The sequence below is a fragment of the Streptomyces sp. NPDC048516 genome (assembly GCF_043199875.1).
Classification (GTDB): Bacteria; Actinomycetota; Actinomycetes; order Streptomycetales; family Streptomycetaceae; genus Streptomyces.
Genome location: NZ_JBICWS010000008.1, coordinates 110,548 through 167,609 on the forward strand (window position 1 = coordinate 110,548; position 57,062 = coordinate 167,609).

The 57,062-nt window shown below is 72.0% G+C and carries 53 protein-coding genes (1 of these 53 running past the window's edge); 13 read left to right on the forward strand and 40 right to left on the reverse strand.

Features of this window, described 5'->3' with window-relative positions; genetic code table 11:
• Positions 1–172 precede the first annotated feature (172 nt).
• The 17 genes from ACGFR7_RS17890 to ACGFR7_RS17970 form a co-directional block, all read right to left on the reverse strand.
• On the reverse strand, positions 173–712 hold the full coding sequence (locus ACGFR7_RS17890; protein ID WP_393320171.1) for a TetR/AcrR family transcriptional regulator: 540 nt from the start codon (positions 710–712) through the stop codon (positions 173–175).
• A gap of 127 nt (positions 713–839) precedes the next feature.
• Positions 840–1,676, reverse strand: a complete 837-nt coding sequence (gene whiG, locus ACGFR7_RS17895) for an RNA polymerase sigma factor WhiG (RefSeq protein ID WP_393319653.1) — start codon at positions 1,674–1,676, stop codon at positions 840–842.
• Between the two features lie 360 nt (positions 1,677–2,036).
• Positions 2,037–3,356: a DNA-processing protein DprA gene (gene dprA, locus ACGFR7_RS17900; RefSeq protein WP_393319656.1), complete on the reverse strand. Its 1,320-nt coding sequence runs from the start codon at positions 3,354–3,356 to the stop codon at positions 2,037–2,039.
• A gap of 3 nt (positions 3,357–3,359) precedes the next feature.
• Positions 3,360–5,021 (reverse strand): YifB family Mg chelatase-like AAA ATPase, encoded by a 1,662-nt coding sequence (locus tag ACGFR7_RS17905; protein ID WP_393319659.1) that lies wholly within the window; start codon positions 5,019–5,021, stop codon positions 3,360–3,362.
• Positions 5,021–5,401 carry a YraN family protein gene (locus tag ACGFR7_RS17910; RefSeq protein ID WP_393320174.1) on the reverse strand — a complete coding sequence of 127 codons (381 nt, stop codon included), beginning with the start codon at positions 5,399–5,401 and terminating at the stop codon, positions 5,021–5,023. Before ACGFR7_RS17910 ends, ACGFR7_RS17905 begins: the two co-directional genes overlap by 1 nt.
• Before the next feature lie 379 nt (positions 5,402–5,780).
• Positions 5,781–6,089, reverse strand: coding sequence for a DUF2469 domain-containing protein (locus ACGFR7_RS17915; protein WP_003980220.1), 309 nt, complete (start codon positions 6,087–6,089; stop codon positions 5,781–5,783).
• 38 nt (positions 6,090–6,127) lie between these two features.
• On the reverse strand, positions 6,128–6,688 hold the full coding sequence (locus ACGFR7_RS17920; RefSeq protein ID WP_393319662.1) for an NUDIX hydrolase: 561 nt from the start codon (positions 6,686–6,688) through the stop codon (positions 6,128–6,130).
• On the reverse strand, positions 6,681–7,409 hold the full coding sequence (gene lepB, locus ACGFR7_RS17925; protein ID WP_393319665.1) for a signal peptidase I: 729 nt from the start codon (positions 7,407–7,409) through the stop codon (positions 6,681–6,683). The genes ACGFR7_RS17920 and lepB (ACGFR7_RS17925) overlap by 8 nt, the downstream gene beginning before the upstream one ends.
• 54 nt (positions 7,410–7,463) lie before the next feature.
• The gene (gene lepB, locus ACGFR7_RS17930; RefSeq protein ID WP_393319667.1) at positions 7,464–8,267 is read right to left on the reverse strand and encodes a signal peptidase I; all 804 of its coding nucleotides are present in this window, start codon (positions 8,265–8,267) and stop codon (positions 7,464–7,466) included.
• Positions 8,268–8,376: 109 nt separating this feature from the next.
• Positions 8,377–9,531, reverse strand: coding sequence for a signal peptidase I (lepB, locus tag ACGFR7_RS17935; protein WP_393319670.1), 1,155 nt, complete (start codon positions 9,529–9,531; stop codon positions 8,377–8,379).
• Positions 9,524–10,288: a signal peptidase I gene (lepB, locus tag ACGFR7_RS17940; protein ID WP_393319673.1), complete on the reverse strand. Its 765-nt coding sequence runs from the start codon at positions 10,286–10,288 to the stop codon at positions 9,524–9,526. The genes lepB (ACGFR7_RS17935) and lepB (ACGFR7_RS17940) overlap by 8 nt, the downstream gene beginning before the upstream one ends.
• A 96-nt stretch (positions 10,289–10,384) precedes the next feature.
• The gene (gene rplS, locus ACGFR7_RS17945) at positions 10,385–10,732 is read right to left on the reverse strand and encodes a 50S ribosomal protein L19 (RefSeq protein ID WP_018087148.1); all 348 of its coding nucleotides are present in this window, start codon (positions 10,730–10,732) and stop codon (positions 10,385–10,387) included.
• 133 nt (positions 10,733–10,865) lie between these two features.
• Complete coding sequence (gene trmD, locus ACGFR7_RS17950) at positions 10,866–11,675, reverse strand: tRNA (guanosine(37)-N1)-methyltransferase TrmD (protein ID WP_393319676.1); 810 nt, start codon at positions 11,673–11,675, stop codon at positions 10,866–10,868.
• Complete coding sequence (gene rimM, locus ACGFR7_RS17955; RefSeq protein WP_393319679.1) at positions 11,675–12,220, reverse strand: ribosome maturation factor RimM; 546 nt, start codon at positions 12,218–12,220, stop codon at positions 11,675–11,677. The genes trmD and rimM overlap by 1 nt, the downstream gene beginning before the upstream one ends.
• Before the next feature lie 171 nt (positions 12,221–12,391).
• Positions 12,392–12,631 (reverse strand): RNA-binding protein, encoded by a 240-nt coding sequence (locus tag ACGFR7_RS17960; RefSeq protein WP_003980229.1) that lies wholly within the window; start codon positions 12,629–12,631, stop codon positions 12,392–12,394.
• A gap of 2 nt (positions 12,632–12,633) precedes the next feature.
• On the reverse strand, positions 12,634–13,074 hold the full coding sequence (rpsP, locus tag ACGFR7_RS17965; RefSeq protein WP_030080385.1) for a 30S ribosomal protein S16: 441 nt from the start codon (positions 13,072–13,074) through the stop codon (positions 12,634–12,636).
• A 156-nt stretch (positions 13,075–13,230) separates the two neighbouring features.
• A complete protein-coding gene (locus tag ACGFR7_RS17970; protein ID WP_393319684.1) occupies positions 13,231–13,821 on the reverse strand; it encodes a hypothetical protein in 591 nt (196 codons plus the stop codon).
• A 545-nt stretch (positions 13,822–14,366) separates the two neighbouring features.
• On the opposite strand from ACGFR7_RS17970, the gene ACGFR7_RS17975 reads away from it, so the two are divergent.
• From ACGFR7_RS17975 to ACGFR7_RS18000, 6 genes are all read left to right on the forward strand, one after another.
• Positions 14,367–15,230, forward strand: a complete 864-nt coding sequence (locus tag ACGFR7_RS17975; RefSeq protein ID WP_393319687.1) for a methyltransferase domain-containing protein — start codon at positions 14,367–14,369, stop codon at positions 15,228–15,230.
• Positions 15,231–15,329: 99 nt separating this feature from the next.
• The gene (gene yhfZ / locus ACGFR7_RS17980; RefSeq protein ID WP_393319690.1) at positions 15,330–16,301 is read left to right on the forward strand and encodes a GntR family transcriptional regulator YhfZ; all 972 of its coding nucleotides are present in this window, start codon (positions 15,330–15,332) and stop codon (positions 16,299–16,301) included.
• 96 nt (positions 16,302–16,397) lie between these two features.
• A complete protein-coding gene (locus ACGFR7_RS17985; protein WP_393319693.1) occupies positions 16,398–16,802 on the forward strand; it encodes a transcriptional antiterminator in 405 nt (134 codons plus the stop codon).
• Positions 16,799–17,158, forward strand: coding sequence for a DUF2620 family protein (locus tag ACGFR7_RS17990; RefSeq protein WP_393319697.1), 360 nt, complete (start codon positions 16,799–16,801; stop codon positions 17,156–17,158). Before ACGFR7_RS17985 ends, ACGFR7_RS17990 begins: the two co-directional genes overlap by 4 nt.
• Before the next feature lie 3 nt (positions 17,159–17,161).
• Positions 17,162–18,610 carry a YhfT family protein gene (locus ACGFR7_RS17995; protein WP_393319699.1) on the forward strand — a complete coding sequence of 483 codons (1,449 nt, stop codon included), beginning with the start codon at positions 17,162–17,164 and terminating at the stop codon, positions 18,608–18,610.
• Between the two features lie 53 nt (positions 18,611–18,663).
• Positions 18,664–19,749 (forward strand): phosphotriesterase, encoded by a 1,086-nt coding sequence (locus ACGFR7_RS18000; protein ID WP_393319701.1) that lies wholly within the window; start codon positions 18,664–18,666, stop codon positions 19,747–19,749.
• A gap of 147 nt (positions 19,750–19,896) precedes the next feature.
• Here ACGFR7_RS18000 and ffh read toward each other — a convergent pair whose 3' ends face one another.
• From ffh to ACGFR7_RS18025, 5 genes are all read right to left on the reverse strand, one after another.
• On the reverse strand, positions 19,897–21,453 hold the full coding sequence (gene ffh, locus ACGFR7_RS18005) for a signal recognition particle protein (protein WP_393319704.1): 1,557 nt from the start codon (positions 21,451–21,453) through the stop codon (positions 19,897–19,899).
• 117 nt (positions 21,454–21,570) lie between these two features.
• The gene (locus ACGFR7_RS18010; protein WP_393319706.1) at positions 21,571–24,111 is read right to left on the reverse strand and encodes a [protein-PII] uridylyltransferase; all 2,541 of its coding nucleotides are present in this window, start codon (positions 24,109–24,111) and stop codon (positions 21,571–21,573) included.
• A gap of 179 nt (positions 24,112–24,290) precedes the next feature.
• On the reverse strand, positions 24,291–24,629 hold the full coding sequence (locus tag ACGFR7_RS18015) for a P-II family nitrogen regulator (RefSeq protein ID WP_088800278.1): 339 nt from the start codon (positions 24,627–24,629) through the stop codon (positions 24,291–24,293).
• On the reverse strand, positions 24,626–25,966 hold the full coding sequence (locus tag ACGFR7_RS18020) for an ammonium transporter (protein WP_393319708.1): 1,341 nt from the start codon (positions 25,964–25,966) through the stop codon (positions 24,626–24,628). Before ACGFR7_RS18020 ends, ACGFR7_RS18015 begins: the two co-directional genes overlap by 4 nt.
• 460 nt (positions 25,967–26,426) lie before the next feature.
• Positions 26,427–27,899: a hypothetical protein gene (locus ACGFR7_RS18025; protein ID WP_393319710.1), complete on the reverse strand. Its 1,473-nt coding sequence runs from the start codon at positions 27,897–27,899 to the stop codon at positions 26,427–26,429.
• A gap of 501 nt (positions 27,900–28,400) precedes the next feature.
• Between ACGFR7_RS18025 and ACGFR7_RS18030 the strand changes: the two genes are divergently transcribed.
• Entirely contained in the window at positions 28,401–29,069 is a 669-nt protein-coding gene (locus ACGFR7_RS18030) for a bifunctional DNA primase/polymerase (protein ID WP_393319712.1), read from the forward strand.
• A 194-nt stretch (positions 29,070–29,263) separates the two neighbouring features.
• Here ACGFR7_RS18030 and ftsY read toward each other — a convergent pair whose 3' ends face one another.
• Positions 29,264–30,493, reverse strand: coding sequence for a signal recognition particle-docking protein FtsY (gene ftsY, locus ACGFR7_RS18035; protein WP_393319714.1), 1,230 nt, complete (start codon positions 30,491–30,493; stop codon positions 29,264–29,266).
• Between the two features lie 473 nt (positions 30,494–30,966).
• Between ftsY and ACGFR7_RS18040 the strand changes: the two genes are divergently transcribed.
• Positions 30,967–32,451: a purine-cytosine permease family protein gene (locus ACGFR7_RS18040; RefSeq protein WP_393319717.1), complete on the forward strand. Its 1,485-nt coding sequence runs from the start codon at positions 30,967–30,969 to the stop codon at positions 32,449–32,451.
• A 99-nt stretch (positions 32,452–32,550) separates the two neighbouring features.
• Positions 32,551–33,582: an LLM class flavin-dependent oxidoreductase gene (locus ACGFR7_RS18045; protein WP_393319720.1), complete on the forward strand. Its 1,032-nt coding sequence runs from the start codon at positions 32,551–32,553 to the stop codon at positions 33,580–33,582.
• A gap of 16 nt (positions 33,583–33,598) precedes the next feature.
• Here ACGFR7_RS18045 and ACGFR7_RS18050 read toward each other — a convergent pair whose 3' ends face one another.
• Positions 33,599–33,922: a cupin domain-containing protein gene (locus tag ACGFR7_RS18050; RefSeq protein ID WP_393319723.1), complete on the reverse strand. Its 324-nt coding sequence runs from the start codon at positions 33,920–33,922 to the stop codon at positions 33,599–33,601.
• A 187-nt stretch (positions 33,923–34,109) separates the two neighbouring features.
• Here ACGFR7_RS18050 and ACGFR7_RS18055 point away from each other — a divergent pair, with 187 nt between their 5' ends.
• A complete protein-coding gene (locus ACGFR7_RS18055; RefSeq protein ID WP_393319726.1) occupies positions 34,110–35,141 on the forward strand; it encodes a GlxA family transcriptional regulator in 1,032 nt (343 codons plus the stop codon).
• A 98-nt stretch (positions 35,142–35,239) separates the two neighbouring features.
• Here the strand turns inward: ACGFR7_RS18055 and ACGFR7_RS18060 are convergent, their stop codons facing one another.
• The 4 genes from ACGFR7_RS18060 to ACGFR7_RS18075 all read right to left on the reverse strand — a co-directional run bounded on the left by ACGFR7_RS18060 (position 35,240) and on the right by ACGFR7_RS18075 (position 42,075).
• On the reverse strand, positions 35,240–36,658 hold the full coding sequence (locus ACGFR7_RS18060) for a sugar porter family MFS transporter (RefSeq protein ID WP_393319729.1): 1,419 nt from the start codon (positions 36,656–36,658) through the stop codon (positions 35,240–35,242).
• A 311-nt stretch (positions 36,659–36,969) separates the two neighbouring features.
• Positions 36,970–40,905, reverse strand: a complete 3,936-nt coding sequence (locus tag ACGFR7_RS18065; RefSeq protein WP_393319732.1) for an AAA family ATPase — start codon at positions 40,903–40,905, stop codon at positions 36,970–36,972.
• 301 nt (positions 40,906–41,206) lie between these two features.
• Complete coding sequence (locus ACGFR7_RS18070; protein WP_006602857.1) at positions 41,207–41,410, reverse strand: hypothetical protein; 204 nt, start codon at positions 41,408–41,410, stop codon at positions 41,207–41,209.
• A gap of 383 nt (positions 41,411–41,793) precedes the next feature.
• Positions 41,794–42,075, reverse strand: coding sequence for an acylphosphatase (locus ACGFR7_RS18075; RefSeq protein ID WP_350254269.1), 282 nt, complete (start codon positions 42,073–42,075; stop codon positions 41,794–41,796).
• Positions 42,076–42,207: 132 nt separating this feature from the next.
• Between ACGFR7_RS18075 and ACGFR7_RS18080 the strand changes: the two genes are divergently transcribed.
• On the forward strand, positions 42,208–43,140 hold the full coding sequence (locus ACGFR7_RS18080) for a CAP domain-containing protein (RefSeq protein ID WP_393319735.1): 933 nt from the start codon (positions 42,208–42,210) through the stop codon (positions 43,138–43,140).
• Positions 43,141–43,277: 137 nt separating this feature from the next.
• On the opposite strand, the gene ACGFR7_RS18085 is transcribed toward ACGFR7_RS18080, so the two are convergent.
• Positions 43,278–43,883: a flavodoxin family protein gene (locus tag ACGFR7_RS18085; RefSeq protein ID WP_393319738.1), complete on the reverse strand. Its 606-nt coding sequence runs from the start codon at positions 43,881–43,883 to the stop codon at positions 43,278–43,280.
• A 138-nt stretch (positions 43,884–44,021) separates the two neighbouring features.
• On the opposite strand from ACGFR7_RS18085, the gene ACGFR7_RS18090 reads away from it, so the two are divergent.
• On the forward strand, positions 44,022–44,447 hold the full coding sequence (locus ACGFR7_RS18090) for a winged helix-turn-helix transcriptional regulator (protein ID WP_393319741.1): 426 nt from the start codon (positions 44,022–44,024) through the stop codon (positions 44,445–44,447).
• 27 nt (positions 44,448–44,474) lie between these two features.
• Here ACGFR7_RS18090 and mutM read toward each other — a convergent pair whose 3' ends face one another.
• The 9 genes from mutM to ACGFR7_RS18135 all read right to left on the reverse strand — a co-directional run bounded on the left by mutM (position 44,475) and on the right by ACGFR7_RS18135 (position 54,859).
• Positions 44,475–45,401, reverse strand: coding sequence for a bifunctional DNA-formamidopyrimidine glycosylase/DNA-(apurinic or apyrimidinic site) lyase (gene mutM, locus ACGFR7_RS18095; protein ID WP_393319744.1), 927 nt, complete (start codon positions 45,399–45,401; stop codon positions 44,475–44,477).
• A 168-nt stretch (positions 45,402–45,569) separates the two neighbouring features.
• Positions 45,570–46,397, reverse strand: coding sequence for a ribonuclease III (gene rnc, locus ACGFR7_RS18100; protein ID WP_393319747.1), 828 nt, complete (start codon positions 46,395–46,397; stop codon positions 45,570–45,572).
• Between the two features lie 19 nt (positions 46,398–46,416).
• Positions 46,417–46,590 carry a 50S ribosomal protein L32 gene (gene rpmF, locus ACGFR7_RS18105; RefSeq protein ID WP_003951102.1) on the reverse strand — a complete coding sequence of 58 codons (174 nt, stop codon included), beginning with the start codon at positions 46,588–46,590 and terminating at the stop codon, positions 46,417–46,419.
• A gap of 2 nt (positions 46,591–46,592) precedes the next feature.
• Positions 46,593–47,222, reverse strand: coding sequence for a YceD family protein (locus ACGFR7_RS18110; RefSeq protein WP_393320176.1), 630 nt, complete (start codon positions 47,220–47,222; stop codon positions 46,593–46,595).
• Positions 47,223–47,389: 167 nt separating this feature from the next.
• Positions 47,390–48,544 carry an ATP synthase F0 subunit B gene (locus ACGFR7_RS18115; protein WP_393319750.1) on the reverse strand — a complete coding sequence of 385 codons (1,155 nt, stop codon included), beginning with the start codon at positions 48,542–48,544 and terminating at the stop codon, positions 47,390–47,392.
• 126 nt (positions 48,545–48,670) lie between these two features.
• Positions 48,671–49,183, reverse strand: coding sequence for a pantetheine-phosphate adenylyltransferase (gene coaD / locus ACGFR7_RS18120; RefSeq protein WP_393319753.1), 513 nt, complete (start codon positions 49,181–49,183; stop codon positions 48,671–48,673).
• A complete protein-coding gene (gene rsmD / locus ACGFR7_RS18125) occupies positions 49,180–49,779 on the reverse strand; it encodes a 16S rRNA (guanine(966)-N(2))-methyltransferase RsmD (RefSeq protein WP_393319756.1) in 600 nt (199 codons plus the stop codon). The genes coaD and rsmD overlap by 4 nt, the downstream gene beginning before the upstream one ends.
• A gap of 300 nt (positions 49,780–50,079) precedes the next feature.
• Positions 50,080–53,067, reverse strand: coding sequence for a helicase-related protein (locus ACGFR7_RS18130; RefSeq protein ID WP_393319759.1), 2,988 nt, complete (start codon positions 53,065–53,067; stop codon positions 50,080–50,082).
• 148 nt (positions 53,068–53,215) lie between these two features.
• Positions 53,216–54,859 (reverse strand): DAK2 domain-containing protein, encoded by a 1,644-nt coding sequence (locus tag ACGFR7_RS18135; RefSeq protein ID WP_393319762.1) that lies wholly within the window; start codon positions 54,857–54,859, stop codon positions 53,216–53,218.
• A 233-nt stretch (positions 54,860–55,092) separates the two neighbouring features.
• Between ACGFR7_RS18135 and rpmB the strand changes: the two genes are divergently transcribed.
• Positions 55,093–55,278, forward strand: coding sequence for a 50S ribosomal protein L28 (gene rpmB, locus ACGFR7_RS18140; RefSeq protein WP_018087178.1), 186 nt, complete (start codon positions 55,093–55,095; stop codon positions 55,276–55,278).
• A 160-nt stretch (positions 55,279–55,438) separates the two neighbouring features.
• Here the strand turns inward: rpmB and thiD are convergent, their stop codons facing one another.
• Together thiD and ACGFR7_RS18150 are read right to left on the reverse strand one after the other, a co-directional pair.
• Positions 55,439–56,248 carry a bifunctional hydroxymethylpyrimidine kinase/phosphomethylpyrimidine kinase gene (gene thiD, locus ACGFR7_RS18145; protein WP_393319765.1) on the reverse strand — a complete coding sequence of 270 codons (810 nt, stop codon included), beginning with the start codon at positions 56,246–56,248 and terminating at the stop codon, positions 55,439–55,441.
• 90 nt (positions 56,249–56,338) lie between these two features.
• A protein-coding gene (locus ACGFR7_RS18150) for a thiamine-phosphate kinase (protein WP_393319768.1) crosses the window boundary here: on the reverse strand, positions 56,339–57,062 show its 3' portion. Its footprint extends 245 nt past the window's final position; the window shows 724 of its 969 coding nt (coding positions 246–969); the start codon falls outside the window, past its right edge; its stop codon occupies positions 56,339–56,341.

Sequence of the window (57,062 nt, forward strand, 5' to 3'; positions counted from 1 at the left end):
TGCGGGCTGCGGGCTGCGGGCTGCGGGCTGCGGGCTGCGGGCTGCGGGCTGCGGGCTGCGGGCTGCGGGCTGCGGGCTGCGGGCTGCGGGCTGCGGGCTGCGGGGCCAACGAGTGTGCTGGGGGTGGAGGTGGGGTGGGAGGGGGTGGGGGGGGCGGGGGGGGGAGGCCCCCTCAGCCGCGGACGCCGCGGAGGGCCATGGCGACCGCCGCCTCCGTGATCTCGTCCGGGTCTTCTGCGGCACCCAGTTCGATACGGCGGACCGCGGCGTCGACGACTCCTTGGAGGAGCATGGCCGCGAGGCGGGGCTGTGCATGCCCGAGGGCGGCAAGCGCCTCGATGATCATGGCGATCAGTCCGCCGTGGGCCGCGCGGATCTTCTCCCGTGCGCCGGCGTCCAGCTCACCTGCCGAGATGGCGACGACGGCGCGGTGGCGCCGGTCGCCGACCAGGGCGAGCTGCCGTCGCACATACGCCTCAACCTTCTCCTCGGGCGTGTCGACGCGCTCCATCGCCGCTTCCACCTCAGCGGCCCAGACCGGGAAGTCGACGGCGCACAGCTCTTCCACGACAGCGGCGCGCGAGCGGAAGTATTCATACACGGAAGAGCGCGCGAGGCCCGTGCGCTCGGCGAGGGCGGGGAAGGTCAGTGCTTCCGTTCCGCCTTCGGTCAGCAGGGTGCGGGCAGCGTCCAAGAGGGCGCCGCGCTGCATCGTCCGGTGCTCGGCCACAGAGGCCGCTCGAATCCTGGGCACCTCACCACTCTACGGATGGCACGCCCGGCATGGCACTCCGCATGGCGACACGGCGCGCGGAGAGCCCGGGCGTCCGGTGGGTGACTCAGCGTCCGACGTCGGCGAGCTTCGCTCTGAGCTGGAGTACGGACTTGGTGTGGATCTGGCTGACCCTGCTCTCCGTGACGCCGAGGACGTTGCCGATCTCGGCGAGCGTGAGCCCTTCGTAGTAATAGAGCGTGACCACGGTCTTCTCGCGCTCGGGGAGGGTGTTGATGGCGCGCGCGAGCAGTCGCCGCAGCTCGCGGTCCTCGGCGATCTCGACGGGGTTCTCGGCCGCCGTGTCCTCGAGGGTGTCCATCAGGCTCAGCCGTTCACCCCCCTCGCCACCGACGTGCAGGAGCTCTTCCAGGGCGACCACGTTCGCCAACGACAGCTGGCTGAACACACCGTGGAGTTCTTCCAGCGCGATGCCCATCTCCGCGGCGACCTCCGCCTCTGACGGGGTGCGGCGCAGCTGCGCTTCGAGGGTGGCGTAGGCCCGTTCGACGGCACGGGCTTTCTGTCGTACGGAGCGCGGAATCCAGTCCAGAGCGCGCAGCTCGTCGATCATTGCGCCGCGGATGCGGGTGATGGCGTAGGTCTCGAACTTGATGGCGCGTTCGGGTTCGAACTTCTCGATGGCGTCGATCAGTCCGAAGACTCCGGAAGAGACGAAGTCGGCCTGTTCGACGTTGGGGGGCAGGCCGACGCTGACGCGGCCGGCGACGTACTTGACCAGCGGCGAGTAGTGCAGGATCAGCTGTTCTCGCAGCCGCCCGTCGCCCGACGCCTTGTAGGAGCGCCACAACTCGTCGAGCGAGGTGGGCGGGGCGGGGCGCACGCTGCCGCGCGCGGCGGGTGGTACAGCCGCACGATCAGACCCGGAGGTGTGCTGGGGCATTCGTCGCCTTGAGCCGTTCTGCCGAGACGCGGGTGGATGGATGTATGAGGGTTGAATTGCCTGTGAGCGTAGCGTGACCGAAGCGTCGCGGTGCGCGAGGACGGCAGGTTCGGGCGTGCGCAGATACGTTCCGCTGCCCGCACCTCAGGGTTACCTCGTACGGCGTGGCGACACCCGGACAGGGAGCCGGACGCGAACCCCGGGAGGGCCGTGCGGACGGACGCGATGACACGGTGTGCAAGACCTCGCCCGTCCCCTGCGCCACATCGCCGTCTCCCCATGGATCGGACCGTGCCCCGAAGCACGGCAAACCTGGATTCTGCGGTCATTCCCCTCACCCTTTCACCCGTTCGCCCCAGGTCAAGGACCGCCTCGCCGGGAACCCTCGGTCCTCTCGGCGCGTCGCACCAACTCCCAGTGATCACCGCACCTTTGCACGAATCCGAGGGACAACAGCTCGAAGAGTTTGCGCTGCGTGACCTCTCGGGGCATGGCGGCTTCCTCCGCCAGACGGCCGGTGTCCGTGCTGCCGCGCGCGGGCAGCGCCTCCAGTACGCGGGTCGCGACGGGATCGAGGAGGTCGCGGATACGGGTCGGTCCCCGCTGCTCGGGAGCGAGGTCACCGATGCTGCCGACGAGTTCGATGACCTCGTCGGCGCCGGTGATCACCGCGGCCTCGCCGCGCAGGAGTTGATGCACCCCGGCGGACAGGCTGCTGGTGACCGGGCCCGGCATGCCCATCGTGAAGCGGCCGAGGGCCAGCGCTTGCCGGGCGGTGACCAGTGAGCCGCTGCGCACCTCTGCCTCCACGACGACGGTGCCTCTGGTGAGTGCGGCGATGACGCGGTTGCGCTGGATGAAGCGGCTGCGGGTGGGGTGGTCGCCGGGCGGTAACTCGGCGACCACCAGGCCCTGTTCGGCGATCCGGCCGATCAACTCGGAGTGGCCCCGCGGGTAGGCGTGGTCGACACCGCAGGCCATGACGGCGATGGTGGCGCCGTCCGCGGCCAGCGCGCCGCGATGAGCCGCGCCGTCGACCCCGTAGGCGGCTCCGGAGACAACGGCCCAGCCGCGGTCGGCGAGTCCGGCGCCGAGCGTCGCGGCGAGGTGCGCGCCGTAGTCGGTACAGGCCCGGGCGCCGACGACGGCGACCGAGCGCAGCGCCCACAGCCTGAGGTTGGCCGTCCCGCGCACCCACAGGCCGATGGGGCGGGCGTCCCCGAGGTCGTCGAGCTGGCCGGGCCATTCGTCGTCCCCGGGGCAGAGGAACCGGCCGCCTAGCTCGGTGATGGCGTCGAGGTCCGCGGTGGGGCGGGCCCTGGCGGCCCGTAGCCGCAGGCCCGCGATCTTGGCTGGTGTGGTGCCCGTGGGCGGGTCCGCCGCATCGTCGGAGAGGGCGTGCCAGAGGGCCACCGGGCCCATCTCGCGCATCCAGCGGCCGGCGGTTTCGTCACCCGGTTCGAGGATGCGGGTGAGGGCGGCGCGGGCGGTGCGCTGCGGTTCGTGCCCCTCACGGCGCGCGGACCGCCGGCCGGCTGCCACCGGCCGTGCAGGACGCGGTTCGGGCGTCGTGTGTGTGGCGGGGCCCGGCTCGGCGGTCGGGGCGGGCTCCTGGCTCCGGCCCGGCGTGGTGGTGACGGGTTCACCCGTGGCGAATCCCCATGCATCGGTGCTGGTCATCGCTCACACCTGTCCCTGCGGCTGTGTGGCGGCCGTCGTGGTCGTGCGCTTGCCCCCGCCCCCGCCCGCCAATGCCGGCGCGCCGCGGCGTACTCCCGTGCGCAGTTCCAGGGCCCAGTTGACGTCTTCGCCGGTGGGGCGGTCGCGGCCGGACAAGTCCGCGGCGGTCCAGGCGACGCGGAGGACTCGGTCGAGGCCGCGGGCAGTGAGCAGACCGCACTCGAGGTCACGTTCAACGGGGGCCAGGGCGCCCGGGTGGACCTGCCAGCGGGTGCGCAGCTCATGGCCGGGTACCTCGCTGTTGGTCCGCCACGGGGTGCCGGCGAGGCGGGCCGCGGCGCGCTCGCGGGCGGCTTGGACGCGTTCGGCGACGGTCGCGGTGGATTCGGCGCCGCGGCCGAGGGCGACCAGTTCGGAGCGGGCGACCGGTTGAACGGCGATCCGGAGGTCCACCCGGTCCATCAGGGGCCCGGAGAGCCGGGCTCGGTAGCGGCGGATGGACGACGGCCGGCATTCACAGCCGGCGCCGGGGGTGCCGTGCCGTCCGCAAGGGCAGGGGTTGGCGGCGAGGGCGAGGAGGAAGCGGGCGGGCATGCGCATCATGCCCGCCGCGCGGGCGACGACGACATGGCCGGATTCCAGTGGCTGGCGCAGCGCGTCCAAGACGCGTGGGCTGCATTCGGCGGCCTCGTCCACGAACAGCACGCCGTGATGGGCCAGGGATACGGCTCCGGGGCGCGGCAGTCCGGTGCCGCCGCCCACGAGGGACGCCATCGTCGCGGAGTGGTGCGGGGCGCAGTAGGGCGGCCGATGGAGGAGCGGCTGTCCCGGTGGGAGGGTGCCGGCCACCGAGTGGACGGCGGTGACCTCCAGGGATTCCTTGGGGGACAGTCGTGGCAGCAGCCCCGGGAGGCGTTCGGCGAGCATCGTTTTGCCGGCGCCGGGCGGGCCTTTGAAGAAGATGTGGTGGCGTCCGGCGGCGGCCACTTCCAGGGCGCGGCGGGCGCTGTGCTGGCCGGCGACGTCCGCGAGGTCGGGGGTGTGGTCACCGGTGGGCAGGCCCGCGCTGACGCCGGTGCCGGGCATCACCAGCCCGGCGAGCAGCGGGTCGGGGCGGCCTTCCTCGCGGGGATCTTCCTCGTCGGGTACCGGTTCGTCGGCGAGGACGGCGATGAGCTGGCGCAGGCTGCGAACGCCGAGGACGGAGACGCCGGGGACCAGCGAGGCCTCGGCCGCGGTCTGCTCCGGGACGACGACCTGGCGGTATCCGGCGTCGGCGGCGGCCAATACGGCGGGCAGCACTCCGCGTACGGGCCGGACCCGGCCGTCCAGGCCCAGTTCGCCGATCATCATCAGGTCGGTGAGTTCACGCGGGTCGAGGCGTTCGGCGGCGCCGAGGACCGCGCAGGCCACGGCCAGGTCGAAGCCGCTGCCGCCTTTGGGCACGGAGGCCGGGCTGAGGCCGACGGTGAGCTTTTTCTGCGGCCACTCGGTGCCGGAGTTCGTCACCGCGGCCCGCACTCGCTCGCGGGACTCGATGAGGCTCTTGTCGGGCAGCCCGACGAGGGTGAAGGCCGCGACGCCGGGTTCCAGGTCGGCCTGGACCTCGACGACGACGCCTTCGACGCCCACCAGCGCGACGGAGCAGGTCCGGGCGAATCCCATCAGGCCACCCCTCGGGCGTGCTGGACGACCGGGGCGCCGCGGGCGGGCAGGAGGACGCCGATCACATCGATCCGTACGCCTCCGGGCGGTGGGCCGCCGTGCCGCTCCAGCCAGCGTTCCGCCAGCAGGCGCAGCCGGGCGGTCTTCTCGGGGCGTACGGCCGCCATGGGGTGTTCGTACCAGCCGGCGCGGCGGGTTTTGACCTCGCAGACCACCAGGGCGTCGCCGTCGGCGGCAACGATGTCGATCTCTCCGTCGCGGCAGCGCCAGTTGCGGTCCAGGATGCGCATACCGGCCTCGATGAGCCTCCGGGCGGCCAGGTCCTCGCCATAGCGGCCGAGTGCGCGCCGTCGGGTGTCGGCCGGTTTGGCCGCTGTCAGGCCGGGCTTCGTTGATGTGGCCGCCCCCGGGCCGGGCGCCGGTGGCGTGGCGGCCGCCCGTTCGGCGGCCGGTGGCCCGGGGGCGGGCGGCTCGTTGGCCGGCCGCCTGCCCGCGGGTGGCCTGCGTTCCGCGGGCGGCGCTCCTGAGTGCGCCCTCCGCGCCGGCTGCGCGGTCTGTGCGTCGTTCTCGGCCCTGTGGCCGGCCTGCATGGCGTTCATGCGGTACCACCTCCGGCACCGACTGTGACGCTCCCGCCCCGACCTGTTGGATCTTGGTGGACAGTGAGCCGGTTGTGGATAACCCGCTCACCCGTCCGGGTGATGCCGGGCGGGTTCAGGCGGGGCCGGGAGCCCGCCCACTCCGCCGCTTCCGGCCGCCTCAGCTCCCCGGAAGATCCAGGTCGCTCTTGTTGAGCTCTTCGATGTTCACGTCCTTGAATGTGAGGACGCGCACCTGCTTGACGAAGCGGGCCGGGCGGTACATGTCCCAGACCCAGGCGTCAGCCATCGACACCTCGAAGAACACCTCCCCCTGAACCGAATGCACCTGCATCTCGTAATCATTGGTGAGGTAGAAACGCCGCTCGGTCTCGATCACATATTTGAACAGTCCGACGACGTCGCGGTACTCCCGGTAGAGCTTCAGCTCCATCTCGGTCTCGTACTTCTCGAGGTCCTCGGCGCTCATGGCAGATCCCCTTCAGCCGTGCGTCCCCCCATTGTGCGTCAGACCCGCTCGGTCTCCAGGAGCACCGGCGCATCGGGGGGCCCTTCGTCGAGCAGCGTGCGCAGCAGCTCGGCGAGTCTGGTTGGATACACCGTCTCATGCGAGGCGGACAGTTCCTCCGAAGTCCACCACCTCAGTCCCGAGACGCTGCGTCGCTCCAGGTCAGTCTGCCCGCCGGTGTCGGTGACAGTCCGGTCGGTTCTCCCCAGGTAATACCACTCGTCCTGCTCCCAGCGCCGTCCGTCGAACGGGAAGGCGCAGCGGCGCTTCCACAGGACGGGACCGAGGACGGCGTCGGTGATGCCGGTCTCCTCGGCAAGCTCGCGGCGGGCCGCCTCTTCACGGGTCTCCGTGCCTTCCAGGCCGCCGCCGGGGGTGAACCACCACCTGTCGGCGGGCCGGGCCGGTTCGAAGCCGTGGAGCAGCAGGATCCGGTCGTCGGGGTCGAGCAGCACGATGCGGGAGACCTGGCGCGCCAAGGGCGCATCCGGTACGTCACCGGCCCCCGCCCCCTGGGCCGCGGCCGCCCCCTCGCCGCCCCGTCGCGGTCCCTCAGGCACCCTTGCGCGCCCTGCGCCGGGCCAGGGGACCGTAGGCCGCACCGACGAGGATGAGGACCGCGCCGGCGACCACCGCGAGGGTGATGGGCCGCACCGGTCCGGGCTGCGAGGTGCCGCCGGGGAGAGCGGAGAAGGCCGCCGGACGCTGCATCACGCCGACGCTGCCGAACGGCCAGGCGCGCGCGTCGACCCGGGCATTGACGGCGCTGCGCGGTACGGAGCCGTGGTCGCCGTCGGTGAGGTGGACGCGGGAGTCGAGAGAGTCACTGCGGTGGTCACCGAGCAGGAAGAGCTGGCCGGTGGGGACCTTAGCCTTGAAGCCGATGGGTGAGGCGGGTCCGCTGCCTTGCAGATACGGTTCCTCGACGGGGGTTCCGTTGATGGTCAGCCGGCCCTTCTCGGTGCAGCAGGAGACCTTGTCACCGCCGATGCCGACGACGCGCTTGACCATCGGCTGGTCGCCCCAGGTGGAGTCCTTGAAGACGACGATGTCGCCGCGGCGTATCTCGGAGCCGTCGACCTTCTCCGCCAGGACCCGCGCCCCGACCGCGATCGTCGGCGTCATCGAGTCGGTCGGCACCGTATAGGGGCGGTAGATCAGCGCCGCCCATACGAAGCCGCCCAGGAACAGCACACAGCCGACGGCCACGGCCAGACCGGACAGCACACTGCCCGTCGTCCGGCCGCGGCCGTCGGTCCTGCGTTCCGTACTGCTGCTCATCCCAGCGCTCCCACCCCGCGGACCGCGCCCGCGTCGAAGATCCGGGACGGCACCTTACCTGGGGTTACGCGTTCCGGTCAGCCTCCGGCGACGCCAGATCACGATCGGCACCGCACCGGCCAGGCCGAGGGCCGCCGGCGTAGCCGCCATGGCCTTGTTGATTCCGGGCTGGTCGAAGGTGTCCGGCACGGGCAGCGTCGCCCAGCGGTTGATGGGCCAGGCAATGGTGAACGCCCGGCCGACGACCTCGTTCTCCGAGACCGTGCCGTTGCCCTTGAGGTTCTGGTGGTAGCGCGAGTCGAGGGAGTCGTCGCGATGGTCGCCCATCACCCAGATCCGGCCCTTGGGGACGTGGATCGGGCCGAACGCCCGGTCGCCGCAGGGCGTGGCCCCCGGGAAGACGTACGAGTCTTCGTCGAGCGCCTTGCCGTTGACCTTGACGGGGCCGGTGCCATGGCACTCGACGGTGTCGCCGCCGACCGCGATCACTCGCTTGATCAGGTCCTTCTCCTCTGCCGAGGGCATCAGGCCGATAAAGCTGAGGACCTTCTGGACGGGGTTGGGCTCAGGGGTCGGCGTCTCGTTCAGCCAGCCGCCCGGGTCGTGGAAGACGACGACCTCGCCGCGCTGCGGCTTGGAGCCGAACCACGGCGTCAGCTTGTCGACCAGGACCCGGTCCCCGCGCTGCAGGGTGTCCTGCATCGAGTCGGACGGGATCGAGAACGCCTGCACCAGGAATGTCTTGATCAGCAGCGCGAGGAGCAGCGCGATCCCGATGAGGATCGGCAGCTCCTTCCAGAAGGCACGCGGCTTCTTGGCCTTCTTCATGCCGCCGCTCGCCTCCTTGCCCGCTGACATGTCCAACGTGTCGGACGTGTCCGAAGGGTCCGCCGAGGGTGAACTCTGGGCCTGCGCCCCTGACCGAGTTGGTGACTGTTGCACGGAACTCGTCGCCGGCCGCGGGGTCTCACCACGTCCCGCCGGCTCTTCGGGCTCTTCGGTTCCGGACCGCGCGCCGACCGCCAAGTCCCCCACATCTGCTCCTCACTCCACGCACTCGCCTGCCCGTCAACCGGCGCAGGCCCACCACTCCCATAACGAGCGGGAGTTCCGCAGGGGTCGGGAGTACGGTCAAACTCTCAGGGGACAGCCTATGCGGAGCGCCTGCCGCGGACGCCTTGGCGCCCGGCGCGTCGTGCACGGTCGTGAAGGTGTCCGGCTCTTCCAGGCGCCGCCAGTGGCTGAACGGCCAGCCGATCACCACCGCCCGGCCCACGACGCCGTCCTCCGAGACCGTGCCACGGTACGGCTCGTCCAGGTGGAAGCGCGAATCCGCGGAGTTGGAACGGTGGTCGCCCATCACGAAGATCCGTCCGATGGGGACGTTCACCGTGAACTTCAGCGTGGAGGGCGGGTTGCCCGGATGGATGTACGGTTCGGTCAACGGGGTGCCGTTGACCGTGACCTTGCCCTGTTCGTCGCAGCATTTGACGGTGTCGCCGCCGACCGCCACGACGCGCTTGATCAGGTCCTGCTCGTCGGCCGACGGCAGCAGCCCGATGAAGGTCATGGCGTCCTTGACCGGCTGGAAGGCGCCGCCGTCGGCGGGGGGCTTGTTCTGTTCGCCCTTGAGCCAGCCCCCGGGGTCCTTGAAGACCACCACATCGCCGCGCGTCGGCTTGGAGCCGAACCACGGCGTCAGCTTGTCGACCAACACCCGGTCGCCGATCTTGATCGTCTGCTCCATGGAGCCGGACGGGATGACGAAGGCCTGGACGAGGAAGGTCTTCAGGACGAGGGCGATGGCCAGTGCCACGCCGACGAGGATGGGGATTTCCTTGAGGTAGGAACGTTGCCTGCGGCGTTTGATGCGCCGCGCCATACGCCGCCGCTCGGCCCGGCCACCGGTCCCGGTCCGTCCCGCCCGCCTGCCGGTCGCGGCGCCGCCCGCGCGGGAGCCGTCGCCCCCGCCGGTTTCCTGTGGGTCGCCGTACGCGCCGACGTCGCTGTACGGGGCGTCGGCGTCGCGCCCCGGCCCGCCGCGGCCCCGGGGCCTGCCGGCTCCCCTTCCGGGCCGGGCGGTGCCCTGGCCGCCGTGGCGGGGGCGTCCGCGGCTACCCATGGGGGCCTGCCGCGGCGGGTATCCGGTCGAAGGACCCTGGGTGCTCGAAGGTGCGCCAGCGGCTCGCCGGCCAGGTGATCAGGTCCGCGCGGCCGATGACCTTCTCCACCGGGACCGTGCCGCCGCCGGGGTCACCGAGGTGGTCGCGGGAGTCGCTGGATCTGGCGCGGTGGTCCCCCATGACCCACAACTTGCCCTCCGGCACCACGATGTCGAAATCCACCGAGGACGGCGCGTCCCCGGGGTGGAGATACGCCTCATTCACGGGCTCACCGTTCACTTCGATCCGCCCCCGTTCGTCGCAGCAGGTCACGTGGTCCCCGCCGATGCCGATCACACGCTTGACGTAGTCGGTCTCGGCAGGCCGGGCCAGGCCCAGCGCCGCGCCGGCTCCGCGCAGCAGTCCCGTGACGGGATTCTCCTCCTGCTCCCTGTGAACGAAGGATCCGGTGCCGTCGAAGACCACCACATCGCCCCGCGCCGGCTCACTGCCGAAACGGTACGCCAGCTTGTTGACCAGCACCCGGTCCCCGATCTGCAGGGTGTTCTCCATGGAGGAACTGGGAATCAGAAAGGGCTGCGCCACCAACGCACTGAGCAGCAGGACGAAGGCCAGGCAGAGCGCGAGCAGGGTGGCCGGCCGATGGCGCAGAGCGGCCGCACGGGCGAGCAAACGCGCGGAGCGCGACCCCTGCTCCGGCCCTTGTTCGGGGGCGGGAGAGGGGTCGCGCTCCGTGAGCTGTGCGTCGGTGTCCATCGGGCCATGAGCCTATCCGGCCGGATCCGGACCCCGTACGCGAGCGTGGGTTTGCGTTGCCCCGGCGCAAAAAATCGTGCTCCGGGACGGCCCGGCTCAGTTGTCGCGCTTCTCCTTGATCTTCGCGGCCTTGCCGCGGAGCTCACGCAGGAAGTACAGCTTGGCGCGACGGACGTCACCGCGGGTCACGACCTCGATCTTCTCGACGATCGGGGTGTGCACCGGGAAGGTGCGCTCGACGCCGACGGAGAAGCTGACCTTGCGGACCGTGAAGGTCTCGCGCACGCCGGCGCCCTGACGGCGGATGACAACGCCCTTGAACTGCTGCACACGGGAGCGGTTGCCCTCGATGACGCGGACGTGGACGTTGACGGTGTCACCCGGGCGGAAGGCCGGGATGTCGCTGCGCTTCGACGCGGCGTCGACGGAGTCGAGAAGGTGCATGACCTACTGCTTTCTTCGCTGATGCCACAGGTCATCAGCGGGATATCGGAAATGATGTGTCGGATGCCGCTGTGTCGGGCGGGCGTCGTTCCCCCTGTGGCAGGGGCGCGCACCGGACTCACACGGCAGCGGCCTATTCTTCCACGGCCCCGGTCGTCCGCCCAAATCGGCCGTCCTCGCCCGCTGACCAGCCCAGAGCGGCCAGGATCGCGCGGTCGTGCTTGTCGAACGCGGCGGGGTCGGCGCGTTCGATCAGATCGGGGCGGTTGCGGTCGGTGCGGCGGAAGGCCTCGTCACGGCGCCAGCGGGCGATCTTGCCGTGGTGGCCGCTGAGCAGCACCTCGGGGATACCGCGGCCGCGCCACTCGGGAGGCTTGGTGTAGACGGGGCCCTCCAGGAGGTCGGCCATCGCGCCGGGGGCGAAGGAGTCGTCCTGGTGGGAGGCGGCGTTGCCGAGGACGCCGGGCAGCAGCCGGGCCACCGCCTCGACCATGACCAGCACCGGTGCTTCTCCGCCGGCCAGGACGTAGTCACCGATGGAGACCTCGCGGACCTCGACGCGGTCGCCGTACTCCTCGATGACACGGCGGTCGATGCCCTCGTAGCGGGCCGGGGTGAACACCAGCCAGGGCTTGGCCGAGAGCTCGACGGCGAGCTGCTGGGTGAAGGGGGCACCGCTGGGGGTGGGGACGACGATCACCGGTGCGCCTTCACCGGACGCGAGGATCGCATCCAGCGCCTCGCCCCACGGCTCGGGCTTCATGACCATGCCGGGGCCGCCGCCGTAGGGGGTGTCGTCCACGGTGTTGTGCTTGTCGTGGGCCCATTCCCGCAGGTCGTGGATGCGCACATCGAGCTGTCCGCGGGCGCGGGCCTTGCCGACGAGGGAGACGTTCAGCGGTTCGAGGTACTCCGGGAAGATCGTGACGATATCGAGCCGCATCAGCTGTCTCCGCGGCTTCCGGCGATGTCCGCCTGGCTGTCGTCGAGGAGGCCGGGCGGCGGGTCGATGACCGCACGCTGCTCCTCCAGGTCGATCTCCGGCACGATCTCGGAGACGAACGGGACCAGCACCTCACTGCCGTCGGGCCGCTGGACGACCAGCAGGTCCTGGTAGGGCAGATGGGAGATCTCGGAGATCCGGCCGACGACGGTGCCGTCGCGGGTGACGACATCGAGGTCCATCAGCTGGTGGTCGTAGAACTCCTCGGGGTCCTCGGGGACTTCCTCGGGGTCGACCTCCGCGATCAGCAGCGTATTGCGCAGCGCCTCGGCGGCCGTACGGTCCGCGACGCCCTCGAAGCGCAGCAGCAGCCGGCCGCTGTGCACCCGGCCGGTCGCGATGGTCAGCGGTCCGACGGAGGACGGTTCGGTGGCGAGGACCGCGCCCGGGCCGAGCCGCAGTTCGGGCTCGTCGGTGCGCACCTCTACCGTGACCTCGCCCTTGATGCCGTGGGCGCGGCCGATCCGTGCCACTACCAACTGCACGCTGTTCTCTCCCGTTTTCTTGCGGCTGAACCGCCGCCGCTCTCGCGGAGGCGGCCGAGGACCGTCGCGGTTTGTCCATGGAGGGCGGTGAGGGTGGCTCCACCCTCACCAACGAACTCGGGCCGGGGACGGCCCGAGGGCCCTCCCCGGCCCGAGCCGGTGTTCAACTTGTCAGCGGACCTGGTCCACGTCGACGAGGTCGACGCGGATGCCCCGGCCGCCGATGGCGCCCACGACGGTCCGCAGGGCACGGGCGGTACGGCCGTTGCGGCCGATCACCTTGCCGAGGTCGTCGGGGTGAACCCGGACCTCCAGCACGCGCCCGCGGCGCAGGGTGCGCGAAGCAACCTGCACGTCGTCGGGGTTGTCGACGATGCCCTTGACGAGGTGCTCGAGGGCTTCCTCGAGCATGCTCAGGCCTCGGTCGACTCGGAGGTGGACTCGGCCGCAGCCTCGTCCGCCTTCTTGTCAGCCTTCTTCGCCTTCGGGGTGATGGCCTCACCCTTCGGCTCGTTGCCGGAGTCCTTGGCCGCGGCCTCGAAGAGGGCGCGCTTGTCGGCCTTCGGCTCGGCGACCTTCATCGGCGCCGGGGCCGGCAGGCCCTTGAACTTCTGCCAGTCGCCGGTGACCTTGAGAATGGCCATGACGGGCTCGGTCGGCTGCGCGCCGACACCCAGCCAGTACTGGACACGCTCGGAGTCGACCTCGATGCGCGAGGGGTTCTGCACCGGGTGGTACAGGCCGATCTCCTCGATGGCCCGGCCGTCACGGCGGGTACGGGAGTCGGCGATGACGATGCGGTAGTGAGGCGCGCGGATCTTGCCCAGACGCTTCAGCTTGATCTTGACTGCCACGGGAGTGGTGTCTCCTGGTCTTGACGTGGTGGGGCACAACGGGATGCCACGTGGGGTTGCGGTACTCGGGGTGCCCGATGGACGCGTCAGCCGGAGGAGAGAGGGGTCCTGTGCGACTGTCGAGTACAGCTAGCCATTGTGCCACACGCCCATGGGTCAGCCGACCGCGGCCACCTCGGGGATCCGGAAGGGCTTGCCGCAGCCGCCGCAGACGATCGGCGCCTGGGCCAGCACGGAGGGCACCACGCGGACGTTGCGCCCGCAGTCACAGACGGCCTTGACGCGGACACCCCCTCCGGAGGAGCCGTGCCGGGCGGCCGGTCCCCGGAAGCTGCGGGTGGTGTCGGTGGCGGTGGCGGCGGTGTGCGCCTTGAGGGCTCTGGCCAGTCGTTCGATGGTGGAGCGGTAGCGCCTTCTGGCTTCGGGGTTGAGCGTGACCAGGGAGAAGCCGCTGCTGGGGTGCGGCTCGTCGGCATGGTCCAGGCCCAACTCCTCGGCGATCGCCAGGAAGCGGCGGTTGTGGTAGCGGCCTGCGCGGGAGGTGTCGCGGATGCCGCGGGTGGCGGCGATGCCGTGGACTGCCTCATGGAGCAGCCGTTCGAAAGAGAGTTCGGCGCCGCAGGCGGACGAGGACTCTCCGATCAGGGACTCGGGCGCGGCCAGGTCCGGCAGCTCGGGGTGGTGCCGTTGAATATCGGCCCACGCGAGCGCCAGTTCGGCGGCGAGGACAGGCGGTGTCGTGCTCACGTCGTGACAACGAGCCGGGGACGCCCGGTGTTCCGATTCCGGGGCATCCCAAATAATTTGCACGTACCAGTCAGTTTACGGTCATGAGGCGTGCCGAGGGCGGGGTGCGCAGATCTGCGCAGAAGACACCCAGGGGACCTCAAGCCGGTACGTATCCGCGCGTACGCCGCATGGCGTAGCCGGTCGTATACCGGGGCAACGATCATCGCGGCGATGGTACGGGGCGTACCTGTGCCCGGCCGGCACCGGCTCGCAGCCCACCCTAGGGGCCGGTGGAGGCGGGTGGCCGGACGGCACCCGGGGCGTGGGGAGCTCCGGGCGGCCGGTGCTGCCGTGGCGGAACCGCGCCGGCCGGGGCACCCTGGAACGGCGCTCCAGGGAGCGGGCCCGGCGCACACGGGGGCGCGCGGGAGACAACCCCGGCGCACCCCCTGGACGCCCGGACGAATGCGCAGTTGTCTGGATCGCGGGGGCGCACAACGCGCGAACACGGGGGCGATCGGTACGGAACAGCTTCGGGTTCTCGGCGAATAGGGGCGCTATCGATGTCACCGACGCTCGTGCGGCACCAGCTTCCGCACTCCGGATCCATGCGCTGCGACGACCCTCCCGTTCCGGCCGGGTCACGGGCGCGCACCCGTGACTGGGCCGAGATCCAGGAGCGGATGCTGGTGCCGCTCTACGAAGCCGCGTACGACCGCCTGGGGGTCGGTCCCGGCACCCGCCTGCTGGGGCTGGGCTGCGGCTCAGGGCTGGCACTGCTGCTCGCGGCGGCGCGGGGCGCGCAGGTCAGCGGGGTGGATGCGGACGAGTCCCGGCTGGAGCTGGCGCGTGAACGGCTCACGCCGGACGGCATGCCGGAGCACACCCGGCTGGTCAGCGGCGGCCTGGAGGACGCGGCGCCCGGGGACGCCGCCTTCAATGTGGTCACGGCCTTCCATCCGGTGGGCTGTGTGAGCACGGTCGAGGGGCTGACGGCCTCGCTCACCGCGGCGGCGGGGCTGGCGGAGCGCGGCAGTGCGGTGGTGCTGGGCGGCTGGGGCCCGGTGGAGCGGTGTGCCACGGCCGGGGTGCTGCGGGTGGCGCAGCGGCCGGCCGGTTCGGCGGACGAGGACGGTTGCTCGGCCGGGTGGTGGCCCAGCGGCCGGGACGATCTGGAGGAGCTGGCGGAGCGGGCCGGGCTGCGGCCCGATGGCTCGGGCCGGGTGGCCTGCCCGTTCGGGTACGCCGATCTGGCGAGTGCGGTGCGGGGGCTGCTGTCGACGGGGCTGTTCGACACGGCGCTGGAGGCGGCAGAGCAGCGTCAGGTGGAGAAGGAGCTCGCGGAGGCACTGCATCCGCATCAGCGGGCGGACGGGACGGTGTGGATGCCGAATGTCTTCCGCTATCTGATCGCGCGGACGAGGTAGCGCGGGGCCGCGGGCCGGTGGCAGTGCCGGGGGCGGGCGCCGGGGCGGCCTTCCGGCGGGCGTTTGGCAGTATCCAGGATCCTGTTTACTGTCATTTGTGTGAACGGCATCCACGGCCCCGACGGCCTCGACGAGCGGCTCCTGACCCGCAACGGGCATGCGGCCCGGCAGTTGGCGGCTCTGCTGCTCCGGCAGGGGGCCGGCGGTGCGGGGGCGCGGCTGCCGCGGGTCCGCGACGTCGCCGAGCGGCTGGGCGTGGGCAACGGCACGGTGCAGGCCGCGCTCCGGCTCCTGGAGGAGGCGGGCGCGATCACGACCGTTGCCCGGGGCCACCTCGGCACCTTCCTCGTGGAGTCGGACCGGGCCGTCCTGTGGCGCCTGTCCGGCCTCGGCACGGTGCCGGCCGCGATGCCGCTGCCGCACTCCCGTCGTTTCGAAGGCCTCGCGACGGGGCTGCGGACCGCGTTCGAGGAAGCCGGCGCACCGTTCGCGATCACCTTCCTGCGGGGTGCGGCCGCCCGGGTCGCGGCGGTGGCCGAGGGCAGGGCCGCGCTGGCGGTGCTGTCCCGTTTCGCCGCCGACCAACTGCTCGGGCAGCAGCCCCTCGAACTGATCGCGGACCTGGGACCGGGCACCTACGCCGGCGAACACGGCCTGTTGCTGCGGCCCGGGGTCACGCTCAACTCCCCCGGCCTGCGGGTCGTCGTCGACGCGGCCTCGGAGGATCAGCGGACGCTCACCGAACGGCTCTTTGCGCACCGCCCGGACGTGGAACGGGTGCCGTGCCGCTCCCTGCAGCCGTGGGAGGAGCTGGCGCGGGGCCGGGCCGATGCGGCGGTGTGGAACCTCGACGAGGTGCCGGGACACCCGGTCGCCCAGCTGCAGGTGCTGCCGCTGGGCGACGAGCTCACCCGCGATCTGGCGGTGCGCCATGCGAGTGCCGCGCTGATAGCCCGTACCGGCGGGGCGGCGGCCGCGGCGCCGGCGGCCCTACGGGGTGCGGTGGAGTTGTCCACGGTCACGGCCGTGCAGGGCGAGGTGCTGCGGGGCGAGCGCGTTCCGGCGTACTGAACCGATGCCGCTGGCGCCGGCAAAAAGTGACGGCACATCAGGGGGCAAAATCCAGAATCCTGGTTACTGTTGCCTTCGAGGGAAGGACGGCCGCCCATGGAATCCCGTCTCGCCCGGCGCATCCGGCTCTTCTGCGACAGCGGGCAGGTGCGGCCGGAGGTCGCCGCGTTCGTGACGGCAGAGCTGGAGGCCATGGCCGCCGAGGGACGGCCGGTCACCGAGGACAGCGCGGGGATGCTGGCCGGCCATCTGCTGATGGCACTGACCCGGCTGCTGGACGGGGAGAGCGTCGATTCACTCCCCGCGGATGCGGCGGTGGCGGAAGAACTCGCCGACCGCCCGGAGGCGCTGGCGCGGGCCCGCGCCGTCGCCGTACGGGCCCACAGCGAGCTGGGCGCGCTGCTCCCCGGCTCGGAGGTCAACTTCCTGGCGCTGCATCTGGCCGTATGGCACGGGGGCCCGGCGGTGCCCGTGGCCCGACCGCGAAGGGATACTCCATGACCAAGATCCTCACCGGGGGCCTCGGCAAATCCGAGGTCGCCGGCCAGGTGACCGGCCTCGGGCTGCCGGACGTCGAGATCGCCGTCAGCAACGACATGGACGCGGCGGTGCAGCTGCGCGCCGGGCAGGCGGACTACTTCCTCGGCACCTGCCACACCGGGGCCGGGGCCTCGCTCGGTGTACTGGTCGGGCTGCTGGGCGCGGCCGCCTGCCACACCTTCGGGCGGTCGGTGCCCACCGCGGAGCAGATCGAGGCCCTGCTCGACGAGGGGAAGAAGGTGTTCGGCTACGCCGTCGACCGGATGGACGCGGTCACCCCGGTGCTCGCCCGCGCCATCGCCGCCCGTACGGCCTGATCCGTGGGCAGCCTCCCCGCCGCCGCGCCGCCGGGCCCGGCCGCCGCGGCCGGTGCCCTCGACTTCTCCACGGCCGGGCAGCTGACCGTCATCGGGGTGTGCGCGCTGACCGCGTACCTGGCGCATCTGGCACTGGCGGTGTTCAACGACGGCGTACGGCCGTTCCTGCTGGACTTCCTCCAGGGGCGGACCACCCGCAGCGCGACCGGTGCGGTCTCCTTCGGCCTGTCGGCCGGCTTCATCTTCGGCCTGGGCGCGCCCATGGCGCTGTCATCGGGTGTGCTCAACCCCTGGCTGGTGTTCCTGCCGACCGATCTGCTGGGCCTCCTCGCGCCGAGGAAGTGGCTCGCGCCGGTGCTGGGCGGCGCCTGGGGCGCCGTGGTGGTGTTCGGGCTCAAGGGCGCCAACGAGGTGGCGCACGAGCTGCCGGTCGATTTTCTGACGGCCATGCAGCGGATGGCGACCCCGATCCTGTTCCTGTTCACGCTGTTCCCGGTGCTGGCGATCAGCAAGCAGTTCGGCAGGCTGCCGGGCGCGGTGGCGGGCGTGGTGGAGTTCGCTCTCGTCGTCGTCACGATGAAGCTGTGGCCGAAGGTGTTCGCCGGGGCGCCGGCGATGGCCGCCGGGGTGCTGCTGCTGATCGGCTTCGCGGTCGCCAGGGATCTACGGCAGCGGCGCAGGGAGCGGGTCCAGGCAGCGGACGAGCGGGCGGAGACGGCGCCCCGGCGGGCGGAGGCGGCCGACGGGCGAGCGGGAGCGGCGGAGGGCCGGGCGAAAGCGGCGGACGAGCGGCCCGCCGGGCCGGACGAGGACCCCATGGTGTCGCTGTTCAGCGCGAGCGCGGCCCGACTGCGCCGCCATCTGCCGCTGTTCATGGCGCTGGGCGCCGGGGTGTGCCTGCTGGCGCAGCTGCACATATTCGGCGGCGGGGAGGCGGCGAGCTTCCTGATCGCCAAGGGGCGCACCGCCGAGGCGGCGCAGGTCGACTTCTACCGCGCCTTCGGATTCCTGCCGCTGATCGCCACCACCGCGCTGGCCTCCGGTGCGTACGGCATCGCGGGCTTCACGTTCGTCTACCCGCTCGGCTATCTGCTGCCGAGCCCGTGGTGGGCGCTGGTGTGCGGGGCGCTGGTCTTCGCCGCCGAGGTGCTGGCGCTCAGCGGGATCGGCCGGGTGCTGGGCGGGCTGCCGTCGGTGCGCGACTCCTCCGAGCAGCTGCGCGGCGCGATCGGCGCGACGCTGCAACTGGCGCTTCTCTTCGGCTCGTTGCTGGCCGCCCAGGCGATGGGCGGCGGGCTGGGCATCCTGCTCGTCGGCGGGCTGTACCTGCTGAACGAGGCGATGGGGCGGGTGGTGGTCCGCACCGCCGCGGGGCCCGCCGCGGTCGTCGTCGGCGGCGTCCTGCTCAACGTCCTGTACTGGCTGGACCTGTTCACCCCTCTCACCTCCTGACGGGGCTCGCTCCCGGACGGGTTCGGCCGCGCCGGGCGGCCGGGAAGGCGCTGATGAACGATCTGCTGCAAACCGTCTCGGGCACCCTGCCCGCTTCCGCCGTGCGCGGGCCGGTGCTCGCCCATGAGCATCTGGCGCTCGATCTGACCCGGGGCGCCGACAGCGCGGCGACCCTGACCCCCGGGCACCGCGCCGCGATCACCGAGGAACTGGCGTCGCTGCGCGCCCAGTTCGGGCTCGGTCTGCTCGTCGAACTCACCTGCCGGGGCATGGGGCGCGATGTGGCCGCGATGGCCCGGATCGCCGCGGATTCGGGGGTGGCGGTCATCGCGGCGACCGGCTGGTATTACGAGCCGTTCCATCCCGCGGAGCTGAGCCGCACCAGCGCCGAGCGGCTGGCCGGCACGCTGGTCGGGGAGATCGAGCGCGGCTGCGGCGGCTCCGGGATCCGTCCCGGGGTGATCGGCGAGGTCGGCAGCCACGGCGACGTGCCGAGCGAGCCGGAGGCGCGGACGCTGACCGCGGCGGCGCTCGCCGCCACGGCGACCGGGCTGTCGGTGGCCACCCATGCCCAGTTCGGCCGCGGCGGGCTCGCCCAGCTGGAGCTGCTGACGGCGGCCGGGCTGCCGCCGCACCGGGTCAGCATCGGCCATCAGGACCTGCTCGACGATCCGGCGGTGCACCGGGAACTGGCGGCGGCCGGTGCGTACATCGCGTTCGACACCGTCGGCAAGGAGAGCTACCGGAGCGACCGGGTGCGGCTGCGGCTGCTGCTGGCGCTCCTGGAGTCGGGTCACGCCGACCGGGTGCTGCTGAGCTGCGACGTCTCCCGCCACGGCTACCTGCTCAGCGAGGGCGGGATGGGCTACGGGCACCTGTTCCGGTCCTTCCTGCCGCGGCTGCGGGCGGCAGGCGTGGACGAGGAACTGATCGACCGGCTGACGCGGCGCAATCCGCTGCGGTTTCTCACGGGGCGGGACGGGGCGGACGACGACGGGCCGGCGGCTCCGGGCGGAGGCGGGGCGGCCGACGGCCGGGCGGACGACGGCCCGGAGGGCGGTGCAGGGCCGGAGGGCGGTGCAGGGCCGGAGGGCGGTGCAGGGCCGGAGGGCGGTGCCGGGCCGGTCCGGCGGCGATGAGGCAGGGGCGCGGGGCCGGTGCCCGCCCCGCGTCCGCCCCCTGTCCGACCCGTGCCCGCCGGACACGGCAGAGCCCCCGACCGCCCATAGGAGGCCGGGGGCTCGTCAGCCGAAGCCGCGCGAGGGCGCGGGAGGGGCGCGGGAGGGTCAGCCCATGAACTTCTTGAACTCCTCGGGGAGTTCGAAGTCCTGCGGGTCCTGGCCGCCCTGCGGCAGGCCCAGCGGGTTGCCGGACTGGGCGGCCTCCCGGCGCGCCGCCGCGGCCTCCTCCTCGGCCTTGCGCTTCATCGGGTTACCGCTCTTGCGCTTGCCCTTGGCCTGCTTGACCTGCTTCTTCTTGCGGGCTCCACCGCCCATGCCAGGCATCCCCGGCATGCCGGGCATCCCGGGCATGCCGCCGCCCTGGGCCATCTTGGACATCATCTTGCGGGCGTCGAAGAACCGCTCGACCAGTCCCTTGACCGCGCTGACGTCGACACCGGAACCCTTGGCGATACGGGCCCGGCGCGAGCCGTTGATGATCGTCGGCTCCTGGCGCTCGGCCGGGGTCATCGACTTGATGATGGCGGCCGTGCGGTCGACCTCGCGCTCGTCGAGGTTGTTGATCTGGTCCTTCATCTGGCCCATGCCGGGCAGCATGCCGAGCAGCTTGGAGATGGAGCCCATCTTGCGGACCTGCTCCATCTGGGCCAGGAAGTCGTCGAGGGTGAACTCCTTGGGGCCCTTCGCCAGCTTGGCCGCCATCTTCTCGGCCTCGGCCTGGCTGAAGGTCTGCTCGGCCTTCTCGATCAGGCTGAGCATGTCGCCCATGCCGAGGATGCGGGACGCCATGCGGTCCGGGTGGAACGCGTCGAAGTCGTCCAGCTTCTCGCCGTTGGAGGCGAACATGATCTGCTTGCCGGTGACGTGCGCGACGGACAGCGCGGCACCACCGCGGGCGTCACCGTCGAGCTTGGAGAGCACCACGCCGTCGAAGCCGACACCGTCACGGAACGCCTCGGCGGTGTTGACCGCGTCCTGACCGATCATCGCGTCGACAACGAACAGGACCTCGTCGGGGCTGACCGCGTCGCGGATGTCCGCGGCCTGCTGCATCAGTTCCTGGTCGATGCCCAGACGGCCGGCGGTGTCGACGATGACGACGTCGTGCTGCTTGGTGCGCGCGTACTCGATCGAGTCCTTGGCCACCTGGACCGGGTCGCCGACACCGTTGCCCGGCTGGGGGCCGTAGAAGGCGACCTCCGCGCGCTCCGAGACGACCTGGAGCTGGTTGACGGCGTTGGGGCGCTGGAGGTCACAGGCGACCAGCAGCGGGGCGTGCCCCTGCGTCTTGAGCCAGCGGCCGAGTTTTCCGGCGAGGGTGGTCTTACCGGCACCCTGCAGACCGGCCAGCATGATCACGGTCGGGGGCGTCTTGGCGAGCCGCAGCCGGCGGGTCTCGCCGCCGAGGATGCCGATGAGCTCCTCGTTGACGATCTTGATGACCTGCTGGGCGGGGTTCAGCGCCTGGGAGACCTCGGAGCCGGTGGCACGCTCCTTGACCTGCTTGATGAAGGCGCGGACGACGGGGAGGGCCACATCGGCTTCGAGCAGCGCGATACGGATCTCGCGCGCCGTGGCGTCGATGTCCGCCTCGCTCAGGCGGCCCTTGCCCCGGAGGTTTTTGAAAGTACTCGCCAAGCGGTCGGAAAGCGTATCGAACACGGCGGTCGTCGATCCTCGGGGTCGGGGGCGGGGTTCAGTCGGGTTCCAGGGTATCGGGCTGCGCAAGCGAACCGGTCCTGCCCCGCTCCCCGCCGCTCCTGCCCCGCGCCCCGGCCGCTACTGCAGAGCGCGCTCCACGGCCGCCGCCACCTCATGGGCCGTGCCGTCGGACAGGGGCTCCCCGTCCGCCCCCGTGACATAGAACGCATCCACCGCGTTCGCGCCCAGGGTGCTGATGTGGGCGCTGCGCACGGCGACGCCGGCCTTCTCCAGGGCGCGGCCGATGCGGTGCAGCAGACCGTGTGCGTCCTGGGCGCGGACCTCGATGACGGTCGCGGTGCGGGAGCTGCCGGTGACCACGGTGACCCGCGGCGGCGGGGCGAGCACGGCTCGGGCCCGGCGGGCGTAGGCGCGTTCGCGCTCGGCGAGGCGGGCGGGGATGTCGAGGGAGCCGTCCAGGGCGCGGGCCAGGTCGGCGCGCAGCCGGTCGGCGCGCGGCAGCGAGCCGTATTCGGCGGCCACCCGCCAGCGCAGCAGCAGGACCGGGCCGTCGTCGACGGGGTCGAGCAGCAGCAGGTCGGCGGCGCGGACGGTGAGCCGGTGCAGGGCCAGCACGCCTGCCGCGGCGGGCAGGACGCCCGGCGTGCCCGCCGGGCTCGTCGAGGGGCGGCGGCCGGGTGACCGGTGGGCGGGTACGGCGATGAGCAGTTCCACACCGACCGGCTCCCGGTCGGGCGGCGCGGACCCGTCCCCGGTTCCGGTGGCGGGTTCGGAGCGGGCGTGCAACGTCAGGACCGGGCCTCCGGTGCGCCGGGCCTCGATCGCCAGCCGCTCCTGCTCCGCGGTCGGCTCGTCGGCGTCGCGTACCTCCGTACGGGGCTCACCGGCGAGCCGCGCGGTGACCCGTTTGACCAGGTCGGCGACGAGTCCACCGCGCCAGGCACTCCAGGCGGCGGGCCCGGTGGCCAGGGCATCGGCCTCGGTCAGGGCGTGCAGCAGCTCCAGGGTGCCGGTGCTGCCGACCGCCTCGGCGACCGCGCCCACGGTCGCCGGATCGTCCAGATCGCGCCGGGTGGCGGTCTCGACGAGCAGCAGGTGGTGCCGTACGAGGGTGGCGATCACCGCGGTGTCGCGGGCACCGAAGCCGAGCCGGGCCGCCACGTCGCGGGCGATGGTCTCACCGGCCACCGAGTGGTCACCGGGCCAGCCCTTGCCGATGTCGTGCAGCAGGGCGGCGATCAGCAGCAGGTCGGGGCGGTGCACCCGGCGGGTCAGGGCCGAGGCGCGGACCGCGGTCTCGATGAGGTGGCGGTCCACGGTCCAGGTGTGGACGGGGTTGCGCTGGGGGCGGCAGCGGACGCGTTCCCAGTCGGGCAGCAGCCGGGTGACGATGCCCTCGGCCTCCAGCGCCTCCCATACGGGGACGGTGTGGCTGCCCGCGCCCAGCAGCGTCACCAGCTGTTCGCGGGCCTCGGCGGGCCACGGCACGGGCAGCGGCCGGGTGGCGGTGGCCGCGCTGCACCGGCGGATCGAGTGGGTGGCCAGCGGCAGCCCGGCCTGGGCGGCGGCGGCCGCGGCGCGCAGGACCAGCACCGGGTCCCGTTCGGGGCGTGCGGTACGGGCCAGCACCGCCTCGCCGTCGAGTTCGACGACGCCTTCGGCGAGCGGTGAGCGCTCGCCCTTGCCTGCTGCACGGCCGTGCAGCAGGCCGCGCAGCATGGGCTTGACGGAGCGGGCGCGCAGCACCCGGCCGACCTCCCGCCAGGTGACATCGGCGGCGTAGGAGATGGTGCGGGCGGATTCGTAGGTCTGCCGCAGCAGGGCGTCCGCGTCGAGCATGCCGAGGGCGCCGGCGACCTGGTCCTGTTCCTGGAGGGAGAGCCGGTCGGTGGCGCGGCCGGTCGTCAGATGGAGCGCGTCGCGGGTGTCCAGCAGACGGGTGCGGGCGGCTTCCAGACCGCCGCGCGGGGCGTCGGCGAGCCAGGAGGCGGCGACCGCACGCAGCGCGGTGGCGTCCCGCAGCCCGCCCCTGGCCTCCTTGAGGTCGGGTTCGAGCAGGTACTGGAGTTCGCCCTGCCGCTCGGCGCGCTCCTGGCACAGGTCATGGAGTTCCGGGAGCCGTTTGGGGGCGCTCTCCCGCCAGTCGGCGTAGGCGGAGGTGCGCAGCGCGCCGGTCAGTTCCGTGTCGCCGGCCAGGTGGCGGGCGTCGAGCAGGCCCAGCTGCACCTTCAGGTCGTCGCGGGCCGCTTTACGGGCCTCGGCGGGGGTGCGTACGGAGTGGTCGAGGGCCAGGCCGAGGTCCCAGACGGGGTACCAGAGGCGGTCGGCGAGCGCGGCGAGGTCGCCGGGGGCGGCGCGGCCGTCGTGCAGCAGGAGCAGGTCGAGATCGCTGCGCGGGGAGAGTTCGCCGCGGCCGTAGCCGCCGACGGCGACCAGGGCGGTCCCGGACAGGCCGGCTTCGGTGGCGTGCCGGTGCAGCAGGCCGGCCAGCCAGTCGTCGGTCAGCCGGGCGAGGGCGGCGCGGCGGTCGGGTCCGATGGCCGCCTCGTCCTGGAGGAGCCGCAGCCGGGCCGCCGGGTAGCCGCCGTCGGGCGCGGGCTTCCGCGCCGGACCCGGTGTTCCGTCCGGTCCTGCCGTTTCCTCGACGCTCTCCGTCACCTCGCGCGCTCCTCGGTCGTCTGGTCCCCCGCGGTCACGTCTTCCCCGTACGGCCCTGGGGCACCTTCAGTCTGGGCCGCCGCGGGCCGGGCTGCCATCCGCCGCCGGGCATCCGCCCCGGCACGGCGGCGGGTGCCGCCGGTGCCGGAGCCGCGCCACTGCGGCGGATGGCGGTGGCGTCACAGTGCGTCCGGTCCCCGCTCCCCGGTCCGCACCCGTACCGCGTCGTCGACCGGGATGCTCCAGACCTTCCCGTCGCCGATCTTGCCGGTGCGTGCCGCCTTGACGACGACGTCCATCAGCTCCTCGGCGTCGGCGTCCTCGACCAGCACCTCGACGCGGATCTTGGGCACCAGGTCGACGGTGTACTCGGCGCCGCGGTACACCTCCGTGTGCCCGCGCTGCCTGCCGTAGCCGCTGGCCTCGGTGAGCGTCAGACCGTGCACACCGAAGGCCTGCAAGGCGTCCTTCACCTCGTCCAGCCGGTGCGGCTTGATTACTGCCGTGATGAGCTTCACGCGTCCACCTTCTTCGTCAGAGCCTCGCCGAGTGCCGGTCCCTTGCGGCCGACCGTGCCACCGCCCGCGCCGGCGAAGTCGTACGCGGTCTCCGCGTGTGCGGCCTGGTCGATGCCGGCGACCTCCTCGTCCTCGCCGACCCGGAAGCCCATCACCAGGTCGATGGCCTTGGCAAGGACGTAGGAGACGACCAGGGAGTACAGCAGTACGCAGACCACACCGACGGCCTGCCGGCCGAGCTGGTCGAGTCCGCCGCCGTAGAACAGGCCCTTGGCCTTGCTCTGCACCCCGCCGGTGGCGAAGAAGCCGATCAGCAGCGAGCCGACGACACCGCCGACGAGGTGGACACCGATGACGTCCAGGGAGTCGTCGTAGCCGAACTTGTACTTGAGGTTGACGGCCATGGCGCACAGCACACCGGCGATCACACCGACCGCGATGGCGCCCAGCGGGCTGACCGCGCCGCAGGCCGGGGTGATCGCGACCAGGCCGGCGACCGCGCCGGAGGCCGCGCCGAGCGTGGTGAACGAGCCGTGCCGGAGCTTTTCGTACGCCAGCCAGCCGAGCATCGCGGCGGCGGTGGCGACCTGGGTGTTGACGAAGGCGACCGCGCCGATGCCGTCGTCGTTGCCGAGCCAGGAGCCTGCGTTGAAGCCGAACCAGCCGAACCACAGCAGTCCGGCGCCGAGCATCACCAGGGGGAGGCTGTGCGGCCGCATCGGGTCCTTCTTGAAGCCGATGCGCTTGCCGACGACGAGGAGCACGCCGAGCGCCGCGGCGCCGGCGTTGATGTGCACCGCGGTGCCGCCCGCGAAGTCGATGACCTTCAGCTCGAAGAGCCAGCCGCCCTCGCCCCAGACCCAGTGGGCGACGGGGAAGTACACCACAGTGACCCACAGGGCGATGAACAGCGCCCAGGCGGTGAACTTCACCCGGTCAGCGAGCGCACCGCTGATCAGCGCGGGCGTGATCACCGCGAACATCAGCTGGAAGACCGCGAAGACATAGACCGGGATGGTGCTGGTGCCCCACAGCTCGGTCAGGCCGATGTGGGAGAGGCCGGCGAAGTCGCCGCTCCAGCCGATGAAGCCGCCCTTGTCGGTGCCGAACGCGAGTCCGAAGCCGTACAGGACCCACAGGATCGTGACGATGCCCAAGCTGATGAAGCTCATCATCAGCATGTTGAGCACGCTCTTGACCCGGACCATGCCGCCGTAGAAGAAGGCGAGCCCGGGGGTCATGATCATCACCAGGGCGGAGCAGATCAGCATGAACCCGGTGTTCGCCGGGCTGAGCGTCACCTTGTCTGCTGCAAGCGTCAGGATGCCTGGGGGCATCGGCGTCTCCTCGTCGTCGATGCGGCCCGTGCGGGCGTGTTTCTGGTGGGCCGGCTTCGCGATGAGGTTGTCGCAGCGTGGTTTCGGCCAAACCTTGCGGGTGTTTCCCCACCGTGACGAAGAAGGCCCCCGTGTTACACCCCGGTGAACTCCCAGATCACCCCCGGGTCAGCCACCGGCAGGCCGCAGGTCGGCCCCGGACCAGCCTTCAGACCAGCCGCAGGTCGGCCCCAGACCAGCCACAGACCCGCCGCAGGCCGGCCCCACGTCCCCCGGTCTCCGGACCGGAACCACCCCTTGAGCAACCCCCACGGCGCCCGGCCCCCTCCGCGAGAGCGGCGCCGGTTCAGGCGCAAAGAACAGCCCGGCCGCGGCTGCCGCCCGCGTGACCTGGCATGGGGGAGCCGAGTCGGGCTGTACGGGGCGGCGGCCGCGGCCGGAGTCCGGGGAGGGCGTGCCGTCAGACGGCCGCCGCTGATTCGGGAAGCTGGCGGGTGAGCTCGTCGCTGAGCCGGATCACCTCGGCGACACCGCCGAATTCCCGCGCCGCGGTGTCCACGGTCTTGCGGAGCCGGGTGTTGACCCGCTCCGAGCGGACCTGCCGGGCGAACGGGATCGCCTGCTGCGCCATCGCCGCGCAGGCCTCCGGCTCCTTCTGCAGCAGATGCACGGTGGCCATCCCGATCAGGTTCAGCGCATACGAACGCTGGTGCTCGGGGTCCTGGCCGAACAGCTCCACGGCGCGCTCCATGACGGGCTCGGCGAGCGAGGCGTAGGTGGGGCTGCGGCCGGCGACATAGGCGAGATCGCGGTAGGAGTGGGCGTTCTCGGCGTTCAGCTCGGCCTCGGAGAAGAAGCGGATCCAGTCCGGCTCGGGCTCGCCGGCCAGCACGTCGGAGAAGGTGTCCTCGGCCATCCGGACGGCCCGCTTGACCTTGCTGGGCTGGCCCATTCCGGCGTAGGCGCGGGCCTCCATCGCATACAACATGGCCTGGGTGCGCGGTGTGGCCGTTTCGCGGCTGCCGTACTGGGCCAGATGGATGAGTTCCAGTGCGTCGTCGGGCCGGCCGAGGTGGATCATCTGCCGGCTCATGCTGGAGAGGATGTACGAGCCCAGGGGCCGGTCGCCGGCCTCCTTGGACGCGTGCAGGGCCAGCACGAAGTATTTCTGGGCGGTGGGCTGCAGCCCGATGTCGTAACTCATCCAGCCGGCCAGTTCGGCGAGTTCGGCGGCGACCTTGAACAGCCGCCTGGACACCGCCGCGGGCTGCGGCTCCTGGAGGAGATCGGTGACCTCGTGGAGCTGGCCGACCACGGCCTTGCGCCGCAGCCCGCCGCCGCACTGCGCGTCCCACTGCCGGAACATCGCGGTCGTCGACTCGAGCAGGTCCAGCTCCGGCTTGGACAGCCGCGCGTGCCGCCGGGCGCCGTCGGGCTCGGCCGCGTCGCCCTGGCCCGCGGGGACCGGGACCAGCCAGCGCTGCATCGGCTCGATGAGGCTGGGGCCCGCGGCGAGGGCGAGGGAGGTGCCGAGGAAGCCGCGGCGGGCCAGCATCAGGTCGCTGCGCGAGAACTCACTGATGAGGCCGACCGTCTGGGCCCCGGCCCAGGGCAGGTCCACGCCGGACACGGACGGGGACTGGTGCGCGGAGCGCAGCCCCAGCTCCTCGATGCCGACCACACAGCCGAAGCGCTCGGAGAAGAGCTCGGACAGGATCCGCGGGATGGGCTCGCGCGGCTGCTCGCCGTCGAGCCAGCGGCGGACCCGGGAGGTGTCCGTGCTGATGTGGTGCGCGCCCATCTGGCGCGCCCGCCGGTTGACCTGCCGCGCCAGCTCCCCCTTGGACCAGCCGCTGCGCATGAACCACGAACCCAGCTGTGCGTTGGGTTGTTTGGCGGCGTCGGTGCCGCCACTGCCGCCGTTGCCTCCCACTGGAAGCCCCCATCCCGATAGCTGCCTTGATGCCTGTGCCCGGTGCCCGGATACCCGGCGCGTGCCGCGAACCCGCCACAGCCTGCCGCCTGTTGCGACGCCTGTCCGGGGTACATCTACCCGACCACGGATTCCGGCCACACCTTTTGGCCTGTGCCCCACCGGTGGTTGCCACCGGCATACCCGTGCGAATGATGCCTCTTCGGGGTTCGTGCACCGAAAGTAATCCTACGATCACCCCTCGCGCGAGGGCGATTGCGGAAACGCCACCATTCGCCACCCCTTCGTATGAACTCCCCGACAGGCTCTCGCGATTGACTTGACACAGGTCGAGCAAGGCCGGGCGGAGCGAAGCGCGCCAGGGCTCGCACGGCACACCGCACCACCCGGCACACCACGTCACACCACCGGCACCACGAGCCGGCGACGGAGCGTGAAGGGCACGACGCCGTCAACCCGCCGACTCGTAACCACTGGCACGCACCACCCGTTGGAGGGGGCATGGGCTTCACGATCGGCGGCATCCGAGAGATGCGTTCCAGCTCCCGGCGCCGCGCCCGCTCGACCGACATCACGGCGGCGGCGGAGTACACCGGGCTGTGGGGCTGGGATGTCGTCCCCGGCGCCCGGGCGGTGCGCGCGGGCAACGGCGGCACGGACTGCTCGTGCGGCGCCGCGGACTGCCCCGCGCCCGGCGCCCATCCGCTGGCCTTCGCCGCGGAGCTGGCGGCCGGGGCGAGCTGGGAGACGGCCGCCGCGGCCTGGGCGGAGACACCGGGCGCCGCGCTCTTACTCCCGGTGGGCCGGTCGTTCGACATCCTCGACGTGCCCGAGGCCGCGGGGCGCAACGCCCTGGCGCGCCTGGAGCGGATGGACCTGCCGCTCGGCCCGGCCGCGGTGACCCCGACCGGCCGGGCACTGTTCTTCGTCGCCCCCGGGGCGGCCAAGGAACTCCCCGGCCTGCTCTACCGGATGGGCTGGGACGACGCGACGCTCGATCTGCGGTCCCTGGGCCCCGGCGACCACATCACCGCGCCGCCCTCCGACCTCGGCGGCCACGGCCCGATGCGGTGGCTGCGCCCGCCGACGCCGGCCACCGCGGGCCGGCCTCCGCAGGCGCGGCTGGTGGTGGGCACCCTGGCGTACGTGTGCCACCGCGCGGCGGTGTGAGCCCGGGCGGCCCCTTCCGCCTCACCGGACGTGCGGCGCCGGGACGCGACACCGCGTACGTGCCCGGGAGGCCCGGGCACCCAGGGGCGCGGCGCCGGGGCCCGGGCGCTCAGGGGGCATGACGCCGGCCCCCGGTACCCGCCGTGTGCGGGTCCGGGGGCCGATGACGGTCCGGGGCGTGGCGCCCGGCGGTCTCAGTCGATCAGGGCGTCGACGAAGGCCTCCGGCTCGAACGGCGCCAGGTCGTCCGCGCCCTCGCCCAGGCCGACGAGCTTGACGGGGACGCCGAGCTCGCGCTGGACGGCGACGATGATGCCGCCCTTGGCGGTGCCGTCGAGCTTGGTGAGCACCACTCCGGTGATGTCCACGACCTCCGCGAACACCCGGGCCTGGACCAGGCCGTTCTGGCCGGTGGTGGCGTCCAGGACGAGCAGCACCTCGCCGACCGGGCCGTGCTTCTCGACGACCCGCTTGACCTTGCCGAGCTCGTCCATCAGCCCGGTCTTGGTGTGCAGCCGGCCCGCGGTGTCGATCAGCACGACATCGGCGGCCTCGGTGATGCCTTCCTTCACCGCGTCGAAGGCGATCGAGGCGGGGTCGCCGCCCTCGGGTCCGCGGACCGTACGGGCACCGACCCGCTCGCCCCACGTCTGCAGCTGGTCGGCGGCCGCGGCGCGGAAGGTGTCGGCGGCGCCGAGGACCACGGACTTGCCGTCGGCGACCAGGACACGGGCGAGCTTGCCGGTGGTGGTGGTCTTGCCGGTGCCGTTGACGCCGACGACCATGACGACGCCGGGGATCTCGTCGCCGCCGTTGCCGATGCCATTGGCGGTGTGCACGGTGCGGTCGGCGTCCGTGCCGATGAGGGCGAGCAGCTCCTCGCGCAGCAGGGCGCGCAGCCCCTCGGGGGTACGGGTGCCGAGGACCTTGACCCGCTCGCGCAGCCGCTCGACGAGCTCCTGGGTGGGAGCGACGCCGACGTCGGCGGTCAGCAGGGTGTCCTCGATCTCCTCCCAGGTCTCCTCGTCGAGGTGTTCCCGGGACAGCAGGGTCAGCAGGCCCTTGCCCAGGGTGTTCTGGGAGCGGGAGAGCCGGGCACGCAGCCGGACCAGCCGTCCCGCGGTGGGCTCGGGGACCTCGATCTCGGGCGCGGCGGGCGCCTCGGGCTCGGCGGCCGGTGCTTCGGCCACGGGGGCCTCGGCGGTGGGCAGAGTGACTTCTTCGATGGTGCGACGTTCTTCGTCGCTGGGGGTCTCGGCCTCCTCGCCGACCTGCGGTTCGGCGGGGGGCGCGGTAACGGAGGGCTTCGGGGCGGCCGGCGGGGACGGCGGCAGCTGCTTCTTCTTGCGGCCGCTGACGACGAGCCCGCTGATCGCGCCGAGCACGACCACGGCAATGATGACGGCAAGGATCACGGTTTCCATAACCCCTCCAGTATCAGCCACGCCCCGCCCGTGGGGACCGCACGCGCCGAAGCCACGGCGGGCGGGGAACGGACGCCGGGAGTGGCCGGAAAAGGGCACCGAAGAGCGCGAGCGGGCCGGTGACGCGACGGGGATCTCCCCGCCGGCCGATGACCCGCAGGGAGCCGCCGCGACGGGCGGGCCACCGGGTGGGCGGGGCGACGGCGCGTACCGGGCCGGCGACGGTCCGTACCACCCCCGGCCCTGGTCAGAAGCGCCCGACTGGACCGTTCGACGAAGGTGGGCGACACTCGTTCTCGTCGTGGGGTCCAACGGAACGAATCGGTAGAAGTTGGATCAAAGTACGATGGTGGGCGGCCGCGCAACGCGCGTAGAGTCCTGGCAACCAATTCTGGCCAAGGCACCACAGCCGCTGCCTGCACCTCCTCCCCCCGGGGGTGCCTCCAGATCCCCGCACGGAGATACCTGCACCAATGGGCACCACCACGTCCGCTTCCGCTCCCGCAACCGAAGGCGCCGTCGAGACCCGCGGCATCGAGCCCGTCCCCGACCGCGAACGCCAGGGCCGCGTCCGTGAGCTCTTCCCGACCTGGGTCGCCGCCAACATCAGCGTGTTGTTGCTCACCATGGGCGCCTCGCTCGTGGTCAACAACGGGCTGAACTTCTGGCAGGTCCTGCTGGTGGCCGTGATCGCCGCAGCCGTCGCGTTCGGCATGGTGGGCGTGCTGTCGGTCTCGGGCAAGTGGGGCGGCGCCCCCGGCGCGATGCTCTCCCGGGCCGCCTTCGGCGTCCGCGGCAACTACTTCCCCGGCGCGATCCTGTGGGTCGCCCGCTTCGGCTGGGAAACGATCAACGCGGTCACCGGCGCCTACGCGGTACTGACCGTGCTGCATCTGCTGCTGGGCATCGAGAAGAACGACGTCCTCGTCGTCGTCACCCTGCTCGTCTTCGTGGCCGTCACCTATCTGGTGAGCGGCCTGGGCCGCAAGGCGCTCAATATCTGCAACAAGTACTCCACGTACCTGTTCGGCCTGTTCAGCATCATGGTGCTGGTCTACCTGGTCGCCACGATGAACTGGGACGCGATCTTCGCCAAGAAGGCCGGCACCACCGCCATGGTGATCGCGGGCATCGGCACCATCGCGGCCGGCGGTATCAGCTGGGTGCCCACCGGCCCCGACTTCGCGCGCTACCTCCCGCACTCCGCGTCCGGCAAGAAGATCGTCGGCACCACCGTCTCCGGCGCGGCCCTGGTGCTGCTGCCGATGGTGCTGATGGGCGGCGTGATGGCCGTCTCGAACCCGAAGCTGGCCGGCCAGAACACCGACCCGATGTCGTTCCTCGGCACCATCCTGCCGTCCTGGCTCGCGGTGCCCTACCTGGTCACCGCGCTGGTCGGCATGGTGCTGATCAACAGCCTGTCGATGTACTCCGCGGGCTTCACCGCCCAGACCATGGGCGTCAAGCTGCCGCGCGCCCTCGCGGTCAGCATCAATGCCGTCATCAGCCTGGTCGGCGGCCTGTTCATGATGCTGGTGGCCCAGGACTTCATCGGCCAGTTCATCGCCTTCCTGACGCTGCTCGCGGTCTCCTTCTCCGCCTGGATCGGCGTCTACGGCATCGACATGGCCCGGCGGCGCAAGCTGGCGGTGCGCTATGACGCCGACAGCCTGATGAACACCGGGCGCACCAGCCGCTACTGGTACACCGGCGGCTTCTGCTGGCAGGCCATGACCGCCTGGGCGGTCGCGCTCGGCGCGGGTCTGTGCTTCACCAAGGTCCAGTGGTTCACCGGCCCGCTGGCCACCACCTGGATCGGCGAGAACGGCCTGGGCTGGGCGGCCACGATCGCGATCGCCGCGGTCGTCTTCGCCGTACTGCCGGCGCCCCGGGAGTCCGTCCCGGCGGCCGGGGCCGGCGACGCGGCCGGGGCCCGGCAACCGGCCGAGGTGAGCTGACCCGGCCCGCCCCGCGGACCGCAACCGCCCTCTAGTGATCTGACGTAACGTCAGCTAGCGTCCCCTTCGCCAACCGCCTTGGCGAAGGGGACGTTTGCCATGTCTGCCCTGCCTGACCTGTCTGCGCTGCCCGGCCTGACCGCCCTGCCCGTCACGGTCCTGCGCATCAACCTCGTCGACCCCGCGCCCACGCCCGCCGCGCTCTCCGCCCGCTACCGGGCCGCCGTCGAGATGGCCGCCTTCGCCGACGACCGCGGCCTGACCATGGTCCAGACCGAGGAGCACCACGCCACCACCAACGGCTGGATGCCCTCCCCGCTCACCTTCGCGGGTGCCGTCTTCGGCGCCACCCGCCGCATCGGCGTCACCGTCTCCGCGCTGATCACCCCGCTGCACGACCCGCTGCGGCTGGCCGAAGACCTCGCCTCGCTCGACCTCCTCGGCGGCGGCCGGCTGGTCACCGTCGCCGGTCTCGGCTACCGGCCCGAGGAGTACGCGGCGCACGGGAAGGACTGGCGGGGCCGTGGCGCGCTCCAGGACGAAGTGCTGGAGACCCTGCTGTCCGCCTGGACCGGTGAACCGTTCACCTACCGGGGGCGCACGGTCCAGGTCACTCCCCGCCCGTACACCCGGCCGCACCCCCTGCTGCTGATCGGCGGCAGCTCCCGGGCCGCCGCCCGGCGCGCGGCCCGTCTGGGTCTCCCCCTCTTCCCCAGCGCCCACCTCCCGGAACTGGAGGCCTACTACCACGAGCAGCGCACCGCCTTCGGCACCGAAGGCTGGGTGATGCAGCCGCCCGAACGGACCTCGCTCCTCCATCTCTCCGAGGACCCGGACCGCACCTGGGCGGCGTACGGGGACCATCTGCTGCACGAGGCCCGGATGTACGCCTCCTGGCAGTCCGCCGGCATCCGCTCCGCGGTGCGCTCGTCCGCCCGGGACGTCGCGGCGCTGCGCGAGGAGGGCGTCTACCGCATCGTCACCCCGGACGAGTGCCTGCGGCTCGCCCGGCAGGCGGGCGGCCGGGGCTCGCTGATCCTGCATCCGCTGTGCGGCGGGATGCCCGTCGACGAGGGGTGGCGCTCGCTGCATCTGTTCGCCGAGGAGGTGCTGCCACGCCTCAAGGACTGACGGCCGGGGGCGGGTTTCAGCCTTCCGGATAGAAGACGAAGAGGGTGCAGCCCGCCGCCGACTGCGGGACGTGCCAGGAGCCGGCCGGCGCATGGAGGAAGGACCCGGCCGGGTGGTCGCCGTCACCGTCGTGGAAGGTGCCGGAGACCACGAAGACCTCCTCGGGCCCGGGTGCGTGCACATCGATGCCCTCCCAGCAGCTGCCCGGATCCATCTCCAGCACCTGCGCCTTCGCCCCATTGCCGCCGGTCCACAGCGGCCTGATCCGGATGCCGGGGAACAACTCCTTGACCGGGGCGTCGTCCACCGCGGTCCACACGTAACCCGCGGTCCGGCCCACGCCTCCTGCGCTCCGCCCGGGCCTCGCCCTTTGCCCGTCCGGCCCCGTGGCCGCGTCCAGGGGCGTGGTCGCGTCCGGGCCCGTGGCTGCTTCCGGGGTCGTCTCCCTATCGCTCATGTCTCCACTCTTGCCGGACGGACGACTCGGCCCCAGTGTCAGAAATGACGTCCTCGGGTACTTTCCTGCCATGTCATCATCGCCGCGGCGCGCCCCGCAGCCGGACCCCTTACACCGCGTGGTGGCGCTGGTGCGCCCGCCCCAGTCGGTCTTCGAACTCGGCTGTGCCGCCGAGGTCTTCGGCACCCGGCGCCCCGGGGTGCCCGCCCGCTACGACTTCGCGGTGTGTACGCCACAGCCCGGCCCCCTACCGACGACGGCGGGCTACGACATGGTGGTGACCTGCGGCCTGTCGGCGCTGGAGACCGCGGACACCGTCGTCATCCCCGGCTGGATGCCTGCCGGGGAACCGCTCGCACCCGCCGTCCGCACGGCACTGCGACGCGCACATGCGCGGGGCGCCCGGCTGGTCAGCATCTGTTCCGGCGCCTTCGCGCTGGCGCAGACCGGGCTGCTGGACGGCCGCCGGGCGACCACCCACTGGAATCTGGCGGCCTCTCTCACCGAGCGTTTCCCCCGCGTCGAGGTGGACCCCTCGGTGCTTTACATCGATCACGGCGACCTGGCGACCAGCGCGGGAGCGGCGGCCGGTGTGGACCTCTGCCTGCATCTCGTACGCCGCGACCACGGCGCGGCCCATGCCGCCCGGATCGCCCGCCACATGGTCATGCCGCCGCACCGGGAGGGGGGCCAGGCCCAGTACGCCGCGCCGCCCCCGGGGGAGCATGCCGCCCCCGCCCCCGGCACGGGAGACTCACTGGCCCCGCTGCTGGAGTGGGTGGCCGGCCGGCTGGCCGAGCCGGTGTCCGTCGAGGAGATGGCCGGGCAGCTGCGGATCTCCTCGCGCACCCTCGCCCGGCGGTTCGCCGGACAACTCGGCACGAGTCCCGGCCAGTGGCTGCTGGACCGTCGTATCGGCGCCGCCCGGGCGCTGTTGGAGGAGAGCGATCTGCCCGTCGAAGCGGTCGCGCTGCGCGTCGGCCTGTCGTCGGCGACCAATTTCCGCCGACGCTTCCAGCGCGCGCTGCACACCACGCCGGCCGCGTACCGGCGGGCGTTCCGTGCGGCGGACGGCGCGCCTCCGGCCGGCAGCGACGCCTGAGGCGCGCCGCGGCGCACGGGCACAAAAAACGGGTACTGCCCGGGGTCCCTGATGACCCGGGGCAGTACCCAGTACTGAGGAGAAGGACTGGCGGGGGGTTAGCCCATCTCCTCCAACGCCTTGCCCTTCGTCTCCTTGACGTACTTCAGCACGAAGGGGATCGAGAGCAGAGCGAAGACCATGTAGATGACGTACGTACCCGAGAGGTTCCAGTCCGACAGGCTCGGGAAGCTGGCCGTGATGGCCCAGTTGGCGATCCACTGCGCGGAGGCGGCGACGCCCAGCGCGGCGGCACGGATCTTGTTCGGGAACATCTCGCCGAGGAAGACCCAGACCACGACGCCCCAGGAGAGGGCGAAGAAGAGCACGAAGACATGGGCGGCGATCAGGGCCACGGTGCCTTCGGCGGCCGGCAGGGTGCCGGCCGCGGTCTTGGCGGAGAAGGCCCACGCCTCCAGGCCGAGCGCGACGGCCATGCCGGCCGAGCCGACCAGCGCCAGCGGGCGGCGGCCGATCCGGTCGACGAAGATCATCGCGATGACGGTGCCGATGATGTTGATGATCGACGTCGTGAAGCTGTAGAAGAACGAAGCGCTCGGGTCGATGCCGACGGACTGCCACAGCGCAGAGGAGTAGTAGAACGCGACGTTGATACCGACCAGCTGCTGGAAGACCGACAGTCCGATGCCGACCCAGACGATCGGCAGGAAGCCGAACTTGCTGCCGAGCAGGTCCTTGAACGACGCCTTGTGCTCGCGGCGCATCGCGTCCTTGATCTCCGCGACCCGCTTGTCGAGGTCCACGGCCTTGCCCTCGACCTCGGCAAGCACCTCCTTGGCCCGGGAGACCTTGTCGACGGAGATCAGGTACCGCGGCGACTCGGGGATCGCGAAGGAGAGCAGACCGTAGAGGACGGCCGGGATGACCATCACGCCGAGCATCCACTGCCAGGCCTCCAGGCCGGCGATGACGCCGCGCTGCTTGCCGTCGGCGAGGTTGAGGATGCCCCAGTTGACGAGCTGGGAGACGGCGATGCCGACAACGATCGCGGCCTGCTGGAACGAGCCGAGACGGCCGCGGTAGGCGGACGGCGAGACCTCGGCGATATAGGCCGGGCCGATGACCGAGGCCATACCGATGGCGAAGCCGCCGATGATCCGCCAGAAGGCGAGGTCCCAGAGGGCGAACGGAAGAGCGGAGCCGACGGCGCTGATGGTGAACAGCACCGAGGCGATCTGCATCACGCGGATACGGCCTATGCGGTCCGCGATCCGGCCCGCGGTGGCGGCGCCGATGGCACAGCCGATCAGCGCAATGGCGATCACCTGGGCGAGTACGGCGGAACCGACCTCATAGCGGCCACGGATCGCCTCGACGGCACCATTGATGACAGAGCTGTCATAGCCGAAGAGAAAGCCGCCCATCGCGGCAGCCGCGGTGATGAAGATGACATGGCCGAGATGTTCGGGATGGGCCTTGCGGCCTTCCGAACCCGTCGGCTGCGCGGTGCTGGTCAACGTGAACTCCAGTGGCCCGGCTGCGCTGCCGGGTTAGGGGGCTGGCCCTACAAGTGGTGCATAGGTTGGAGGCACCCACCACTTGAAGGTAAAAGCGACGTTGCAGAGACTATGCCTTCAAGTTTCGAAGTCAATAGGCCGAGATGAATTTGTTTCTCGGCCACTCGAGAGGCAGTTCGTTCAAGTTCTGAACTGATGCAGTGTCGGACACTCCGGGCGATCAACGACGGCGCCGGGGAGGGTCACGGCAGACGCCGATTCCGGTCGATATCGCACCCGGCCGACACGGGTCCGCTCCACCGCTCCCGCGCTCAGTGCAGCCGCTGGCTGATGACCTTGGTAACGCCGTCACCCTGCATCGATACCCCGTAGAGGGCGTCCGCGACCTCCATCGTCCGCTTCTGATGCGTGATCACGATCAGCTGGGAGCTCTCCTGCAGCTCCTCCATGATCCCGATCAGCCGTTGCAGATTGGTGTCGTCCAAGGCGGCCTCCACCTCGTCCATCACATAGAACGGGCTGGGCCGCGCCTTGAAGATCGACACCAGCAGCGCCACCGCGGTCAGCGACCGCTCACCACCGGACAGCAGCGACAACCGCTTGACCTTCTTCCCCGGCGGGCGCGCCTCCACATCCACCCCGGTCGCCAGCATGTCGTCCGGATCGGTCAGCACCAACCGCCCCTCGCCACCCGGGAACAGCCGCGCGAAGACGCCCTCGAACTCGCGCGCGGTGTCGTGGTAGGCCTCGGTGAAGACCTGCTCCACCCGCTCGTCGACCTCCTTGACCACCTGCATCAGATCGGCGCGGGTCTTCTTCAAGTCTTCAAGCTGCTCGCTGAGGAACTTGTGCCGTTCCTCCAATGCGGCGAACTCCTCCAACGCCAGCGGATTCACCTTCCCGAGCTGCTGATACGCCCGCTCGGCCGCCCTGAGCCGTTTTTCCTGCTCGGCCCGTACGTAGGGCACCGGCTGATGGCGCGGATGCCCGGGATCCTCCGGAAGCACCTCGCCCTCGGCGGCCGGCGACGGCGGGACCAGCTGCTCGGGGCCGTACTCGGACATCAGCCCGGCCGGCTCCACCCCCAGCTCCTCCAGCGCCTTGGTCTCCAGCTGCTCGATCCGCAGCCGCTTCTCCGCCCCCAGCACCTCGCCGCGGTGCATCGAGTCCGTCAGCTTGTCCAGCTCGGACTTCAGCTCCCGGCCCTGATTGCGCTCGGCCACCAGCGCCTGCTCCCGCTCGGCCTTGGCCCGCTCCGCCGCGCCCCGCTCCTCCTCGGCCCGTACGGCCGACACCTCGACATGGGCCAGCAGCTGCCGGGCCCCGGCGGCGACCGCCCCGGCCACCTGCGCCTCGTGCCGCAGCCGTGCGCGCCGCCGCTCGGCCCGCAGCCGCGCCTCGCGTTCGGCGCGCGCCCCCCGGTCCAGCGCATCCGCCCGCCCGGCGAGCGCCTTCACCCGCTCCTCGTGCGTCCGCGCCTGGAGCCGGGCCTCCATCTCGGTCTGCCGCGCATTGGCGCCGTCGGCGGCCAGCCGGTCCCGCGCCGAGGTATCGGGCTCCTCGTCGCCGACGCCCGGCTCCTCCTCGGCCACCGCAAGGCGTTCGGCCAGCTCCTCGGCCTCCTCGGTGGCCCGCGCCAGCGCCTCCTCGGCCCTGCTCGCCGCCGCGTCCGACCGCTCGGCCTCCCCCGCGGCCGCCCGCGCCTGCCCGCCGAGCCGGCCGAGGTCCCCGGCGACCTTCGACTTCTCCCGGTCCGCCGCCCGCCACCGCTCGGCCAGCTCCTCCACCAGCGCGGCACACTCCGTACGGCGTTCCGCCGCGGCCCGCTGCGTCCGTGCCAGCTCCTCGCAACGCGCTGCCAGCTCCTCCAGCTCGGCGGCCGCCTCATCGACGGACGCCTGCACCTCCAGCAGGCTCGGCGCACCGGCGGAGCCGCCGTGCGCGAAATGCGCTCCGAGCAGATCGCCCTCACTTGTCACCGCCGTCAGCTCCGGCCGCGCGGCCACCAGCTCCTCGGCGTCCTCCAGCGTCCCGACCACCACGACGTCCCGCAGCAGCCGGGCCACGGCGGCCGTCAACTCCGCGGGCCCCCGAACCAGTTCCTCCGCCGGTACGGGCCCGGAACCGGGCCCGGGGAGCCGGGACCCGGCGGCCCCGGGTGCGCCGGGCTTCCCGGCCGCGCGCCCACGGGTATCCGCCACGGCCCCTTCGGCCCTGCCGGCCCCACTGCACGCCGACACCCGAACGGCCTCGGTTGTCTCAGCTGCCTCAGCTGCCTCAGCGAACTCAATGGCCTCACCAGCATCCGAGATATCCGCAGAACCAGGGGCACTCGGGGCACTCGGGGCACTCGGAACATCAACCACATCCGGGGCCTCACCCATCTCCGTAGCCCCCACCGCATCCACCACCTCAGCGGCCTCCGCGGCCTCCGTGGCCTCCGCGGCATCCGCGGCCTCCGCCGTCTCCACGACCTCCGCAGCCCGCGCCGACTGCGCGGGCACCCGCCCCGCAACCGGCCGGCCCCCGCTTCCCCCCAGCACCATCGCCGCCCGCCCCGCATCCTGTGTGCGCAGCAGCCGGATGGCCTCGGCGGCGGTGCCCGGGCCGGTGACGGCGAGGGCGTCCGCGGCCACGCCGAGGGCGGCCGCCACCGGGATCTCGAAACCGGGGGTGACGGTCAGCAGTTCCGCCGCCGGACCGAGCAGGCCGGTGAGCTGGTCGGCGGCGGCCAGCAGCGCGCCGGTGCCGTCCTTGCGGCGCAGCCCCAGCGCCAGTGCGTCATGGCGTGCGGCGGTCGCGGCCCGTTCACGCTCGGCCGTGGTCAGCGCCTCCCGAGCGGCGGTCAGCGCGGACTCCGCCTCCGCCAGTTCGTGGCGGGCCGCCTCGTGCCGCCCGGCGATCTCCTCGTCGTCCGCGTCCAGCCCCTCGACCTCGGCCTTGAGCTGTTCGTACTCCTCGTGGGCGGTGGCCGCCCGGCGCCGGGCATCGTCCCTGGCCTCGGCCAGGCGGCCGATCTCCGCCTGCGCCGAGGCGGCCCGGCCACGGGCGGCGGTGACCTGTCCGCTCAGCCGGGCCAGGCCCTCGCGGCGGTCGGCGATGGCCCGGGCCGCGTCCCGCAGCCGCCGCTCCTCGTCCGCCAACTGCCGCTCCAGTCCGGCACGGTGTTCGACGGTGTCCTCCAGCGCCCGGCTCGCCGCCTCCAGCGCGGCCGTCAACTCCGCCTCCTGCTCGCGGATCCGGGCCGCCTCGCGCTCCATGTCCTCGGGGTCACGCCCGTGCCGCTCCTCCGGCGGGGCCGCCGAAGCGCTCTTGACCCGCGCCTCGGCCAGCGAGATCGTGCCGCGCACCCGCTCCGCGAGCTGGGAGAGCTCATGCCAGGTCTGCTGGGCGCGCTGCACCCGAGGCGTCAGGGTGCGCACCTCCTCCTCCAGCGCCGCCTCGTGCTGCTGGGCGGTGCGCAGCCGGTCCTCGGCGGCCTGCTTGCGCTCCTTGAGCGCCGCCTCGTCCGCGATCTCGGCGCGCAGCGCCCGGCGCAGGGTGACGAGGTCGTCGGCGAGCAGCCGCAGCCGGGCGTCCCGCAGGTCCGCCTGGATGACGGCGGCGCGCCGGGCTACCGCGGCCTGCCGCCCCAGCGGCTTGAGCTGGCGCCGCAGCTCATCGGTCAGATCCTGGACGCGGGCGAGGTTGGCCTTCATCGCGTCCAGCTTCCGCAGCGCCTTTTCCTTGCGCTTGCGGTGCTTGAGGACACCGGCCGCCTCCTCGATGAAGGCCCGGCGCCCCATCGGGTCGGCATGCAGGACGGAATCGAGCTGGCCCTGTCCGACGATGACGTGCATCTCCCGGCCGATACCGGAATCGGAGAGCAATTCCTGGATATCCAGCAGTCGGCAGGTGTCTCCGTTGATCTGGTACTCGCTGCCGCCGTTGCGGAACATGATCCGGGTGATGGTGACTTCGGCGTATTCGATCGGCAGTGCACCGTCGGCGTTGTCGATGGTGAGCGAGACCTCGGCACGGCCGAGCGGCGGCCGCCCGGTCGTCCCGGCGAAGATGACGTCCTCCATCTTCCCGCCACGCAGCGACTTGGCTCCCTGCTCGCCCATGACCCAGGACAGCGCGTCCACCACATTGGACTTGCCGGAGCCGTTCGGGCCCACGACGCAGGTGATGCCCGGCTCGAACCGGAGCGTCGTGGCGGAGGCGAAGGACTTGAAACCTCGCAGGGTCAGACTCTTGAGATGCACGCCGTGGGACTCTACCGGCCCCCCCATCGGGGGACGACCCCCAACATTCCGGTCCCGATCACCCGCCCGTACGGCCCCCGGGTATACCGCACCGTTCATTTTCGGTTTCATTGCCGAAAGCGCAGGGCACATCATGCGGTAAGGGAGGGGCGGCACGGCTGAAGTGGCCGGAAGGTCCGAATAGGCCGGAAACCGAAAGAGCCGGAAACGACGAAGGGACGCCGAAGCGTCCCTTGCAGATCTTGAAGAGAGCGGTGCCTCAAGCGGCTGGCGAGCAGCCCTACCGGCCCTGAGGTTGGGGTCAGGTGAGCGCGGGCTCCGCCTGGGGTACGTCGATGTCGAGCATCGAGTCGTCGCGACGTGCGGCAGCGGACAGCATGTCGTTTTCGGCCTGCATCCGAATAAGTTCGGATTCAAGGTCTTGGACGCGCTGCTGAAGCCGTCGCATCTCGGAGAGGACTCGGGGGTCGGAGCCGCCGACGTAACCGAGAAGCGCCTTTGCCATGATGGATGGTCCTCCACAATGAGTGACCGACCGAAGCGGTGTGGGTCGTGAGGGAATCGCACCCGCGGTGCTTGTCATTCTCTGCGTGTACTCAATGCCAAACAGCTAAGGTGCGCGGGGATTCCAGAGTCTCACCAAACGGTTTGACGGTCAACACGATCACGCCCCGTATCCTCGGGCGCCTGAGAGTGCGCGGCCGCGAGGGCGCTGCGCCGACTCCCCAGAAAGGTCCCGCGGGGGCGTAGAGATCATCCGTACAGCGGCAGCCTTGCACGGGTCGGCCGGATTGGCAACCACCAGGCCTTATCTCCTGTAAGCAGCTGACAAGGACGTCTCTACAAGATCGCCTGTGTCGGCCGTACGGACGGTTCCGGCGGAGCCGCTCAGCGGATTTCGAAGCCGTCGTAACCGCCCCGGGGCGTGTCCCATATCTCAGTGACTCCGTCGACCCGCCCGGGCGTGTCTCCGGTACGGAGCCAGTCCAGCAGCGCATCGCAGTGGTCCTTCGGGCCCTCGGCGACCACCTGAACGCGGCCGTCACCGAGATTGACCGCAAATCCGGCGAGTTCGCCGATGCGAAGGGCGTTGGCCCGGGTGAACCAACGGAACCCGACGCCTTGGACCTGACCACGCACCCAGGCGGTCACACGGACAGCTTCGTTCATGTGTGCACGTTAACTGTCCAATTGCTCAGCAGTCACTTCTGCCCATCCGTCATGGCGTACAGTCCCCCGACAAGCGAGGCTCACCCTTATGGGTGAGCCGTCTTGACGCTGAGGACGGAAGGAAGACAGCGGATGGGCCGCCATCGACGCTCTGCTCCCCCAGCCCCCGATGCCCCCGGTGCGGGGCCTGTTGACGCATCGCCGGCGGAACACCCCGGCCCGTCGGCCGCGGACCTGCGCCGCGGACATCGCGCGGCCCCCCGCCGCGGGCGGACCCCCGTACGCACCGGACTGCTCGGCGCCTCCGCGGTGATGGCGATGGGAGCCGTGGCCGCCGCCTCCGGACTGATCCCCGGCCACGGCCAGTTCGACGGGGGGACCAGCGGCGACCAGCGGGACCGCGTACGGGCCGGCGCGCTGCCGGAGGCCACCGAGACGCTGGGCGGCGGGTCGGCGACCCCGTCCGACCGCGCCACGGAACAGGTCAGCCGCGGCAGCGCCCGTGCCACGGCTCCCGGCGCCGGCCGCCCCTCCTCCCCCACCACCCCCTCGACGTCCCCCTCTCCGCACCGGACGGCCACCTCCCCCGCCGGAAAGACCGATACCCGCCGGTCCGCAGCGCCCGCCGACCGGCCGTCCTCGGCAGCGTCCGTACGCAGCGCGGCGCCGTCGAAGACCGCCGACACCCAGTCGTCCGCCGAGGCCCAGGTCCTGTCCCTGGTCAACCAGGAGCGCGCCCAGGCCGGCTGCTCCCCCGTCACGGCGGACAAGGAACTGGCGGGACTCGCACAGCAGTTCAGTGACGACATGGCCCGGCGCGGCTTCTTCGACCACACCGACCCGGACGGGGACACGCCCTGGGACCGCGCCCGGGACGCGGGCATCGACGACCTGGGCGGCGAGAACATAGCCCGCGGACAGGCCACCGCGCGGGCCGTGATGGACTCCTGGATGAACAGCCCCGGCCACCGCGCCAACATCCTCAACTGCGATTACAAGACCCTCGGGGTCGGCGCCCATGTCGGGCCGGGCGGCCCGTGGTGGACGCAGGACTTCGGCTTCTAGAGGCCGGGCCGGACGGCGCCCGGCCGGGGCGCGGCAGCCCCCAGGCATCAGACGCCCGCGCCGCCCCGTGACGGATCACGGGGCGGCGCGGGCGTCTCGCGTGCGGGGGGGAGTCCTCGTCCCCCCGCACCCGCCGGTCAGGCGGCGACGGCGGCGCGGCCCGCGGCGAAGATGCGGGCCTGCTCGGCGATACGGCGTCCGAGGTGTTCGGCGGTGGCGATATCGGCCTTGTGGACCGCCTCCGCGCCCTGGTCGTTGTCGGACTGGGCGCCGGCCCCGAGGAAGAAGCCGAGCCGGTTGAGGTCGTTCTCCGAGGCGGTGGAGGAGTTCCAGCCGGGGAGCAGGTTGAGGCTGACCCAGCTCATCCCGTGCTGGGCGGCGAGCACCGTGAAGAACTGCAGGGTGTGCAGCTTGTCCCCGCTCTTGGAGGCGGAGTTGGTGAAGCCCGCCGCGAGCTTGTCCTGCCAGGCACGGGTCGCCCAGCGCCTGGATGTGGCCTCGGCGAAGGTGTGGAACGCCCCGGAAGCCGTCCCCATATAGGTCGGCGAACCGAAGACGATCGCGTCGGAGGCGTCGAGCAGTTCCCACTGGGCCTCGGTGATCTCGTCGACCTGGATCAGATGGACGGTGGCCCCCGCCTCGGCGGCAGCGGCGCGGACGGCCTCGGCCAGTACGGCGGTGTGGCCGAAGCCGGAGTGGTAGGCGACGGAGACGACGGGGGCGGGCAGGGCGGAGCTGGTCACGGCGGTTTCTCCTCAAGGTCACGGCATCCCGGGACGGTCGGCCCCCCGGGGACGTCGGGGTGTGATGGGAGAAGAAAAGCACTAACTTTTCGAAAGCGCAATCCATTGGTTAGCGCTGTGCACGGGTATGGTGTCGGTATGGCCACCGAGAACCCTGCCGAGACCGCCGAGGAGCCCCCCGCCGCCTGTGCGGACGATCTGGCCTACGACGTCTTCGCGCGCGACTGCCCCTCCCGTGACGCGCTCAAGCACGTCACCGACCGATGGGGCAGCCTGACGCTGGGCGCGCTGCTCGACGGCACCTTCCGCTTCAACGAACTGCGGCGCCGGGTACAAGGCGTGAGTGAAAAGATGCTGGCCCAGACCCTGCAGGCACTGGAGCGGGACGGACTCGTCCACCGCGCGGCCCAGCAGACCAACCCGCCCCGGGTGGATTACGCGCTGACGCCGCTGGGCCACCAGGTCGCCCGCCAGCTGCACCTGCTGATCGCCCTGGTGGAGGACCGGATGCCGCAGGTGCTCCAGGCCCGGGAGCGCTATGACGCCCAGCACACCGGGGGCTGAGCCGGCAACCTCGCCGGCCTGCCGGCTTCAGCCGCGCGGCGGCCGCTGGCAGCGGGGGCAGAAGTAGCTGGAACGGTTCATCCAGGGACGGCGGCGGATCGGGGTGCCGCAGCGGCGGCAGGGTTCGTCCTCGCGACCGTAGGCGTCCAGGGAGCGGTCGAAGTAGCCGGACTCCCCGTTGACGTTGACATAGAGGCTGTCGAAGCTGGTGCCGCCGACGGCGAGCGCGGCATGCATCACCTCCCGTACGTGGCCGAGCAGTTCGGCCGTGCGCGGGCGGGTGAAGGTGGCGGTCGGCCGCTCGTAGTGGAGCTTGCTGCGCCACAGCGCCTCGTCCGCATAGATGTTGCCGACGCCGCTGATCAGCGTCTGGTCGAGCAGTGCCCGTTTGACGGTGGTCCGGCGGCGGCGCAGCGCGTCGTGGAAGGCGGCGTCGTCGAAGGCCGCATCGAGCGGGTCGCGGGCGATATGGGCGATGACGTCGGGAAGGTGGTCCGCGTCGCCGGGGACGGTGTCGTGCAGCGAGAGGCCGCCGAAGGTGCGCTGGTCGACGAAGCGGAGTTCGGTGCCGAGGTCGTCGGCGAAGCGGAGCCGGATGCGCAGATGCTTCTCGTCCGGGGCGTCCTGCGGCTGGACGAGCAACTGGCCGCTCATCCCGAGATGGGCGAGGATCGCCAGGCCGTGGGTGACGGACGGGGTGACCCTCGGGGGGAGGCCTTCGGCGGCGGTCTGTGCGGCCGGGCCCCCGCCGGTCACCGGGAGCCAGAGGTACTTGCCGCGCCGGCGTGCCGCGCCCAGTTGCAGGCCCATGAGCCGGGCCGCGAAGTCGGCCGCGCCGGCCGTGTGCCGGCGGATCGCGCGCGGATGCCGCACCTCGACCTCGTCGATCGTGCGGCCGCTGACCCAGCGCTCCAGTCCGCGGCGTACCACCTCGACCTCGGGCAGCTCGGGCACGGGACTCCTTGGGACAGCTGAGGGACGACAGCCGCAGCGTACCTCTCCCCTCCACAGGCCCAGGGGCCCGCCCGGCACCGTGCGCGGGGCTCCGGACAAGAAGGACCCCCGGTGCGCCGAAGCGCAACGGGGGTGGGGTGCCGCGCCGCGGAGGCGTGCGCCGTACGGCTAGCCGACGGTGTCTTCTCCGGCGGTCTTGACGGCCTCGGCGGGCTCTGCCGCCTTGGCCGCCTCAGCCGCCTTGGCCGCCTCGTCCGCCGCGGCGCGGATCTCGCGCCACGCGGATTCGGCCGCCTGCTGCTCGGCTTCCTTCTTGCTGCGGCCGGTGCCGGTGCCGTACGAGACACCACCGACGCGGGCGGCAGCAGTAAAGGTCTTCTCGTGGTCCGGTCCGGTCTCCGTGACCAGGTACTCCGGAACCCCGAGGCCTTCGGTCGCGGTGAGTTCCTGGAGACTGGTCTTCCAGTCCAGGCCCGCGCCCAGGCTGGAGGACTTCTCGATGAGCGGGTCGAAGAGCCGGTGCACCAGCTCGCCGGCCGCATCGAGGCCCTGGTCGAGATAGACCGCGCCGATCACCGCTTCCAGGGTGTCGGCGAGGATGGATGCCTTGTCCCGGCCGCCCGTGCCCTCTTCGCCCCTGCCGAGGCGGATGAAGGCGCCGAGGTCGAGGCCACGGCCCACCTCGGCAAGTGCACGCGAGTTGACCACCGCGGCCCGGAGCTTGGCCAGCTGGCCCTCCGGCAGATCGGGGTGGATGCGGTACAGCGTGTCCGTGACCACCAGGCCGAGCACCGAATCCCCGAGGAATTCCAGCCGCTCGTTGGTGGGCAGACCGCCGTTCTCGTATGCGTACGAGCGGTGCGTCAGCGCACGCACCAGAAGGGCGGACTCGAGCTTGTACCCGAGCCGCCCTTCCAGAAGCGTGTGAGACGAGGCCGTGTCCGCCGGAGTCGGTTCATCCCCGCGTTTGCGGGAAGTCGAATTGGCGTCTGACATGAAGCCTGTCACCAGCCGCTCAGACCTCGAGGACCTGGCGCTTGTTGTAGGTGCCGCAGCTCGGGCACGCGATGTGCTGCTGCTTCGGCTCGTGGCAGCGCTCGCACGCCACCAGGGTGGGGACCGCAGCCTTCCACTGCGACCGGCGGTGGCGCGTGTTGCTGCGCGACATCTTCCGCTTCGGAACAGCCACGGCTACTTCTCCTGCTTCTCGTCGACGCCCGCTTCGGCGCCGCCCATGTTGTCCTTCTCGCCGTCCTTGACGGTCCCGGCGAGTCCCTGCAGTGCCGCCCAACGGATGTCGACGGCGTCGTGGTGGTGGTCCGGGTCGTCCGCGAGCCGCACTCCGCATTCGGAGCACAGGCCCGGGCAGTCGTCCTGGCACACCGGCTGCATCGGCAGTGCAAGCACCACCGCATCACGCAGCACGGGTTCGAGGTCGAACAGGTCGTCCTCGAGGAAGAGGGTGTCCTCCTCGTCCTCGGCGTCGTCGCCGGCGTCCTCACGGACCCTGGCGTCGGCGTCGGGGTAGGCGAACATCTCCTGGAAGTCCGCGTCGAGCTCTCGCTCCAGCGGCTCCAGACACCTTACGCACTCCCCCTTGACGGTTGCACGGCCGGTGCCTGTGACAAGCACCCCGTCCATGACCGATTCCAGGCGGAGGTCGAGCTCGACCGGTGCACCCTCGGGCACGCCGATGACCTCATTGCCGAGATCCCGGGGGGCCTCGACGGAGCGGGAGGCCCTCTTGAGCGCACCGGGACGCCGGCCCAGCTCGCGTGTGTCGAACACGAGAGGGGAACGGTGGTCGAGGCGGGCGTTGATGGCTTCCTGCTTTCTGTGGGTTTTCCGTGCCGTCCGTATTCCTGCGGGACAGGATTCGGGCAGCAGAGATCGCGGAGATACGCGCGACCGAAGAGCCAGGATACTGGACGGGCCCCGATAGGCCCAATCCGCTCCCGGCCCCCTTCCCGGTCCGCGGGCGGGGCCGCCTACTGGCGCCCCTCCTCGTACGCCCGCAGCTGGTCCAGGTCGATCATGCTGGTGTCGAAGAGGCTGGTCTCGTCCAGGGCGCCGGGCTGCACGGGGTGGCCGTGCGGAGGCTGCTGCGGCTGCTGAGGCACCTGCTGCTGGAGGTAAGTGTTCGGGTCGTAGCCCTGCTGCTGGGCCTGCTGCTGGGCCAGCTGCCAGTCGTAGCCGTACGGGTCCTGGTGCTGGGCGTACGGGACCTCCTGCGGCTGCTGATAGCCGTAGACGTCCTGCTGCTGGTAGACCGCCGGGTCGGCGTAGTAGCCCTGCTGCTGGAGCTGGGGCTGAAGGGGCTGCTGGTGGTCCTGGGGCTGGGGTTGCGCCTGGGGCATAGGAGGCGCCTGAGGCATCGGGGGCGCCTGGGGCGGCTGCTGCTCCTGCTCGGCACCGATGCCCGCCAGGCCGGCGAGATAGTCGGCGTCGGCCTGGTGCCCGGACTGCGGGTCGCCCTGCGCGGCCAGGTGGAGGCCCAGCTCATCGATCGCACGGGCGCCCTGGAGCTTGTCGCGGCCCCGGCCGACCGCCTCCAGCGTCTTGGTCAGCACGGCCTGGAACGCCCCGAACTTGGCGTCCACATAGGCGTCGGCGCGCTGCCGCAGGGTCTCCGGGTCGGCGCTGCGCTCCGGGGCCCTGGTGCCGTCCTCGTCCGGGTACTCCTGCTCGCCCTGCCCGGGGTCGCGGCCGAGCAGCTTCTCGCGGCCGCGGTCGACGGATCCGATGGTCTTGGTCAGCACGACCTCGAAGTTGGCGAGCTTGCTGTCGACGTAGTCGTCGGCCTCGGCGCGGATCTCCTCCGCCTCCCGGCGGGCCTCCGCGAGAATCCGGTCCGCCTCGTCCTGGGACTGCCGGGCGACCTCGGTGTCGGAGATCAGCGATCCGCGCTGGGCGTGCGCGGTCTCGATGATCCGCTCCGCCTCGGCCCGCGCCTGCTCGACCATCTGCTCCCGGCCGCCCAGCAGCTCCTGCGCCTGCGCGAGGGAGCCCGGGAGCGCCGCCCGCACCTCCTCCAGCATGGCAAGCAGCTCGGCGCGGTTGACCACGCACGATGCCGACATGGGCATGGACCGGGCACCGCCGACGGTCGCGACGATGTCGTCGAGCTTCTTCTGCACGTCCACCTTGGACTCGCCACTCTCTGAAGGGTTGGAACGACGGAACGGGACGACTGTACGTCCACGGCCCCTGCCCCCGACACCAACTGACGCCCCGTCAGTCGGGCATCGGGCCGGTGCGCCCGGCGGGCGTCAGCCCTTGTTCCGCAGGCGCTCGGTCAGAGCCTCCAGGACGAACGACGGCACCAGATGGGAGACATCACCGCCCCAGGCGGCGACCTCCTTGACGAGGCTGGAGGAGAGGAAGCTGTAGGTGGGGTTGGTGGGGACGAACAGCGTCTCCACCCCCGACAGCCCGTTGTTCATCTGGGCCATCTGCAGCTCGTAGTCGAAGTCGCTGACGGCTCGCAGCCCCTTGACGATCGCGGGGATGTCGCGCTGCTTGCAGAAGTCGACGAGCAGGCCGTGGAAGGCCTCGACCTCCACGTTGCCGTACTCGGCGGTGGCCCGGCGGATCAGGTCGATCCGCTCGTCGACCGTGAACAGCCCCTGCTTGGACTGGTTGATCATCACGGCGACGTGGACGACGTCGTACAGCTTGGAGGCACGGGCGATGATGTCCAGATGCCCGTTGGTGATGGGGTCGAATGACCCCGGACAGACGGCGCGGCGCAACTCGGGTTCCTCGCTCTCCGATCCGGTCATGACACGCTTACTGACGTCGATTCGGCGGACGTCGAAGCGGCGCGACCGTACCAAAGCGTCCCCTCGCCGTAGCGACGGGCCTTGATCGCTGCAAAACCGTCCGGCCACGGGAACGTGCCGCCTCGGGTGCTGCGCTCCACGGTGACGAGTGCCTCCTCCGCAAGCCAGCCCTGACCACGGAGTGTGAGCAGGATCTCGCACAGCTCCGCGTCGGTCACCCCGTAGGGCGGGTCCAGGAAGACGATGTCGTACGGCTCGCCCGGGGGCGGTGCGGCGGCGGTCTGCTCGGCCTTGCCGGCCCGGACCTCGACGCCCGGGAGGCCGACCGCACGGACGTTGTCCCGGATGGTGCGCACGGCGCGGGCATCGGCCTCGACCAGCAGGACGTGTGCGGCGCCGCGGGAGAGCGCTTCGAGGCCGACCGCGCCGGAGCCGCCGTACAGATCGAGTACCCGGGCACCGCCGAGCGGCCCGTCGAGGGATTCCCAGGTGGAGAACATGCCCTCGCGCGCACGGTCGGAGGTCGGGCGGGTGCCGTTTCCCGGGGGTACGGCCAGGCGGCGGCCGCCGGCCGTACCGGCGATCACGCGGGTCATGGGCCCGTCCTTACGTTGCGCGTGGTCGGTGAGGAGGAGCCGGGCGGGCTCCGCTCCTCCACGATATTCCGTCGGCCGGGGCCCGGCGTCCGGCCGGGGCTTCCCGGAGGCACACCCGGTGGTGATCGATCTCACGTGGGAGCGGGGAGGTTGAGCCGTGGGCGGGCCCTCTTGAGCCGTGGGCGGCGGCCTTCAGCGGGGGGCTAATGAGCGGGGACGCTCTTGGGCGCGGGCGCTCTTGCGCGCGAGCCGGTGGCCGGACGCCGCCGGAGGCGTCCGGGCAAGGGCCGCGGGCCCCGCTCAGCCCTTGTCCAGATACTGCTCCCGGTCCTCGTCCAGCAGGGCGGACAGGGCGATCCGCAGCTCCGGATATCCGGTCAGCTCGGGATCGGCGGTGACCAGCGCGGTGGCCTCCTCGCGGGCGGCCGCGATCACCTCCTCGTCCTCGATGACCGCGAGCATCCGCAGCGACGAGCGGACGCCGGACTGCGCCTGGCCCAGCACATCGCCCTCGCGTCGCTGTTCCAGGTCGATACGGGAGAGTTCGAAGCCGTCGAGGGTGGCGGCCACCGCGGCGAGCCGGGCGCGGGCCGGGCTGGCCTCCGGCATCTCGCTGACCAGCAGGCACAGCCCGGGCGCCACGCCACGGCCGACCCGGCCGCGGAGCTGGTGCAGCTGGGAGACGCCGAAACGGTCGGCGTCCATGATCACCATGGCCGTGGCGTTCGGGACGTTCACCCCCACCTCGATGACGGTCGTGGCCACCAGGACGTCCAGCTCGCCGGCGGCGAACCGGCGCATCACGTCGTCCTTGTCGTCCGGCGCCATCCGGCCGTGGAGAACCGCCACCCGCAGCCCGGCGAGCGGCCCCTCGGCGAGCTGCCCGGCGATGTCGAGCACCGCGAGCGGGGGCCGCTTCTCCTCCGCGTCCTCCGGTGAACCCGCCTGGTCCGCCGCCCCCTTGGAGCCGGCCGGTTTCTTCGCCCCCTTGGGCGCGTCCTCCTCGTCGCCGATCCGGGGACACACCACGTAGCCCTGGTGCCCGGCCGCCACCTCTTCGCGGACCCGCTCCCAGGCGCGCGCGAGGAAGTGCGGCTTGTCCTTGGCGGGCACCACATGGGTGGCGATCGGCGAGCGTCCGGCGGGGAGTTGGTCCAGGACGGAGGTCTCCAGGTCGCCGAAGACGGTCATGGCGACCGTGCGCGGAATGGGGGTCGCCGTCATGACCAGGAGATGCGGCGTCTGCTTGCCCTTGCCGCGCAGCGCGTCCCGCTGCTCGACGCCGAAGCGGTGCTGTTCGTCGACGACGACCAGGCCCAGGTCGTGGAACTGCACCTTGTCCTCGATCAGGGCGTGGGTGCCGATGACGATTCCGGCCTCGCCGGTGACCAGATCGAGCAGCGCCTGCCGGCGGGCCGCGGCGCCCATGGAGCCGGTCAGCAGCACCACCTTGGTGCCCTGCTCCGCGCCTCCCAGCATCCCGCCCTCGGCCAGCTCCCCCATCATCTCGGTGACCGAGCGGTGGTGCTGCTGGGCCAGGACCTCGGTCGGCGCCAGCATCGCGGCCTGGCCGCCGCTGTCGACCACGCCGAGCATGGCGCGCAGCGCGACCATGGTGTTGTGGGTGACGGTGAAGTGGTCGGTCACATAGGCGTGGCGCGGGTGCCGGACGCTGATGCACTGGACGGGCTTGCGGCCGGCGTGTTCGATGGCCCGGATGGTGCGCCGGAAGCCTGCCGCGCCCTCCGCCGGCAGCGCCACGTCGACGTCGTACGCCCCCTCCCCCACGGCGCTCAGCCGGGCCCGTCCGCCCAGCGAGCGCACCAGCCACGCGAGGTCGTCGGCCAGCGGACGGTGCGCGGCACGGAACACCGCAGGGGTGCCCGCGGGCCCGCTTCCGGCATCCAGCAGGCCCCGCAGCACGGCCAGCCGGTCCTTCAGCGGCGCGTTGCGGTAGGCGTCCGGCAACCGGGCCGCCGGACCGCCGTCCTCCGCGAGCCTGCGCCCCATCAGATGCGGATCGAGCGGCCGCTCCCCGCCGTCGTCGAGGTCCACCGGTACGGCCGCGTCGATGGACCACCGGGGGCGGCCGTCGGGGGCGTGGAGGTCCCGGCGCAGTTCACGGGTGGTCAGCACCCTCTCCTGGGCGTCGCCGGCCCGGACGATCCACAGATGCTCGTCGTCGCACTCGACGGCGCTGCCGTCCGAGAACACCAGCCGCCACACCTCGCGCTCGCCCTGCGGGAAGACGCCGTCCACCACGGCGAGCTCACCGCTGGGCACCACCACTTCGGTCCCGACGGCCATCTCCCCCATGGGACGGAAGCCGCGCGGCGTCAGCACCAGCGCGTCCAGCGGCTGGGCCTTGCCGGAGCCCACCTCGCCCTGGAGGAGGCGGTGCATGGGGTGTTCGGTCGCCAGGTCGTCGAAGATCTCCCGGCTGACCTTCTGCTGGCCGTCGGTGAGCGTGAAGGGCAGCTTCGCGTCGAAGGCATCGAGGATGCCGCCGGTGGTGGATGTCCTTGCCACCGCGGGGAGTTGGGTCTCGGCGAGGCGGCGCCGGGCGAGCGCGACCTGCAGGACGAACGCCTCGTCCCACTTCAGCCGGTCCCGCGCGGCGGCGATATCGGCCTTGCTCGCCGGGCGGTGGATCTTGAGCAGCGCCTCGGTGAGCGGCACCAGCTCCCGGCCGTCCCGGAGCGCTTCGGGCAGCGGATCGACGGCGTCGCGCGCACTGGGCAGCACCGCGTCGACCGCCTTGGCGATCTTCCAGGACGCCATCTGCTGGCAGGCCGGGTAGATCGGCAGGAGCTGGCCGGCGAAGGCGTTGACCTCCGCGCTGACCTCCTCGGTCCCGCCCTCGGCGCCGCCGTCGCCGTCGAGGAGTGCGTATTCGGGGTGGGCGAGCTGGAGTTTGCGGTTGAAGACCGACACCTTGCCGGCGAACATCGCCCGGCGGCCGGGCAGCAGGTCCTTGTGCGGCTTGTGGATGCCCTTGCCGAAGAAGACCAGCCGGAGACGGCCGCTGCCGTCGGTGAGCGTCACTTCGAGGCGCTGTCCCCGGCCTCCGTTGAACTTCAGCACCCGGGAGTCCGCGACCTGGGCGACGACCGTGACGTGTTCGTCCAGCGGGAGGTCCGAGAGGCGGGTCAGTTCGCCACGCTCGGCGTACCGGCGCGGATAGTGGTGCAACAGGTCGCCGACCGTATGCAGGTCGAGATGCTCGGCCAGCACCTTTGCGGTGGTGCCACCGAGAATTTTCTTGAGAGGTTCGTCGAGCGCTGCCACGCCTCTATTGCACACCACGCCTGTGACAATCGCGGCCGGCTCACCTGCCCGGCGCTTTCGCCGGCCCCGCACGCGCACGCCGGCCCCGCATGCGCACGCAGGCCCCGCACGCTCGCACCGGCCGTGGGCTCGCACCGGCCCCGCGCGCTCACTCCACGCCGATGAGCAGCGGCGCGGTGTGCTGGCCCCCGTCGTAGACGACCGTGTCCACCGCGAGGTGACGCTCGCGGACGTACTCCTCCAGCCGCTCGGCGAGCCCGTCGGGCGCCTTCGCGCCGAGGACCAGGGTCACCATCTCGCCGCCCGCCGACAGCATCCGGTCGAGCACCGTCATCGCGGTGCCGGTGAGGTCGGAGCCGATCACCGCGACATCGCCGTCGATCAGACCGAGGACGTCCCCGGCCTGGCAGACGCCGGCCATCGTCCACGACTGCCGCTCGGCGAGGGCCAGCTCGGCGTAACGGGTGGCGCCCGCGGCCGCGGTCATCGCGACCACGTCCTCGTCGAAGCTGCGGCCCGGTTCGTGCACGGCCAGCGCCGCGAGGCCCTGGACGGCGGAGCGGGTGGGGATGAGCGCGACCCGTACGCCTTCGGCGCGGGCCTCCTCGGCGGCGGCCGCCGCGGTGTGCCGCAGGTCGGCGTCGTTGGCCAGCAGCATCACCTCACGGGCGTGCGCCTGCCGGATCGCCTGCACCAGTTCGCCGCTGGCGGGTGGCTCCCCGGGGCGCACCGGAACGGGGGTCGCGCCGGCCTCGGCACACAGTCCGGCGAGCCCGGCACCAGGCACCACCGCGACCACGGCCCGCGCCGTCATCTCCGGTTCCTTGGCGCGGGCGCCGCCGAAGTGCGTGATCCGGATCCGGTACGGGCGGCCCGCCTCGATGCCGGCCTCCACCGCGGCGCCCGCGTCGTCGACATGGACATGGACGTTCCACAGGCCGTCCCCGCCGACCACCACGAGGGAGTCGCCGAGCCCGTCGAGCCGGGCCCGCAACCCCGCCACGGCGGCGTCGCCGGCCTCCAGCAGGTAGATCACCTCGAAGGCGGGCCCGTCCGCGTCCCCGCGGCCGTTCGCCGCCACCCGGCCCGCGACCTCGCAGCCGGCCGCCTCGGGGAGCGGGGCATCGGCGCGTACGGCGACCGGAACCGCCGAGACCTCCCCGGACAGCACATCGGCGAGCGCGCCCAGCAGCGCGACCAGCCCGCAGCCGCCGGCGTCCACGACACCTGCCCTGGCCAGCACCGCGAGCTGCCCCGGGGTCTCCTGCAGGGCGCTGCGGGCGCCTTCGTGGGCGGCGCGGGCGACTCCGGCGGCCCCGGCATCGCCGCCCGCGGCGCGCTCCGCGGCATCGGCCGCGGCGGTCGCCACCGTCAGCACGGTGCCCTCCACGGGGTGGGCGACGGCCTCATAGGTCGATGCGGCGGCCCGGCGCAGCGCCCGCCCCAGGGCGTCCGCGGAGCCGTCGGTGGCGGCCAGCACCTCGGTCATCCCGCGCAGCATCTGCGCCACGATCGTGCCGGAGTTGCCGCGCGCCCCGATGAGGGCGCCGTGTGCCATGGCACCGATGGCATCGGCGAGACGGGGCGCGGTACCGGCCGAGGCGTGCCCGTCGAAGGCGGCCTCGACCGCGCGGGCCGCCGATTCGAGGGTCAGATAGAGGTTGGTGCCGGTATCGCCGTCGGCCACCGGGTAGACGTTGATCGCGTCGATCCGCTCGCGTTCCCGTCCCAGCGCCTCCAGGGCCAGCCCGCACCAGGAGCGGACCGCGGCGGCGTCGAGCGGGTACGGCACGTCGTCCTCCTGAGTCGCGGGATGCCACCGCACAGTAGCCGCGCTGCGGGGGCGGGGCCGGGGCGGGGGCCGGTGGGTGCGTGGTAGTTTCGTTCTACGGGAGCGGTCGTTGTATGCTGCTCCGGTTGCCCGATGCGAATCGGGCCATTCCTCTCCTGACGGTGCCGTTCGGGCAATGCACTCGGCTCGTCGGGATTTCACCGTAAGTGCATCTGAAGTCTTTGGAGTGACCCGTGGCTGCCAACTGCGACGTCTGCGGCAAGGGGCCGGGCTTCGGCAAGAGTGTCTCGCACTCGCATCGCCGTACCAACCGTCGTTGGAACCCCAACATCCAGACGGTGCGTGCAGTGATCGGGCGCACGCCGAAGCGGCTGAACGCCTGCACCTCGTGCATCAAGGCCGGCAAGGTCTCGCGCTGACGTCTTAGCCGTAGCGCAGCCCAGCCGGTTGCTTGGGAAGCCGGTCCACCTTCGTGGTGGACCGGCTTCCTCCATTTCCGGGCCGGGTACGGCTCCCGCCGTTCCCCGCGGCCGGGCGGCGCACACGCTCCGCCCGGCCGCGGGGCCGCGGGGCACGCACTCAGTGCGCGTCGCGCCAGCGCCAGCCGTGGTCCACGGGGCCGATGCCCGCGCCCAGCCGGAAACCGGCCGCGAGGGCGCCGGTGACATAGTCCTTCGCCGCCGCGGTGGCCTGCGGGACCGTATCCCCCTTGGCGAGCTGCGCGGCGAGCGCGCTGGCGAGGGTGCAGCCGGTGCCGTGGGTGTGCCGGTTGTCGTGCCGCGGGGCGCGCAGCCAGTGCTCCTCGCTGCCGTCGGTGAGCAGGTCGACGGCGCCCTCACCACGGCCGGCGGGGAGATGGCCGCCCTTGATGAGCGCCCAGCGCGGGCCGAAGTCCAGGATCGCGGCGGCCGCCCGGCGCATATCGGACTCCTCCTGGACGCGGATACCGGTCAGCTGGGCGACCTCGTCCAGGTTGGGGGTGGCGACGGTCGCCGTCGGCAGCAGCACGGTGCGGACCGCGTCCAGGGCGGTGGCGGCGAGCAGCGCGTCGCCGTGCTTGGAGACCCCCACCGGGTCGATGACGACGGGTACCCGCAGTCCGGCGAGCAGTTCGGCGACGGTCTCGACGAGTTCGGCCGAGGAGAGCATCCCGGTCTTCACCGCCTGGACGCCGATGTCATCGACAACGCTGCGGAACTGGGCCCGTACGGCCTCGGCCGGTAGCTCCCACGCGCCCTGTACGCCCAGGGAGTTCTGGGCGGTGACGGCGGTGAGCACGCTCATGCCGTGGGTGCCGAGCGCCAGCATCGTCTTGAGGTCGGCCTGGATGCCCGCGCCGCCGCCGGAGTCGGACCCGGCGACGGTCAGGACGCGTGGAGGTATGTGCATAGCGCCGAATCTACTCGGCGGCGCCCCGTCGTCCTGCGGGCGCCCGTGGTGCCACCACCCCTGGTGTCACCGCCCGTGGCCGTACGGAGCCTATTCGGCATCCCCGTTGTCGCCGAAGTGGTCCCAGCCGGCCTTCACCCAGGGGGCGCCGTCCACCGTCACCTGGGGCAGCGCGGAGGGGTGGAGCACTTCGCCGATGACCTTCCACCGGGCGGGCAGCTTCACATCGGGCGGGAAGGTGGCGACGATCGCGTGGTCCTCACCGCCGTTGAGCACCCACTGCATCGGGTCCACGCCGACGGCCGTGCCGATGTCGGACATCTGCGAGGGGATGTCGATCCCGGCGGACCGCAGATCGATCCGGACCTTGCTGGCCTCGGCGATGTGCCCGAGATCGGCGACCAGTCCGTCGCTGACGTCCGTCATCGCGGTGGCGCCGAGTCCGGCGGCGGCCGGACCCGCGTGGTACGGCGGCTCGGGGCGGCGGTGGGCCTCCACGAACGCGCGCGGCGAGCGGAAGCCGCGGGAGAGGACCGCATGTCCGGCCGCGGACCAGCCGAGCCAGCCGGTCACCGCGACCACATCGCCGGGCTGGGCGCCGGACCGGGTGACCGGCTCCTGGTTGCGCAGATCGCCGAGCGCGGTGATGGAGACGGTGATGGTGTCGCCGCGCACCACGTCCCCGCCGACGACCGCGGCGCCGGCCACCTGGCACTCGTCGCGCAGCCCGTCCATCAGCTCGGTCGGCCAGGTGGCGGGGAGTTCCGCGGGCACGACCAGGCCGAGCAGGATCGCCGTGGGCACCGCGCCCATC

Coding starts and splice junctions, on each gene's coding strand:
- ACGFR7_RS17890 (WP_393320171.1), bottom strand. CDS start 712: ATGCAGCGCGGCGCCCTCTTGGACGCTGCCCGCACCCTGCTGACCGAA.
- whiG (WP_393319653.1), bottom strand. CDS start 1,676: ATGCCCCAGCACACCTCCGGGTCTGATCGTGCGGCTGTACCACCCGCC.
- dprA (WP_393319656.1), bottom strand. CDS start 3,356: ATGACCAGCACCGATGCATGGGGATTCGCCACGGGTGAACCCGTCACC.
- ACGFR7_RS17905 (WP_393319659.1), bottom strand. CDS start 5,021: ATGGGATTCGCCCGGACCTGCTCCGTCGCGCTGGTGGGCGTCGAAGGC.
- ACGFR7_RS17915 (WP_003980220.1), bottom strand. CDS start 6,089: ATGAGCGCCGAGGACCTCGAGAAGTACGAGACCGAGATGGAGCTGAAG.
- lepB (WP_393319665.1), bottom strand. CDS start 7,409: ATGAGCAGCAGTACGGAACGCAGGACCGACGGCCGCGGCCGGACGACG.
- lepB (WP_393319667.1), bottom strand. CDS start 8,267: ATGTCAGCGGGCAAGGAGGCGAGCGGCGGCATGAAGAAGGCCAAGAAG.
- lepB (WP_393319670.1), bottom strand. CDS start 9,531: ATGGGTAGCCGCGGACGCCCCCGCCACGGCGGCCAGGGCACCGCCCGG.
- lepB (WP_393319673.1), bottom strand. CDS start 10,288: ATGGACACCGACGCACAGCTCACGGAGCGCGACCCCTCTCCCGCCCCC.
- rplS (WP_018087148.1), bottom strand. CDS start 10,732: ATGCACCTTCTCGACTCCGTCGACGCCGCGTCGAAGCGCAGCGACATC.
- trmD (WP_393319676.1), bottom strand. CDS start 11,675: ATGCGGCTCGATATCGTCACGATCTTCCCGGAGTACCTCGAACCGCTG.
- ACGFR7_RS17960 (WP_003980229.1), bottom strand. CDS start 12,631: ATGCTCGAGGAAGCCCTCGAGCACCTCGTCAAGGGCATCGTCGACAAC.
- ACGFR7_RS17975 (WP_393319687.1), top strand. CDS start 14,367: ATGTCACCGACGCTCGTGCGGCACCAGCTTCCGCACTCCGGATCCATG.
- ACGFR7_RS17985 (WP_393319693.1), top strand. CDS start 16,398: ATGGAATCCCGTCTCGCCCGGCGCATCCGGCTCTTCTGCGACAGCGGG.
- ACGFR7_RS17990 (WP_393319697.1), top strand. CDS start 16,799: ATGACCAAGATCCTCACCGGGGGCCTCGGCAAATCCGAGGTCGCCGGC.
- ACGFR7_RS18000 (WP_393319701.1), top strand. CDS start 18,664: ATGAACGATCTGCTGCAAACCGTCTCGGGCACCCTGCCCGCTTCCGCC.
- ACGFR7_RS18020 (WP_393319708.1), bottom strand. CDS start 25,966: ATGCCCCCAGGCATCCTGACGCTTGCAGCAGACAAGGTGACGCTCAGC.
- ACGFR7_RS18030 (WP_393319712.1), top strand. CDS start 28,401: ATGGGCTTCACGATCGGCGGCATCCGAGAGATGCGTTCCAGCTCCCGG.
- ftsY (WP_393319714.1), bottom strand. CDS start 30,493: ATGGAAACCGTGATCCTTGCCGTCATCATTGCCGTGGTCGTGCTCGGC.
- ACGFR7_RS18040 (WP_393319717.1), top strand. CDS start 30,967: ATGGGCACCACCACGTCCGCTTCCGCTCCCGCAACCGAAGGCGCCGTC.
- ACGFR7_RS18045 (WP_393319720.1), top strand. CDS start 32,551: ATGTCTGCCCTGCCTGACCTGTCTGCGCTGCCCGGCCTGACCGCCCTG.
- ACGFR7_RS18055 (WP_393319726.1), top strand. CDS start 34,110: ATGTCATCATCGCCGCGGCGCGCCCCGCAGCCGGACCCCTTACACCGC.
- ACGFR7_RS18070 (WP_006602857.1), bottom strand. CDS start 41,410: ATGGCAAAGGCGCTTCTCGGTTACGTCGGCGGCTCCGACCCCCGAGTC.
- ACGFR7_RS18075 (WP_350254269.1), bottom strand. CDS start 42,075: ATGAACGAAGCTGTCCGTGTGACCGCCTGGGTGCGTGGTCAGGTCCAA.
- ACGFR7_RS18080 (WP_393319735.1), top strand. CDS start 42,208: ATGGGCCGCCATCGACGCTCTGCTCCCCCAGCCCCCGATGCCCCCGGT.
- ACGFR7_RS18090 (WP_393319741.1), top strand. CDS start 44,022: ATGGCCACCGAGAACCCTGCCGAGACCGCCGAGGAGCCCCCCGCCGCC.
- rnc (WP_393319747.1), bottom strand. CDS start 46,397: ATGTCAGACGCCAATTCGACTTCCCGCAAACGCGGGGATGAACCGACT.
- coaD (WP_393319753.1), bottom strand. CDS start 49,183: ATGACCGGATCGGAGAGCGAGGAACCCGAGTTGCGCCGCGCCGTCTGT.
- rsmD (WP_393319756.1), bottom strand. CDS start 49,779: ATGACCCGCGTGATCGCCGGTACGGCCGGCGGCCGCCGCCTGGCCGTA.
- thiD (WP_393319765.1), bottom strand. CDS start 56,248: ATGCACATACCTCCACGCGTCCTGACCGTCGCCGGGTCCGACTCCGGC.